The sequence below is a fragment of the Saccharopolyspora gloriosae genome (genome assembly GCF_014203325.1).
In the GTDB taxonomy this organism is placed as follows: domain Bacteria; phylum Actinomycetota; class Actinomycetes; order Mycobacteriales; family Pseudonocardiaceae; genus Saccharopolyspora_C; species Saccharopolyspora_C gloriosae.
The window spans coordinates 5509146-5566816 of the sequence record NZ_JACHIV010000001.1; the positions used below are offsets into that span (position 1 = coordinate 5509146).

46 protein-coding genes and 2 pseudogenes (1 of these 48 only partly in view) are annotated in these 57671 nt (G+C 73.2%); 21 read left to right on the forward strand and 27 right to left on the reverse strand.

The features are described 5' to 3' along the window. The 4 genes from BJ969_RS23985 to BJ969_RS24000 form a co-directional block, all read right to left on the reverse strand. On the reverse strand, window positions 1-335 hold the 5' portion of the coding sequence (locus BJ969_RS23985; RefSeq protein ID WP_184482307.1) for a hypothetical protein. Its footprint begins 739 nt before the window's first position; only the first 335 of its 1074 coding nucleotides appear in the window; it begins with the start codon at window positions 333-335; the stop codon falls past the left edge of the window. A gap of 6 nt (window positions 336-341) precedes the next feature. Next, window positions 342-560 (reverse strand): Trm112 family protein, encoded by a 219-nt coding sequence (locus tag BJ969_RS23990; RefSeq protein ID WP_184482309.1) that lies wholly within the window; start codon window positions 558-560, stop codon window positions 342-344. 52 nt (window positions 561-612) lie between these two features. Continuing rightward, the gene (locus BJ969_RS23995; RefSeq protein ID WP_184482311.1) at window positions 613-1962 is read right to left on the reverse strand and encodes a phosphomannomutase/phosphoglucomutase; all 1350 of its coding nucleotides are present in this window, start codon (window positions 1960-1962) and stop codon (window positions 613-615) included. A gap of 118 nt (window positions 1963-2080) precedes the next feature. After that, window positions 2081-2431, reverse strand: a complete 351-nt coding sequence (locus BJ969_RS24000; RefSeq protein ID WP_184485725.1) for a DUF3499 family protein — start codon at window positions 2429-2431, stop codon at window positions 2081-2083. 253 nt (window positions 2432-2684) lie between these two features. Between BJ969_RS24000 and BJ969_RS24005 the strand changes: the two genes are divergently transcribed. Beyond that, complete coding sequence (locus BJ969_RS24005; protein WP_184482313.1) at window positions 2685-3158, forward strand: metallopeptidase family protein; 474 nt, start codon at window positions 2685-2687, stop codon at window positions 3156-3158. A gap of 325 nt (window positions 3159-3483) precedes the next feature. On the opposite strand, the gene BJ969_RS30350 is transcribed toward BJ969_RS24005, so the two are convergent. Together BJ969_RS30350 and BJ969_RS24015 are read right to left on the reverse strand one after the other, a co-directional pair. Next, window positions 3484-7047 carry a glycosyltransferase gene (locus BJ969_RS30350; protein WP_343071573.1) on the reverse strand — a complete coding sequence of 1188 codons (3564 nt, stop codon included), beginning with the start codon at window positions 7045-7047 and terminating at the stop codon, window positions 3484-3486. A 222-nt stretch (window positions 7048-7269) separates the two neighbouring features. Then, window positions 7270-7566, reverse strand: a complete 297-nt coding sequence (locus BJ969_RS24015) for a WhiB family transcriptional regulator (RefSeq protein ID WP_243795517.1) — start codon at window positions 7564-7566, stop codon at window positions 7270-7272. Window positions 7567-8168: 602 nt separating this feature from the next. Here BJ969_RS24015 and BJ969_RS24020 point away from each other — a divergent pair. From BJ969_RS24020 to BJ969_RS24035, 4 genes are all read left to right on the forward strand, one after another. Continuing rightward, on the forward strand, window positions 8169-8954 hold the full coding sequence (locus BJ969_RS24020) for a zinc metalloprotease (RefSeq protein WP_184482315.1): 786 nt from the start codon (window positions 8169-8171) through the stop codon (window positions 8952-8954). Window positions 8955-9021: 67 nt separating this feature from the next. Continuing rightward, the gene (cofD, locus tag BJ969_RS24025; protein WP_184482317.1) at window positions 9022-10029 is read left to right on the forward strand and encodes a 2-phospho-L-lactate transferase; all 1008 of its coding nucleotides are present in this window, start codon (window positions 9022-9024) and stop codon (window positions 10027-10029) included. Next, window positions 10026-11369 carry a coenzyme F420-0:L-glutamate ligase gene (locus tag BJ969_RS24030; RefSeq protein WP_184482320.1) on the forward strand — a complete coding sequence of 448 codons (1344 nt, stop codon included), beginning with the start codon at window positions 10026-10028 and terminating at the stop codon, window positions 11367-11369. Before cofD ends, BJ969_RS24030 begins: the two co-directional genes overlap by 4 nt. An 85-nt stretch (window positions 11370-11454) precedes the next feature. Further along, window positions 11455-12039 (forward strand): NUDIX hydrolase, encoded by a 585-nt coding sequence (locus BJ969_RS24035; protein ID WP_425503576.1) that lies wholly within the window; start codon window positions 11455-11457, stop codon window positions 12037-12039. Window positions 12040-12049: 10 nt separating this feature from the next. On the opposite strand, the gene BJ969_RS24040 is transcribed toward BJ969_RS24035, so the two are convergent. The 4 genes from BJ969_RS24040 to manB form a co-directional block, all read right to left on the reverse strand. After that, window positions 12050-12319 (reverse strand): PIN domain-containing protein, encoded by a 270-nt coding sequence (locus BJ969_RS24040; RefSeq protein ID WP_184482322.1) that lies wholly within the window; start codon window positions 12317-12319, stop codon window positions 12050-12052. A 148-nt stretch (window positions 12320-12467) separates the two neighbouring features. Then, a complete protein-coding gene (locus BJ969_RS24045) occupies window positions 12468-12701 on the reverse strand; it encodes a FitA-like ribbon-helix-helix domain-containing protein (protein ID WP_184482324.1) in 234 nt (77 codons plus the stop codon). A 40-nt stretch (window positions 12702-12741) separates the two neighbouring features. After that, complete coding sequence (locus BJ969_RS24050; RefSeq protein WP_184482326.1) at window positions 12742-13644, reverse strand: DNA-3-methyladenine glycosylase family protein; 903 nt, start codon at window positions 13642-13644, stop codon at window positions 12742-12744. Between the two features lie 7 nt (window positions 13645-13651). Further along, complete coding sequence (gene manB, locus BJ969_RS24055) at window positions 13652-14758, reverse strand: mannose-1-phosphate guanylyltransferase (RefSeq protein ID WP_184482328.1); 1107 nt, start codon at window positions 14756-14758, stop codon at window positions 13652-13654. Window positions 14759-15488: 730 nt separating this feature from the next. On the opposite strand from manB, the gene BJ969_RS24060 reads away from it, so the two are divergent. Continuing rightward, the gene (locus tag BJ969_RS24060) at window positions 15489-16040 is read left to right on the forward strand and encodes a hypothetical protein (RefSeq protein WP_184482330.1); all 552 of its coding nucleotides are present in this window, start codon (window positions 15489-15491) and stop codon (window positions 16038-16040) included. A gap of 98 nt (window positions 16041-16138) precedes the next feature. Here the strand turns inward: BJ969_RS24060 and BJ969_RS24065 are convergent, their stop codons facing one another. From BJ969_RS24065 to BJ969_RS24075, 3 genes are all read right to left on the reverse strand, one after another. Further along, complete coding sequence (locus BJ969_RS24065; protein ID WP_184482333.1) at window positions 16139-17014, reverse strand: glycosyltransferase; 876 nt, start codon at window positions 17012-17014, stop codon at window positions 16139-16141. Window positions 17015-17067: 53 nt separating this feature from the next. Beyond that, on the reverse strand, window positions 17068-18198 hold the full coding sequence (locus tag BJ969_RS24070) for a glycosyltransferase family 4 protein (protein ID WP_184485731.1): 1131 nt from the start codon (window positions 18196-18198) through the stop codon (window positions 17068-17070). Window positions 18199-18274: 76 nt separating this feature from the next. Beyond that, window positions 18275-19378, reverse strand: coding sequence for a glycosyltransferase (locus BJ969_RS24075; protein WP_184482336.1), 1104 nt, complete (start codon window positions 19376-19378; stop codon window positions 18275-18277). Window positions 19379-20118: 740 nt separating this feature from the next. Here BJ969_RS24075 and BJ969_RS24080 point away from each other — a divergent pair. From BJ969_RS24080 to sigK, 5 genes are all read left to right on the forward strand, one after another. Further along, window positions 20119-21054 carry a glycosyltransferase family 2 protein gene (locus BJ969_RS24080; RefSeq protein ID WP_184482339.1) on the forward strand — a complete coding sequence of 312 codons (936 nt, stop codon included), beginning with the start codon at window positions 20119-20121 and terminating at the stop codon, window positions 21052-21054. A 544-nt stretch (window positions 21055-21598) separates the two neighbouring features. Further along, window positions 21599-24112, forward strand: coding sequence for a glycosyltransferase (locus BJ969_RS24085; RefSeq protein WP_184482342.1), 2514 nt, complete (start codon window positions 21599-21601; stop codon window positions 24110-24112). Continuing rightward, complete coding sequence (locus BJ969_RS24090; RefSeq protein ID WP_184482345.1) at window positions 24109-25164, forward strand: glycosyltransferase; 1056 nt, start codon at window positions 24109-24111, stop codon at window positions 25162-25164. Before BJ969_RS24085 ends, BJ969_RS24090 begins: the two co-directional genes overlap by 4 nt. A 498-nt stretch (window positions 25165-25662) precedes the next feature. After that, the gene (locus tag BJ969_RS24095; protein ID WP_184482348.1) at window positions 25663-26535 is read left to right on the forward strand and encodes a hypothetical protein; all 873 of its coding nucleotides are present in this window, start codon (window positions 25663-25665) and stop codon (window positions 26533-26535) included. Window positions 26536-26729: 194 nt separating this feature from the next. Further along, a complete protein-coding gene (gene sigK, locus BJ969_RS24100; protein WP_184482351.1) occupies window positions 26730-27308 on the forward strand; it encodes an ECF RNA polymerase sigma factor SigK in 579 nt (192 codons plus the stop codon). Between the two features lie 170 nt (window positions 27309-27478). Here the strand turns inward: sigK and BJ969_RS24105 are convergent, their stop codons facing one another. From BJ969_RS24105 to rfbB, 6 genes are all read right to left on the reverse strand, one after another. After that, on the reverse strand, window positions 27479-29182 hold the full coding sequence (locus BJ969_RS24105; protein WP_184482354.1) for an ATP-binding cassette domain-containing protein: 1704 nt from the start codon (window positions 29180-29182) through the stop codon (window positions 27479-27481). Next, window positions 29179-30843 (reverse strand): ATP-binding cassette domain-containing protein, encoded by a 1665-nt coding sequence (locus BJ969_RS24110; protein WP_184482357.1) that lies wholly within the window; start codon window positions 30841-30843, stop codon window positions 29179-29181. Before BJ969_RS24110 ends, BJ969_RS24105 begins: the two co-directional genes overlap by 4 nt. 463 nt (window positions 30844-31306) lie before the next feature. Continuing rightward, window positions 31307-31453 carry a SapB/AmfS family lanthipeptide gene (locus BJ969_RS24115; RefSeq protein WP_184482360.1) on the reverse strand — a complete coding sequence of 49 codons (147 nt, stop codon included), beginning with the start codon at window positions 31451-31453 and terminating at the stop codon, window positions 31307-31309. Between the two features lie 87 nt (window positions 31454-31540). After that, window positions 31541-34102: a class III lanthionine synthetase LanKC gene (gene lanKC, locus BJ969_RS24120; protein ID WP_184482364.1), complete on the reverse strand. Its 2562-nt coding sequence runs from the start codon at window positions 34100-34102 to the stop codon at window positions 31541-31543. Between the two features lie 428 nt (window positions 34103-34530). Next, window positions 34531-35463 (reverse strand): dTDP-4-dehydrorhamnose reductase, encoded by a 933-nt coding sequence (gene rfbD, locus BJ969_RS24125; RefSeq protein WP_184482366.1) that lies wholly within the window; start codon window positions 35461-35463, stop codon window positions 34531-34533. Next, complete coding sequence (rfbB, locus tag BJ969_RS24130; protein ID WP_184482369.1) at window positions 35460-36449, reverse strand: dTDP-glucose 4,6-dehydratase; 990 nt, start codon at window positions 36447-36449, stop codon at window positions 35460-35462. The genes rfbD and rfbB overlap by 4 nt, the downstream gene beginning before the upstream one ends. A 265-nt stretch (window positions 36450-36714) precedes the next feature. On the opposite strand from rfbB, the gene BJ969_RS24135 reads away from it, so the two are divergent. The 3 genes from BJ969_RS24135 to BJ969_RS24145 all read left to right on the forward strand — a co-directional run bounded on the left by BJ969_RS24135 (window position 36715) and on the right by BJ969_RS24145 (window position 40862). After that, the gene (locus tag BJ969_RS24135; protein WP_343071576.1) at window positions 36715-38502 is read left to right on the forward strand and encodes an LCP family protein; all 1788 of its coding nucleotides are present in this window, start codon (window positions 36715-36717) and stop codon (window positions 38500-38502) included. 147 nt (window positions 38503-38649) lie between these two features. Further along, a complete protein-coding gene (locus BJ969_RS24140) occupies window positions 38650-39885 on the forward strand; it encodes an LCP family glycopolymer transferase (protein WP_184482372.1) in 1236 nt (411 codons plus the stop codon). A gap of 263 nt (window positions 39886-40148) precedes the next feature. Beyond that, the gene (locus BJ969_RS24145; RefSeq protein ID WP_184482375.1) at window positions 40149-40862 is read left to right on the forward strand and encodes a TIGR03089 family protein; all 714 of its coding nucleotides are present in this window, start codon (window positions 40149-40151) and stop codon (window positions 40860-40862) included. Window positions 40863-41199: 337 nt separating this feature from the next. On the opposite strand, the gene BJ969_RS24150 is transcribed toward BJ969_RS24145, so the two are convergent. Further along, entirely contained in the window at window positions 41200-41634 is a 435-nt protein-coding gene (locus BJ969_RS24150) for a DoxX family protein (protein ID WP_184482378.1), read from the reverse strand. A 192-nt stretch (window positions 41635-41826) separates the two neighbouring features. Between BJ969_RS24150 and BJ969_RS24155 the strand changes: the two genes are divergently transcribed. The 3 genes from BJ969_RS24155 (at window position 41827) to BJ969_RS24165 (ending at window position 45037) form a co-directional block, all read left to right on the forward strand. Beyond that, window positions 41827-42609 (forward strand): acyl-CoA thioesterase domain-containing protein, encoded by a 783-nt coding sequence (locus BJ969_RS24155; protein WP_184482380.1) that lies wholly within the window; start codon window positions 41827-41829, stop codon window positions 42607-42609. 336 nt (window positions 42610-42945) lie between these two features. Further along, window positions 42946-44790, forward strand: a complete 1845-nt coding sequence (locus BJ969_RS24160) for an asparagine synthase (RefSeq protein WP_184482384.1) — start codon at window positions 42946-42948, stop codon at window positions 44788-44790. After that, entirely contained in the window at window positions 44768-45037 is a 270-nt protein-coding gene (locus tag BJ969_RS24165; RefSeq protein ID WP_221315931.1) for a lasso peptide biosynthesis PqqD family chaperone, read from the forward strand. Before BJ969_RS24160 ends, BJ969_RS24165 begins: the two co-directional genes overlap by 23 nt. A 329-nt stretch (window positions 45038-45366) precedes the next feature. Here the strand turns inward: BJ969_RS24165 and purE are convergent, their stop codons facing one another. From purE to BJ969_RS24180, 3 genes are all read right to left on the reverse strand, one after another. Next, window positions 45367-45888, reverse strand: a complete 522-nt coding sequence (gene purE, locus BJ969_RS24170; RefSeq protein WP_184482387.1) for a 5-(carboxyamino)imidazole ribonucleotide mutase — start codon at window positions 45886-45888, stop codon at window positions 45367-45369. A gap of 483 nt (window positions 45889-46371) precedes the next feature. Then, window positions 46372-47556: a 5-(carboxyamino)imidazole ribonucleotide synthase gene (locus tag BJ969_RS24175; RefSeq protein WP_184482390.1), complete on the reverse strand. Its 1185-nt coding sequence runs from the start codon at window positions 47554-47556 to the stop codon at window positions 46372-46374. 296 nt (window positions 47557-47852) lie between these two features. Then, window positions 47853-48653, reverse strand: coding sequence for a hypothetical protein (locus BJ969_RS24180; protein ID WP_246457089.1), 801 nt, complete (start codon window positions 48651-48653; stop codon window positions 47853-47855). Window positions 48654-49015: 362 nt separating this feature from the next. Here BJ969_RS24180 and BJ969_RS30665 point away from each other — a divergent pair, with 362 nt between their 5' ends. Beyond that, complete coding sequence (locus BJ969_RS30665) at window positions 49016-51358, forward strand: sigma-70 family RNA polymerase sigma factor (RefSeq protein ID WP_343071578.1); 2343 nt, start codon at window positions 49016-49018, stop codon at window positions 51356-51358. Between the two features lie 185 nt (window positions 51359-51543). After that, window positions 51544-52017 (forward strand): annotated as a pseudogene (locus BJ969_RS24190) (GtrA family protein); the annotation flags it as partial. A 125-nt stretch (window positions 52018-52142) separates the two neighbouring features. Here BJ969_RS24190 and BJ969_RS24195 read toward each other — a convergent pair. Then, on the reverse strand, window positions 52143-53417 hold the full coding sequence (locus BJ969_RS24195) for an ATP-binding protein (RefSeq protein ID WP_184482393.1): 1275 nt from the start codon (window positions 53415-53417) through the stop codon (window positions 52143-52145). A gap of 9 nt (window positions 53418-53426) precedes the next feature. Then, complete coding sequence (locus tag BJ969_RS24200) at window positions 53427-54101, reverse strand: response regulator (RefSeq protein ID WP_184482396.1); 675 nt, start codon at window positions 54099-54101, stop codon at window positions 53427-53429. Window positions 54102-54243: 142 nt separating this feature from the next. Between BJ969_RS24200 and hisN the strand changes: the two genes are divergently transcribed. Further along, complete coding sequence (gene hisN, locus BJ969_RS24205; protein ID WP_184482399.1) at window positions 54244-55020, forward strand: histidinol-phosphatase; 777 nt, start codon at window positions 54244-54246, stop codon at window positions 55018-55020. A gap of 143 nt (window positions 55021-55163) precedes the next feature. On the opposite strand, the pseudogene BJ969_RS24210 reads toward hisN, so the two are convergent. Both BJ969_RS24210 and BJ969_RS30915 read right to left on the reverse strand, forming a co-directional pair. Continuing rightward, window positions 55164-55415 (reverse strand): annotated as a pseudogene (locus tag BJ969_RS24210) (hypothetical protein); the annotation flags it as partial. Further along, on the reverse strand, window positions 55412-56917 hold the full coding sequence (locus tag BJ969_RS30915; protein WP_184482402.1) for a glycohydrolase toxin TNT-related protein: 1506 nt from the start codon (window positions 56915-56917) through the stop codon (window positions 55412-55414). The gene BJ969_RS30915 and the pseudogene BJ969_RS24210, both read right to left, overlap by 4 nt. Before the next feature lie 220 nt (window positions 56918-57137). Between BJ969_RS30915 and BJ969_RS24220 the strand changes: the two genes are divergently transcribed. Next, complete coding sequence (locus BJ969_RS24220; RefSeq protein ID WP_184482405.1) at window positions 57138-57581, forward strand: MaoC family dehydratase; 444 nt, start codon at window positions 57138-57140, stop codon at window positions 57579-57581. Window positions 57582-57671 lie beyond the last annotated feature (90 nt).

The window sequence follows — 57671 nt, forward strand, 5'->3', positions numbered from 1 at the left end:
GCGAGCACCGGGTCCCCCGGGTCGGGAGTGTGCGCGAAGACCACGTCCAGCGGTCCGACCCACACCGGGACGGTCTCCGCCACGATCACCGGGACGGGGCACGACGGCCCGGCCAGCGCGGCGAGCACCTCGCACACCCCCGGGCCGAGACCGGGCCGCGAGACCAGCACCAGCGAGCGCGGCCTGCCGTCGGCGAGGTCGTCGAACCCGGCGTCCCGCACGTTCTCCGCGGCCGCGCGCACCTGCGCGCCCGCGAGCGCGGCCGACCGCAACAGCCCGCGCGAATCGGCTTCGGTGAGCCGGTCAGGGTCGTCGAAGAGGCTGTCGTCGAGCACCGGAGGTCACCTCTCCCCGGTCGCGCCAGGATCGTCGGGGCCGCCGACGGCCTCCTCCAGCAGCAGCACCGGAATCCCGTCCCGGACGGGATAGCCGCGGCCGCACGAAGTGCACGTCAAGAACTCGTCCTGCGCGGCACCGGCGTCCGCGGCGCGCAACGCGCCGTGGTCCGGCGCCGGGCAGGCGAGGATCTCCAGCAATGTCGGTTCCAGAGCCACGGCCACGTTCCCTCCTGAGTCCACACCCGGTCCACGCCCAGCGGGCGGCATCACGCGTTCAGCCCCGCACCACTGCGAGCACCTCGTCGCGCAACGCGGCGACCGCGGTGGCGTCCGGCGCCTCCACGTTCAACCGCAGCAGCGGCTCGGTGTTCGAGGGCCGCAGGTTGAACCAGGAACCGTCCGACAGCTCCACGGTAAGCCCGTCGAGCTCGTCGATTCGAGAGCCCGGACGGTCCCGGTAGGTTTCGGCCACGGCGCGCATCCGCCCTGCCTGGTCGTCCACCGTCGAGTTGATCTCACCGGAGGCGGCGTAGCGGGAGTACTCGGCCATCAGTCCGGACAGCGGACCGGCCTGGCCGCCCAGCGCGGCCAGCACGTGCAGCGCGGCCAGCATGCCGGAGTCGGCCTTCCAGAAGTCCCGGAAGTAGTAGTGCGCCGAGTGCTCGCCGCCGAAGATCGCCCCGGTCTCGGCCATCGTCTGCTTGATGAACGAGTGCCCGACGCGGGTGCGCACCGGCTTGCCGCCGCGCTCGGCGACGATCTCGGGCACGGCGTGCGACGTGATCAGGTTGTGGATCACCGTGGCGCCCGGTTCCTTAGCGAGCTCGCGGGCCGCGACCAGCGCGGTGATCGCGCTCGGCGCCACCGGGTCGGCGTTCTCGTCCACCACGAAGCAGCGGTCGGCATCGCCGTCGAAGGCCAGGCCCGCGTCCGCGCCGACCTCGCGCACCTTCGCCTGCAGGTCCACCAGGTTCGCCGGGTCCAGCGGATTCGCCTCGTGGTTGGGGAACGTGCCGTCCAGCTCGAAGTACATCGGCACCAGCTCGACCGGCAGGCCCTCGAACACGGTGGGCACGGTGTGCCCGGCCATGCCGTTGCCCGCGTCGACGACGACCTTCAGCGGCCGGATCTCCCGCAGGTCCACCAGATCGCGCAGGAAGCGCGCGTAGTCGGCGGCCATGTCGCGCTCGGAAACGGTGCCCTTCGCGCCCAGGAACTCCGGCACGCCGTGCGAGACGAGCTCCTGGATCTCGGACAGGCCGCTGTCCTGGCCGACCGGCGCCGCGCCCGACCGGCACAGCTTGATGCCGTTGTACTGCGCGGGATTGTGGCTGGCGGTGAACATGGCGCCCGGCAGCTCCAGCGTGCCGGAGGCGAAGTAGAGCAGGTCCGTGCTGGCCAGCCCGATGGAGATCACGTTCACGCCCTGGCCGGTGATGCCCTCGGCGAACGCGGCGGCGAGGCCAGGCGAGGAGTCGCGCATGTCGTGGCCGACGACGACGGCGGGACCGCCGACGAGCCTGGTGAACGCGGCGCCGATCTCCCGAACCACGTCGGCGTCGAGCTGCTCATCCACCACCCCGCGGATGTCGTACGCCTTGACGATCTCCGACAGGTCCCGCACGCTGCACATCCCTACGTAGTCCGGCCAACCTCGGTGCGGTCCGAGCCTACCGGCGATCGGTGATCTTGCGGAGAGCTCCCGACGGCCACGAGCGGCACGTCACGTTCCGCGCGCCGGCTCACTCGTCGCGGGGGTCGGGCAGCGCGCGCAGATGGCCGCGCCTGCCGCCGCCCACGGAGAAATCCGATGACTCCACCGGCAGGTCGGAACGCCCCGCCTCGCGGACCGCCTCGGCGAGCGCCGTCAAGTCGTCCACGGACCGGTCGGGCAACGCGAACTCGCCCTCGTAGCGGACGACCTCCCAGCCCTTCGGCACCGTGAGCCGCAGCGCGTGCTCTTCGCACAGGTCGTAGCTGTGGGGTTCCGCGTACGTGGCCAGCGGTCCGACCACCGCGGTGGAGTCCGCATAGGCATACGTAAGCGTCGCAACGGCCGGGTTGGTACACCCGGTCCGCGAGCACCGCCTCACGCTCCGCACGACTGGCACGATAGCGCCCTCCGTCCAGCCCGTGCCGGAGGCACGCGGAAACGTCCTCGCCCACCCTCCCCGGGCACGGCCGCCGCAAGCCGCTCACCGGGACGTTCGCACTGGTCGACGGGTTTGTTCGCGCTGCGCTGAAGTCGCGCCCGGCGATCCGGTGACACCGAGTGCTCGCATCCGGTGCCGCAAGGGGACCCGAACGGGCATCCCCGTGGGGAGCCCGAGGGCGTACCCTCAGCCCGTGGTGACCGCACGTGGATATCGCCGCCGCACGCTGGCCCGGCGGGATCGTCGAGGACGCGGCCTTCGCGGCCCCCTGTACCCGTCGTCGGTCCCGGTGGCGCGCAGCCGTTCGCAGCGGTTCGACGCGATCGTCCTGGAAGCCCTGGAACCGATCGAGCAGCGCTGGCACGCCGAGCTGACCGAGCTCGACGTGGCGGTCGACGAGGTCCCGGAGGTCCAGGTCACCGCTCCCGAAAAAGTCGTCTGGGACGACGACGTCGTCGTCGACGCGAACGTGCCGCTGGCACGCCTGGTGCCCGCCGGGGTCGACCGCCGCGGCCTGCCGACCCGCGCCCGCATCGTGCTGTACCGCCGCCCGCTGGAAGCCCGCGCCCGCGACGGCCAGGACATGGCCGACCTGCTCCACGACGTGCTCATCGAACAGGTGGCGACCTACCTAGGCCTAGATCCAGACGTAATCGAAGGCCAGTGACCCCGGCGGCTCGTTTTGCTCGTGTGGTCGGGTGGCGGAACCTCAGTGCCTTCCTCGCTGCGGGATCTTTTTCCCAAGTGGCTCCGCCACGAGGGAAAAAGCCGTCCTCGCGAGGAAGCCACTGAGAACCCGCGGGTTGTCACCTTTGTGACGTGGGCTATGCGCTGACGCGCATACAGGCACGGCCTTCGGCCGCGAGGCACGGCTTCGCCGTAGAAGGCCGTTGAGTTCTGGCATTCGCCCCTGCGCCAGGCCGAGCTCGAAGGCAGGTGCTGAGGGTCCGTCGTCCGGCCTGCTTCGTGGCGTGGATTGGGGGTGGCTTTGGTCAGTTCTTCGGGTCTGTTCGGCGGCGGGAGGGGAGGGCTCCGATGGCTGTGAACAGGATTGCGGCTGCTTGGAGGACCAGGAGGGCTGTGCGGGAGGAGTCTCCGTAGCCGATGCGGACCTCGCTGGCGGAGTCCGGCATCGGGACCGCGACCTGGTGGCCCCAGGCTTCGGCCAGCGGTGCCTCCTCGCCGTTGATCTCCGCGTGCCAGCCCGGCTCGTGCTCGGCGGCCAGCAGCAGCACCCGGCCGATGCCGCCGTCCGAGACCCGCACCGCCACCTCCGGCAGCGTCGCGGGCACGCGCAGCGGGCGGGCCTGCGGGGAAGGAACGCCCTCCAGCCTCGCCTGCCGGGCGAGGTCGGGGCCGAGCAGCTGGACCGGGCCGGCGGGCAGCAGCACCCGCAGCACCGGTGAGCCGTCGCCGAGCGTGCCGTGATCGGCGACCAGGTCACCGGCCGCCGTCCGCACCCGGTTCGCCGTCGCCTCGTCCGGCACCGCGACGTGGCCGACGCCGCGCGCCGCCGCGGCAGCGAGCGCGGTGCGCACCCGCTGCGGATCGCCGGAGAGCAGCTCCGCCTCCGCCTCCCGCAACCACCGCACCGCTCCCGGCACCGGAACGAGGTCGTCGTCGCCGAAGTGCGGAGCACGCCCCTCGACCACCCGTGCGGGCGCCGAACCCGGCTCGATCACCAGCAGGCCACCCGGGCCGTCGAGTTCCGCGACCAGCGCCGCGGTCCCGCCCGCCGGTTCACCGCGCAGCGGACCCCGCCCGGCGAGCACCGCGCTCACCCCGGTGACCAGCAGCGCTCCGGTCAGCGCTGCGGCGAGCGCCCGGCGCGGCACCTGCTCGGGCAACGGCCCCGACGCCAGCACCATCCACATCAGGCCCGCCGCGGCGACGATCAACGGCGCACCGGTTCCACCGGTGCTCGCCGGACCGCCGGCGAGGGGTTCCGCCGCGACGACGTCCACCACCACGGCCGCCGACCACCCGGCGACCGCCGTGACCGCCCCCGGCACCATCGCCCGGCTCGGCGCGAGGGCCACCGCCAGCAGCACCGCGAGCACCAGCAGCGCGCCCGCCCAGGTCGCGGGCGATCCGTCGGCGCTCAGCGCCGCCAGCCAACCGCCCGCGGGCACCTCGGAGAAGCGCGCGCCGAGGCCGTGCAGCAGCAGCTCCGGGTGCCGCAGCAGCACCACCGGCCACGGCAGCAGGCAGGCGATGGGCAGCAGCACCAGCGCCGCCAGGCCCGCCATCCGGCGCTGCGCCCGGCGCGCCTCCCCCGGCACCGCCACGAAACCGACCAGCGCCAGCAGGACCAGCAACGCCTGCACCAGCGGCGCGAACGCCCCGAGCACGGCCAGGCCGAGCGCCGTCGCGCACGCCGTGCCCAGCCAGTGCCGCGACTGGGCCAGCATCGCCAGCCGGGACAACCCGATCACCGAGGCGATGCCCGCCAGCAACGGCGGCACCAGGACGTGCGCCACGACGACGTCGAGACGCCCCTGCCCCGCCGAAGCCGTCGCCACCGGCAGCAACGCGTACGCACCCGCGGCCAGCGCCCGGTGCGCGGCGCGCATCGGCAACGACCGGGTCGCGGCGTAGGCGGTGAGCCCGGCCAGCGGAACGCCGAACAGCAGCAGCACCGCCACCACCGCGGGCGGTCCGCCCAGCGGCGCGAGGACCGTGCCCAGCATCGCGAGCACCAGCAGCGAAGCCGACGCGGGCGCGCCGGTACCGCCGTTCACGGGATGCCAGGAAGCGAGGTAGTCCCGCCAGGTCGTGCCCAGGTCCACGGCGGGCAGCAGCCTGCCGCCCTGCAGCTCCACGCCGAAGCGGGCGTGCTCGGCGACGAGCCCGTGCGCGATCAGCGCGAACGCGATCAGCGCGGCGGTCAGCACCACGGGCGGCGTGAGCAGCAGTTCCCGCAGCACGCGCCGCCGGTCCACCTGCACCAGCAGCAGCTGCCGGTCCGGTTCCGGCGCGTTCCGGGCGTCGCGGGGAACGGGTGAGGGGCGCGGCTTCGACTCCTCCACGGGCACCGCTTCGACGGGCACCACCACCGGGCCCGCGGGGCGGCGCAACCCGCCGACGCTGCGCCGGCGGCCACCGGGCTTGGCGAGCGCGCCCGCGGGGAGCGCGGCGGGTCCGACGGAACGGGGCACGGCCGAGTCGTCGATGGCGGTGACGCGGCCCGGCCCGAGCGCGCCCGGAGTGCGGCCGAGCACGACCTCGCGCCGCACCCGCTCCCGGACGAGTCCCGCGAACGCGGCTCTGATCCCGTTGCGCAAACGGGTCAACCGGCTGGTCAGCAGCCCGCGAACCTCGGACGGGGTCGGTGTGGTGGCGCGCCGCAGCGCGCGCGCCGAACGCAGGTCCATGCGACCGCCGACCAGCGCGGCCACCACCGCCGCCTCGGCCGACACGTCCCGGCGGCGCCACAGCAGGGCGTAGCCCGCGGCCCGCAGCAGCGACAGCGCCAGCAACCGCGGCACGCCCAGCAGGAACGACCAGAACGAGGCGTTGACCAGGAAGGTGCGCACACCACCGACCCGCTCGGCGGCCCGTAAGGAGCGCTGCTGCGCCGCGTCCGGAACCCGGTCCCCGCGGCGCAGATCACCGGCGTGGCGCATCCGGGCGCTGGGCACGCACAGCACCAGGTGCCCGTCGGAGTTGGCCCGCCAGCCGAAGTCGATGTCGTCGAAGCCCAGCGGCAGCGCCGCGTCGAAACCGTCGAGGCGTTCGAAGACGTCCCGCCGGATCAGCGCGCCGGCGGTGGACACCGCCAGCACCTCGGACACGGCCAGCAGGTCGGTGGTCCCGGGCCCGCTCGCGTCCTGGGAAGCGGCGATCTCGCCGGTGCCGTCGAGCTCGGCGTCGTCCTGCGCACCGGAGTCGTGCTCCGCTCCCCCGGTCTCGTCCGCTTCAGCTGCTTCGTCCGCTCCAGTCGCTTCGGCCGGATCGGCGGCGTCGCCGGGATCGGTGGAGTCCGCACCGGCTTCGGCGTCCTCAGGGGATGCGCTCGTGGTCGGCGAGCTCTGCCCGGAGAGCCCCCAGTCGAGTTCCGGATCGGCCTCGGCCGACCCGATCCCGGTCTGGCGATTGCCCGAGGCGTCCGTGGACAACCCGGCGTCGACCACCAGCCGCGGATCGTCCCAGTCGAGGCCCAACGGCCCCAGCACCGCGGCCGTCGAGTCCAGCTCGGCGACGCCGAGCAGTTGCCGCAGGCAGTCCGGGGCGGGCGCGGAGTCGTCGTGCAGCAGCCACAGCCACCGGCCCGGATCGCCCCACCGCGACACCGCGTGCTCCGCCGCGGCCGACACCGCGGCGCCGAAACCGGTGTCCGGCGGCAGTTCCAGCACCCCGTCGACCAGGTCCTCCGCCTCGGCCAGCAGCCGAGCGGTGTCGTCGGCGGAACCGGTGTCGACGGCGAGCAGGTGCCGCGGCCGGACGGTGAGCTCGCGCAGCGCGGCCAGCACCTCCGGCAACCTGCGGTCGCCGTCGTGGCACACCAGCACCGCCACTACCGGCGCGGTGTTCAAGCGCGGCGCGGTCCCGACCACTGTGTCCTCCCCTGCCGTGGTGCGATCACCGCACGACGGTAGTGGACCGAGGCCCGGCAGCTCAGAGCCTGTCTCACGAAGGCGCCTCGTGGAAGGGGCGATGCCGGTGATCCCGGTTGCGGCCGGGCCGATCAGGTCGGGCGCGGACGGGGAACGACCGGTGGGAGGCCGGGCCCGGCGAGGCGCCGGTCCGCGCTCGGACCGGCGGGGCCGGGCCCGGCCTCACACCGCCTGTCGCTTGAGGCGGCGGCGCTCCCGTTCGGACAGCCCGCCCCAGATCCCGAAGCGCTCGTCGTGTTCCAGCGCGTACTCCAGGCATTCCGGCCGCACCTCGCAGCCCGCGCAGATGCGTTTGGCCTCGCGAGTGGAGCCGCCCTTCTCCGGGAAGAACGCTTCCGGATCGGTTTGCGCGCACAATGCGCGTTCCTGCCACTCCTGTTCCGGCTCACCCAGTTCGAAGAGCTGGGCGAGCACATCGGCATCCGTGGTCTCGGATTCCTGCGGATCCCCCCATTGCATCAGGTTCCCCTGCTGCAGCGGATGACTCTGTTCCATCAAGCGGCCCTGTTCCATCAGGTGGGCTTGACCTGTCTCCCACATTGGTCCTCCCCCGATCGCTCCCGTTCCCCGCGGTCCTCCCCAGGACCGTTCGGGATGCACTCCGGACGCGAGGCGCGCAGCGTCCCGCGTCGCCGCCCGGGCAGGGCACCGGCCCTCTCACCGCGACCGCCCGTTCGACCATGGTCACCACCAGGGCTCCCTTTCCCCGGCCACCGCTTCGAATCCGCCGCGGAGAATCCACGAGGTGGAAAACCGATCCGGACGATTCGTCGCGATTCGCCGCTGACGACCGGTCTGCCTAGCGGAGCACCGCCGGACGAACCCGCCGCCGAGCAATCATTTCAGCGGAGAATGACACCGCTGTGATTACACCGGTGTAGCTCCACTCGGTCAAGCGGAGCCAACCCGTTGAGGGACCCCGCGGTGCCCGCCGCATGACGCAACTTCGGCGCACTTTTGTTCGCAGCCCAATACTCCAGGTGGCGGCGTCGCGCAGCGCCGATCGACGCTTTTCACCCGCCGGTCCCGTGCGCCCGTCGCGGGGCGGGGACACTGAGGGGGTGAACAAGCGCGTGAGTCCCCTGTTCCTCGGCCTGCTCGGCGTGACCGTCCTGGGCGGTGTGCTGGCCACGTTCGACAACTCGTTCGCCGGCGTCACCGGCGTGGTGCTGATCGTCCTGGGCGGTTGGGCGACGTCGTTGTGCCTGCACGAGTTCGGGCACGCGATCACCGCCTTCCGCGGTGGCGACCGCGCGGTGCAGGCGAAGGGCTACCTGACGCTGGATCCGCGCCGCTACACCGATCCGGTGCTGAGCATCGTGCTGCCGCTGCTGTTCGTGATCGCCGGTGGCATTCCGCTGCCCGGTGGCGCGGTGTGGATCAACCACCACGCGCTGCGCTCCCGGCGCACCGAGTCGATGGTGTCGCTGGCCGGGCCGCTGACGAACCTGGTGCTGGGGATGCTGATCACCGCGGTGGTGCAGCTGTTCCCGATGCCGGGGCACTTGGGCGCGGGCCTGTCGTACCTGGCGTTCCTCCAGGTGATCGCGTTCGTGCTGAACATCCTGCCGATCCCGGGCCTGGACGGGTACGGGGCGATCGAGCCGTGGCTGTCGTACCGGGCGCGCGAGCTGGGCGAGAAGGCGCGGATGTGGGCGCCGCTGGTGCTGTTCCTGCTGCTGTTCGCGGTGCGGCCGGTGGCGCAGGCGTTCTTCGGGATCGCCTACCTGATCTTCGGCGCGGTCAGCGGCGACACCTGCCTGGTCCAGGTCGGCCAGCTCACGTTCCGCTTCTGGGAGCTCTCCAGCTCCAACGTGACCCCGGAGATGTGCGCCGTGATCCGGTGACGCAGCGGACATCGACCGCCCCCAGGTTCCCGACCGGAGGGCCCCGTCCACGTGCGAGGATCGCGGGGTGAAGGTCGTAGCACTGGTCGGCGGAGTGGGCGGGGCGCGGTTCCTGCTGGGAGTCAAAGCAGCGCTGGGCATGCCCGCGCTCGGCGAAGGTGACCGCGAGTCCCCGCACGAGGTGACCGCCGTGGTCAACATCGGCGACGACGCGTGGATGCACGGATTGCGGGTCTGCCCGGACCTCGACACCTGCATGTACACGCTCGGCGACGGCATCGACTCGGCGAAGGGCTGGGGACGCGTCGACGAGACGTGGTCGGTGAAGGAGGAGCTGGCCGCCTACGGTGCCGAACCGAGCTGGTTCGGGCTGGGCGACCGGGACATCGCCACGCACCTGGTGCGCTCCCGCATGCTGCGGGCGGGGTATCCGCTCTCGGCCGTGACGGAGGCGCTGTGCGATCGCTGGCGGCCCGGCGTGCGGTTGCTGCCGATCAGCGACGACCGGGTGGAGACGCACGTCGCCATCGAGGACCCGGCCACCGGCGAGCCCGCCGCGGTGCACTTCCAGGAGTGGTGGGTGCGCCACCGCGCGGAGCCGGTCGCGAACGCGATCGTGCCGGTCGGCGCGGACGAGGCGACGCTCGCGCCGGGCGTGGCCGAGGCGGTCGCCGAGGCGGACGTGGTGCTGGTCGCCCCGTCGAACCCGGTGGTGAGCGTGGGCACGCTGCTGGCCGTTCCGGGATTCCGCGCGGCGCTGCGCTCGACGAAGGCGCCGGTGGTGGGCCTGTCCCCGATCATCGACGGCCGTCCGCTGCGCGGCATGGCCGACGCCTGCCTGACCGCGATCGGCGTGGAGACCTCCGCCGAGGCCGTCGGCAGGCTCTACGGTTCCCGCTCGGAGTCCGGTGACGGCGTGCTCGACGCCTGGCTGGTGCACACCGGCGACAAGGCCGACGTGCCGGGCGTTGCCGTGCGCGACGTGCCGCTGCTGATGTCCGATGTGGACGCGACGGCGAAGATGGCGCGGGCCGCGTTCGCGGCGGCCGGGCTCTCGGTTCCGGAGGGGTCATGAGGGATCACGCGGCGACCGCGGGGCTGCAGCTGTTCGCGGTGACCGGACTGCCGGAGTTCGGCCCCGGCGACGACGTGGCGGCCTCCGTCGCCGCGAACGCGCCGTGGCTGTCCGACGGGGACGTCGTGGTGGTCACCAGCAAGGTCATCTCGAAGGCCGAGGACCGGATGGTCCGCACCCCGGCCGATCCGGAGGCCAGGGAGCAGCTGCGCCGCGAACTGGTGCGCTCCGAGGCGACGGCGGTGCTGGCCCGGTTCCGGAACACGCTGATCACCCGCAACCGGCTGGGCATCGTGCAGGCCGCGTCCGGGGTGGACGCCTCGAACGTGGCGCTGGACCGGATCGCGCTGCTGCCGGAGGACCCGGACGCCTCCGCTCGCCGGTTGCGGGCGGGGCTGGCCGACCGGCTGGGCGTGCAGGTCGCCGTGGTGATCACCGACACGATGGGCCGGACCTGGCGCAACGGGCAGACCGACGCCGCGATCGGCGCGGCGGGCCTGCGGGTGCTGCATCACTACGAGGGCAGCGTCGACGCGCAGGGCAACGAGCTGGCCGTCACCGAGGTCGCCATCGCCGACGAGATCGCGGCGGCGGCGGACCTGGTGAAGGGCAAGCTCGGCGGCGTGCCCGTCGCGGTGGTGCGCGGGCTGCGCACCGAGGACGACGGCTCCACCGCCCGCGACCTGACCCGCCCGGTGGAGCACGACCTGTTCCGGATGGGGACGAACGAAGCCCTCGCGCAGGGGCGCCGGGAAGCGGTGCTGGTGCGCCGGTCGGTGCGCTCGTTCAGCGCGGAACCGGTGGACGAGCAGGCCGTGCGGCGCGCGGTCGGTGCCGCGCTGACCGCTCCCGCGCCGCACCACACGAAACCGGTCCGGTTCGTGTGGCTTCGGGACCGGGCGCTGCGCGCGAAGCTGCTCGACGCGATGCGCACCGCGTGGCTGTCCGACCTGCGCGGCGACGGCCGCGAGGAGAGCTCCGCGCAGCGCCGGGTGGGCCGGGGCGACCTGCTGTACTCGGCGCCGGAGCTGGTGCTGCCGTTCCTGGTGCGGGACGGTTCGCACGCCTACCCGGACGCGCGGCGGTCCGAGGCGGAGCGGGCGATGTTCACCGTCGCCGGCGGCGCCGCGGTGCAAGGGCTGCTCGTGTCGCTGGCGGCGGAGGAGCTCGGGTCGTGCTGGGTGTCCTCGACGTTGTTCTGCCCCGACGTGGTGCGGGCCGCCCTGGAGCTGCCGGAGTCGTGGGAGCCGCTGGGCGCGGTCGCCGTCGGCCACCCGGCCGAACCGGTCGACGGCCCCCGCCCGCCGCGCGACCTCGACGACGGGCTCGTGGAGCTGTGAGCTCCTGAACTGCCGGAACCGCGCCGTCGCGACGCCTCGCCGGACGGCGCCCTCGCCGCCGGAGGTGGTCGGGGACACTGGTGCGGTGACGACGGAGCAGAGCGACCACGTGACCGGTGAGACCGCGCACGACGAGGAGCTGCACGCGGACGCGGTGCGGACGCTGCGCTACTGGGCGCCGGCCGAAGCCGCGCAGGAGGCGCTGCGCCACGCGTTCCTCGCGCTGCTCGACGCGCGCCCGGACGCGTGCCGCCGCGCGTGCGCGCCGGGGCACGTGACGGCCTCCGCCGTGCTGGTGGACGCGGCCGGGGAGCACGTGATGCTGACCTTGCACCCGCGCGTCGGGAAGTGGCTGCAGCTCGGCGGGCACTGCGAACCGGAGGACGCTTCGCTGGCCGGTGCCGCGCTGCGCGAGGCCACCGAGGAGTCCGGGGTCGACGGGCTGGTGGTGGCGCCGGAGCCGGTGCACGTGGACGTGCACCCGATCACCTGCTCGCTCGGGGTGCCGACGCGGCACTTCGACGTGCGCTACGTCGTGCGGGCGCCCGCGGGCGCGCAGCCGGTGCGCAGCGACGAGTCCCTGGACCTGCGCTGGTGGCCGATCGACGCCCTGCCCGCGGACTCCGACCTCGGCCCGCTGCTCGACGCCGCCCGCCCGCACCTGCGGTGATCGGGAAGGCTCACCCGACGAGCCGGAGCTCGCACCGGATCCGCTCCGTCCGAGCCGGCCGCCGATCCCCCGTCACCAACGCCATCCCGTGCGCCTCGGCGACCGCCACGTACGCCGCGTCGTAGGCGGTGATGCTGCCGCGGAGATCCCGGATCCGATCCGACACCGGCGGCGTGAGCGGTGGATTCGTGATGTAGGTGGCCTTCAAACGGCGGAGCACGACTTCGGCGTTCTCCTGGGTGATCTTGCGCCCCGGTACCAGCCCGCGAAGGACGTTCATCGGCTCAACGGACGGATGTGGCGGGGCAGCCCAGCCGGGTCTGCCCCCGGCGTCGTCCTGATCTGCGGGCCGCTGTGATCTCCTCCCAGGAAGAACGCCACCAGGGTCGAAGTGTCGACAACGATCACGCGGCGCCCGTCTCCTCCGGCTAGCCGGGCGCCGCACCACGCGCCGTTCGCACGGCATCCACGATCTCGTCCATGCTGAGCGGCCCGCCGCCGACCGGTTCCATCTCGGCGATTTCCGCGTTGCGCGCGAACTTCGCCTCCCGTTCGAGGACGAGGAGCAGGTAGTTCTGCATCGACTGCCCGCTGCGCTCAGCAGCGCGACCGAGCAGCTCTTTGACCTCGTCCGGCACGTTCCGAACCGTTATGGCCGTCATGCGGTCATTGTGCTGGCATCGCGGGCGTCAGCGTGGCGGGTCAGCTGTCGCGGTAGTCGCGGGCGGGCAGGCGGGGGCCGAAGCGGGGGCGGGTGGCTCCGGCGGCGCTCAAGTAGCGCACGGCGCGGTGGCGGTGGCCCGCGTAGGGGGCGAGCGCGTCGAGCATCTCCGCGTCGTCCATCGGCCGGCCCGCCAGCGCGAGGCCCACGATCGTCGGCAGGTGGTAATCGCCGACGCTGACCGCGTCCGGATCGCCCCAGGCCCGCTGCGCCACCTCCGCCGACGTCCACGGGCCGATGCCCGGCACGTGCTCCAGCAGCGCGCGGCCCTCCGCGCCACCGAGGTCCACGGCCCGCTCCAACCGGTGCGCGACGCCCGCCGCGGCGATCAAGGTGCGCCGACGGGCACCGTCGACGCCCGCCTTGTGCCACTCCCAGTCGCGGATCTCCCGCACCTGGCGCGGAGTCGGCGGCGCGCACAGCCCGCGCGGCGCGGGCCCCGGCGCGGGAGTGCCGAACCGGCGGCACAGCTCCCGCCAGGAGCGCCACGCCTCCCGGTTGGTGACCTTCTGCTCCAGCACCGCCGCCACCAGCACGTCCCACACCCGGCCGGACGAGCACAGCCGCATCCCCGGCGCGGCCCGCCTGCCGCGCCGGACCATTTCGTGCGCGGCGACGAAACCACCGTCGTCGTCGGCGGCACCGAGCAGCTCCGGCACGCGCGCGAGCACGACCTCCGCACCGTCGCCCCAGGCCTCGGCGGTGACCTCGCCCGCCGGGTCGACCGCGATCCGCAGCGTCGCGGCACCGCGCGCGGTGGTCGTCGCCAGCCACCACGCGCCGGAGTCCGCCACCGAACTCGTCGGATCGCCGCTGCCCCTGCGCAGCGGCGAGAGCACCCGCGCCAGGTCGAACGGGCCCGAGGGCGACCAGGTCGTGCGCATCAGCTCGTCATCTCCGGTCCGCCGAGAACCGCACGCCACCGGCGGGGATCTCCACCGACGGCCACACGCGGGCGCCGTCGAGCAGTTCGCAGCCGTCGCCGACCACCGCGCCGTCGCCGATCACCGCGCCGCGCAGCGTCACGCCGGAGCCGACGCGGGCGCCCGCGCCGATCACGCAGCCCCGCACCTCGGAACCGGCGCCGACGTGCGCGCCGTCGAACAGCATCGAGCCGGTGACCTGCGCTCCCGCGGCGACGACGGCGTCGGCTCCGACGGTGCTGCCGCCGTCGACCACGGCGTCCTCGGCCACCCGAGCTCCCGGCAGGACCAGCGCCTCCCCCGGCCGTCCCGGCAGCGCCGCCGACGGCAGCTCACCGCGCACCAGGTCCGCCGAGCCCCGCACGTACGCGGCCGGGGTCCCCATGTCCAGCCAGTACGAGGAGTCCACGTGGCCCTGCAGCCGCTTGCCGTCGGCCAGCAGGCCGGGGAAGGTCTCCCGCTCCACCGACACCCGGCGCCCCGCCGGGATGTCCTCGATCACGGGCCGGCGGAACACGTAGCAACCGGCGTTGATCTGGTCGACCGGCGGATCCTCGGTCTTCTCCAGGAACGCGGTCACCCGGCCGTCGGCGTCGGTCGGAACGCAACCGAACTGGCGCGGATCGTCCACCTTGACCAGGTGCAACGTCACCTCCGCCGCGCTGCTGCGGTGCGTGTCGACCAAGGACCGCAGGTCGAGGCCGGAGAGGATGTCCCCGTTGAACACCAGCACGTCGCGCTCCCGCAGCAGGTGCGAGACGTTGCGGATGGCGCCCGCCGTGTCCAGCGGCTCGTCCTCGACGACGTACTCCAGCTCCAACCCGAACGCGGAGCCGTCGCCGAAGTGCTCCGCGAACACCTCCGCCTTGTAGGAGGTGCCGAGCACCACGTGCTCGATGCCCGCCGCCCTGATCCGCGCCAGCAGGTGGCTCAGGAACGGCACTCCGGCGGTGGGCAGCATCGGTTTCGGCGCCGAGAGCGTCAGCGGGCGAAGCCGCACGCCCTGGCCACCGACCAGCACCACCGCCTCCGCGTCGCGCAGCGGGCCGGGCGGACCATCGGGACCGGCGGTCATGCCGGACCTCCTTCCTCGCGCCGGGGTTCGCCCCGGCCTCCGGTACGGGTCGCCGTGATGCCCGCCGAGGGGGTTCTCCCCCGAACGCGCACCGGGCGTGCCCAGTAGATCCTGACGAAAACCCGTTGGGGGGAATACTGTGACAATGGTGGCGGCATAATGGAGGCCGGGCTCCGGCTCAGTGGAATCGGTCACCTCCATGCCTGATCACCGCACCCCGCCACGGCACCGCAGGACCCTCCCGGAGCACGACACGACGTCGTGCGCCGGACGGCACGGCGGCACCGCGGCAGCGAGTTCGAGGCGCCGGACCCGTCCGGCCGTCCCGGATCGCTCCGAGCACGAACGCCACGAGCGGCGTCACGACACCACTGCCTCGGCGTCGCGACGACCCGCACCGTGGTGGCACCATGATCGTCGCGTCGCGGCGGGGCACCACCCCGCGGCACGTGACGAGAACACCGGGCAGATCACCCACACCAATTCCGGCCGCGGGCCGGGGGCGGCGGATACAGTGCGACGACGCGGACCGGTACCGGAAACCGCGCCGCGGCGCGGATCGAAGTCGAACCCCGTGCCGCGACGCGGACGGGGCACGCATACCTTGCCGCGAGACGGCGAGAACACGAAGGGACCGCGGCGCAGCGAGCACCTCAGCGTCGCACCGCGGTAGCGCAACGGTCGCGACGCGGCCGAGAACCCGACGGCGAAAGCATGGAGAGGCACCGCTATGGACCCGCGGGACCGAGCCGACGAAACACTTGCTCGTGCGCGGGCACGGGGCACGTTCGTCGTCACACCGGACAACGCCAGCTCGCCGATGGACGCTTCGACGACCGTGCGGATCCCGCGCACCGTGGTCGCCGCCGCCGATCAAGCCCCGGCCGACACCGACTCGACCATGGCCATCCCGCAGTCCGCCCGGCAGCAGCAGCGCCCTGAGCAGCGGCAGCAATCGCAGACCGGGCAGCAGCAGGCGCAGGCGGGACAGCCGCAGTCGCAATCGCAGACCGGGCAGCAGCAGGCGCAGTCCGGACAGGCGCAACAGCAGACCGGGCAGCAGTACTCGGGACAGCAGCAGCCCGCGCCGCAGCAGGCGGGGCAGTACGGCGGCCGGCAGCAGGGCCAGCAGCCGTCTTCGCAGCAGCAGCACAACGACGGGTACAGCTGGCCGGCGGAGGACTACGGGCAGCTGCCGCCGAACCCGTACCAGGCGCAGCGCGGCGAGGGCCAGTTCGGCCCGCTCGGTTCGCGAGCGGCTCGGCAGAACCAGCAGTACTAGCCCGCGGCGCGCACCGGCACCGCCGGGATTCGTCGCCGCGCCCGCCTGCTCGCGGGAAGCCGGTTCGGGCGCCGCGGACCGCGCGGCGCCCCGACCCGTTACTTCGCCTTCGCGCGCACTTCCAGCCGCGCCCGGACCGCCAGCGCGGCCCGCAGCGCGAGGCGCAGCGGCGCCCACACCGCGCCCCGGTGCCGGTCGGCGAGGTAGCGGTAGGCGCTGCGGTGGTGCTCCACCAGCATCCTGCCGGGCGTCTTCGACGTGGCGTGCCCGCCGACGTGCGTGATCCGGGCGCTCGGCACGTACACGTTGAGCCAGCCCTTGCGGGCCAGCCGGTCGCCCAGGTCGACGTCCTCGAAGTACATGAAGTAGCGCGGGTCGAACCCGTCGATGCCGTCGAAGGCCTCGCGCCGCACCAGCAGGCACGAACCGGACAGCCAGCCCGCGGTGCGCTCGGCGACCTCCGCTTCGGACTGCCGGTAGGCGCGCGTCCACGGGTTGCTCGGCCACACCCGGCCGAACGCGGCGTGCCCGGCGCCGCGGCCCAGCGAGGGCAGCAGCCGGGCCGACGGGTAGACGTCGCCGTTCGGTTCCGTGATCAGCGGGCCGAAAGCGCCGCCGCGCGGCCAGCGGGCGGCCGCGGCCAGCAGCTCGTCCAACGCGCCCGGTGCCCATTCGATGTCCGCGTTGCTGATCACCACCCAGCCGACCTCGGGTCCGAGCGCGGCCACGCCGCGGTTCGCTCCCCCGCCGAAGCCGAGGTTCGCCCCGGTCGGGAGGAATTCGACGTCGGCGCGGGTCTCGGCGGCCTGTTCCGGCGTCCCGTCGGTCGACCCGTTGTCCGCGAGGATCACCCGCACCGGGCGGTCGGTCGCCGCCTTGATCGAGTCGAGGTTGCGGTCCAGGGTCTCGCCGGGCGAGTAGGTCACGATGACGATGGCGAGCTCGTCGCCTTGGCTGCGGGAGGAGGCGGTCACGCCCGGACATTCTGCCGAACGGCGTTCGGCGGCCTCGGGGCGGTGAGCCCGTGTCAGCGGGTGCGGCGGTGCACGTGGTGCGCACGGGAGTAGGCCTCGCGGTGCTCGGCCGCGCACGCGGCCCAGGTGAACTCCTTCGCGCGGCGTTGCGCGGCGGTCGACAGGGCCGAGCGCCGGGCGGGGTCGTCGAGCAGTTCGGTGAGCCCGCCCGCGATCTCGGCGGGCCCCACGCCGCAGTAGGCGACGGCGTCGCCGCCGACCTCCGGCAGGCTCAACCGCCCGGTCGTGAGCACCGCCGCGCCGCAGGCCATCGCCTCCAGCACCGGCAGCCCGAAGCCCTCGCCGATGCTCGGGTAGGCGACCACCTGCGCCCCGCCGAGGAATCCGGGCAACTCCGGGAACGGCACGTACCCGGCGCGGATGACGCGGATGCGGTGCGGCACCGCCTCCAGCGCCCGCTCCACCCGGGTGTCCCAGCCCGGTTGCCCGGCCAGCACCAGCGCCGGGTCGTCCGCGCGACCGCGAGCCGCCGTGGTGAAGCCCTTGATCAGCGCGGGCACGTTCTTGCGCGGTTCGAGGGCGCCGAGGAACGCCACGTACGGCTGGTCGCGCAGGCCCAACCGGTCCCGCACGGCGCGGACCTCCGCGGGCGACGGCGGGTGGAAGTGGTCCGGGTCGACGCCGTGGTGCATGACGTGCACGGCGTCGCGGTCGGCTCCGGCGCTGCGCGCCAGCTCGTCGGCGGTCGCCTCGCTGGGCACCACGCACAGCGTGGCGCGGCGCAGCGCGGCCTTCGTCCAGGCTCGGAAGAAGCGGGCCTTCACCGGCGAGTGCAGCGCGGCGTCGGTGAAGAAGGTCGCGTCGTGCAGCGTGACCACGGACGCGGCCGGGTTCGCCAGCGGCGTCGTGTAGTGCGGCGAGTGCAGCACCTGCGCTCCGAGCCTGCGCACCAGCCTCGGCAGCGTGGTCTGCTCCCAGGTGAGCCGGGCCGTGCGCGTCGCCACCGCCTCCGCGGCCGGGATGATCCGGCTGTTCGGAGCGAGCCGCCCGTACAGCGCCGCGTCCCGCGGCTGGCAGGCCACGCTCAGGTGCGCGCCGTCCTGGTCGAGGGCGGCCAGCAGCGAATCGACGTAGCGACCGACGCCACCGCGGTCCGCGGGAACGGCGGTGGCGTCGACGAGCAGCTGCGGCTCACCCCTGTGCACGCGTGCAGCGTACGGGGGTGCCGGAGCCGATCGTGGTGGGTTCCGCAAATCCGGTTCACGTTCGGCCGAGGTGCGCTCGCCACACGTCGCGGGCGGCGCGGTCCCAGCTGAAGTGCTCCGCGCGGCGAGGTCCGGCCTCGGCGAGCTTCGCCCGCTGATCCGGGTCGTCGACGACGAGGCGCAGGGCGCGGGCGAGCGCACGCGGGTCGGCCCGCCGCACCGCGAGGCCCGCCGTTCCCGCGACCTCCACCAGCGCGGGGACGTCGGAGTGCACCACGGGGGTGCCGACGGCCATCGCCTCGATCAGCGGCAATCCGAAACCCTCGGCGAGGCTGGGCGCGACCAGGGCGGTGGCGAGGCGCAGCAGCACCGCGAGTTCGGCGTCGCCGACCTGGCGCAGCACGCGCACCCGCTCGGCGGGCAGTCCGCACCGCTCGGCGAGGCGCAGCGGGTCCACGTCGCCCCAGCCCGGTTCGCCGACGATCACCAGCGGGATCGCGGGCGCTTCGGGCCGGGCCAGCGCCTCGATGAGGTGCTCGTGGCCCTTGCGCGGTTCGAGGGTGCCGATGATCAGCAGGAAGCGCGGCGGCAGCGTCGCGGCGACGATCCGCGCATGGTCCGGTTCGGGCTCCGCCAGCAGCGCCGGGGACACCCCTTCCCCGACGACCTGGACCGCGGCGCGCACCGAGGTCCGGTTCGCGAGGTCGGCGGCCACGGCCTCGGTCGGCACGACGATCGTGTCCGCGTCGCGCGTCGCGCGGCCGATGGCGCGGCGGTGCCAGGCGACTCCGCGCGGGGTGAGCGTCTCCGGGTGCGTCCACGGGACGGTGTCGTGCACCGTGACCACGAGTCCGCGACCTCGTTTGCGCGGCGGGGCGAGCGGGGTCATGGCGTGCACCGAGTCGCCGCCGGGCCACAGCGGCAGGCCGTGCTCCCACGCCGTGATCAGGGCTTTGCGCGGCAGCGGCAGGACTTTCGGGGCGCCGACGCCGTCGACGGCGGCTCGGTCGGGGTCACCGGTGCGGCTGATCGCGGCGGTGACCTCCCAGCCGTCGGGGGCGGTCGCGGCCAGCGCCGCCAGCAGTTCGCGGGTGTAGCGGCCCGCTCCGCCGGGCACTGCGGCGACGAGCTGCTCCGCGATCACCACCAGTTCAGGCACGTGCTCACCTTAACCACCGGCTCGTGCCCTTCTCACCAGGTCAGCCCCCCTGCGCTCCCTTCAAGATCCACTCGACTCCCGCCTGAGCGCGATTTCGCGAGAAATTGCAAGGCACGCCCTCGGACGGAGCGGGGCGTTTTACCAGCTCAGGCGCTATTTCCGGGGACGTTCCGCTGGTATGCGCTTCGCGATTTCTCGCGAAATTGCGCGAGTTGTCCACAGCGGCGCGATCCATCCACAACTGCGGGGTCGCCGGGTGGGATGTGGACCGTTCCGCCGCTGCGGAGGGAGCGGGGAGGGAGTGAACGGACCGTTCGTCCAGCCGGATCGGACGAACGGTCCGTTCACTCCCGTCGCCAGGTGGCGCCGGGAGTCGCCGGGTGTGGACAGCGGGACGGTCTCGGCGTGGCGCGGGCTAGGGTTCCGGCGAAGTCGCCGCGCCGGTCTCGGACGGTGTCGGTCTCGGTCGCTGTCGGTCTCGGGCGCTGTCGGTCTCGGGCGATGCCGGGCTCGGGCGATGCCGGTCTCGGGCGCTGTCGGTCTCGGGCGATGCCGGGCTCGGGCGATGCCGATCTCGGGCGCTGTCGGGTTCGGGCGCTGTCGGGTTCGGGAGATGCCGGTCTCGGGCGGTGCCCGGGCCGGGCGGTGCCCGGTCTCTGGTGATGCCGGGGCCGGGCGGTGCCCGGGCTCTGGTGATGCCGGGGGCGGGCGCGACGGTGCTCTTCGAGGGGGTGGTTCGGATGCGGGGCGGTGTGCGCAGCACGGTCGTGGTGGTGACGTGGCGCGGACGAGCGCACCTCACCGCCTGCCTGGACGCGGTCGCCGCTCTCGATCATCCACATCGGACACTGGTGGTGGACAACGCCTCCGACGACGGCAGCGCCGAGCTGCTCGCCCGGCACCCGTCGGAACCGGACGTGCTGCGGCTGCCCCGCAACGTCGGCTACGCCGGCGGCATCGCGGCGGCGCTGCGCCGGGTCGAGACGCCGTTCGTGGCCTGGCTCAACGACGACGCCGCGCCGGATCCGGGCTGGCTCGCCGCGCTGGAGGACGCGCTCGACGCGGATCGCGGCGCGTGGGCGGCGGCCTCCGCGATGCGCACGCCGGACGGCGCACTCCAGTCCGCCGGGGTGCGCCTCACCGCGGACGGGCACGGTGCGGACATCACCGATCCTCCGGGAGCGGCCGAGGAGGTGTTCGGGTTCTGCGGCGGCGCGGCGCTGCTGCGGACCGCGGAACTCCGCGCCGCGGGCGGCGTCCCGGAAGAGTTCTTCTGCTACTACGAGGACACCGACACCGCGTGGCGGCTGCGGCTCGGCGGCGGCCGGGTGGTGTTCGTGCCCGCAGCGGAAGTCGTGCACCTGCACGGCGCCAGCACTCGGCCCGGCTCGCCGCGCTTCCACCGGTGGAACGAGCGCAACCGGCTGCTGGCGCTGCTGCGCTGCGCCCCGGCTCGGGTCGCGGCGGCCGAGCTGGCCCGCTTCGCCGCGCTGACCGCGGTGCTGCCGCTGCGCCGCCTGCGCGGAGCCCCGGTCCCGCCGGTCAACTTCCGGCTCCCGCTGCGGCTGCGGGTGCTCGCGGAGGTCGCGGCGATGACCCCGGCAGCGTTGCGCGCCCGCCGCGCACCGACGGTGCTCGACCGAACCGCGCTGTGGACCCGCTGGTCCGGCCGCTGACCACCGGAGCCGAACCCGAGCCAACGGGCCGTTCGCCCGACGAGACCGGACGAACGAGCCGTTCACCCACCCCGCACGCCTTCCGGAACGGAGTGAACGGACCGTCCGACCAACCGGATTGGACGAACAGGCCGTTCACCCACTCCACCCCTGCCCCACCGATCGACGAGCCGATCGAGGTGAACGGACCCTTTGCCCAACGGGATTGGACGAACGGTCCGTTCACTCACCCGCAGGAGCCGACGCACGGCCGTCCGAGACGGGTGAACGGACCGTTCGACCAACGGGATCGGACAAACGGGCCGTTCACTCGACATGGCCGGTGAGGTGAACGGCCCGTTCGCCCAGCGGGACTGGACAGACGGTCCGTTCACTCACCCCTGTTCCGCTCTGATCGGCGAGCCGGTCGGAGTGAACGGATCGTTCGTCCAACGGGATTGGACGAACGGGCCGTTCACTCCGGCGGGGTTCGCCCGGGTGCCGGGATTGGGCGGATTCGCGGACTGTGTGCGTTCGGCGCGCGGGGATAGGGCACGCTTAGGGGGTGGCTGTTACCTCCGAGTCCGCTGCACTGCCCGCCGTTTCCGTGATCGTGGTCAACTACCGCGGCGCGGACGACACGATCACCTGCCTGCGCGCGGTGCGCGACGAGCTGGACTACCCGGCGGACCGGCTGGAACTGATCTGCGTCGACAACTCCCCCGGCGACGACGAGGCTGCTCGCATCCGCCAGGAGCTCCCGCAGGTCACCGTCCTGGATCCGGGCTCCAACCTGGGTTTCGCCGAGGGGTGCAACCTGGGTTCGCGGTCCGCGTCCGGCCAGGTGCTGGCGTTCTTGAACAACGACGCCCGGCCCGCCCGCGACTGGGTGCGGGCGGCGGTGGCGGTGCTGCGCGCGGAACCGACGGTGGGCGCGGTGGCCAGCAAGGTCCTGGACTGGGAGGGCGAGCTCGTCGACTTCGTCGACGGCGGGCTCACCTGGTTCGGCATGGGCTACAAGCGGCACGCGGGCGAACCGGACGACGGCGGGCACGACGCGCCGCGGGACGTGCTGTTCGGCACCGGCTCGGCGTTGTTCGTGCGCGCGGAGCTGTTCGCGGCGCTGGGCGGGTTCGACGAGCGCTTCTTCATGTTCTACGAGGACGTGGACCTGGGCTGGCGGCTGAACCTGCGCGGCTGGCGGGTGCGCTACGAGCCGCGGTCGCTGACCTTCCACCGCCACCACGCCTCGATGGCGGAGGTGTCCTCGGCGCGGGAGAACTTCCTGCTGGAGCGCAACGCGCTGGCCGCGCTCTACAAGAACGTCTCGGACGAGACGCTGGCGAAGGTGCTGCCCGCGGCGATGGCGCTGGCGATCCGCCGGGCCACGGCGCGCGGCGACGTCGACGCGCGGCAGCTGGAGATGGCGCGGCGACCGGAGGGCCCGGACTTCGACGACGACGTGCCGATCTCGCGGGACGCGCTGGCGGGGATGCTGGCGATCGACCAGTTCGTGGAGCTGCTGCCGCAGCTGAAGGAGGCCCGCGAGGTCGAGCAGGCGGCCCGGGTGCGCACCGACGCCGACCTGGTTCCGCTGATGCGCAAGGCGATGGAGCCCGCCTACCCGTTGCCGCGCTACCTGGCGGCGCACGAGGTGCTGGTCGAGGCGTTCGGCTTGGACGAGGTGTTCGGGCGGCCCCGCAGGATCGCGGTGCTCACCGGGGACTCGGTGGCGGAGCGGATGGCGGGCCCGGCGATCCGCGCCTGGCACATGGCGGAGGTGCTCAGCGCCGAGCACGACGTGCGGCTGGTGAGCGTGAACGCGCACGTGAACCCGCCGGAGTCGGCGTTCCCGGTGGTGGCGGCGAAACCGCGGGAGCTCGGCGCGCACGTGGACTGGGCGGACGTCGTGATCGTGCAGGGGCACGTGCTGGAGATGGTGCCCGCGCTCAAGCACGCGGACTCGACGAAGATCGTGGTCTGCGACGTGTACGACCCGATGCACCTGGAGCTGCTGGAGCAGGGCCGCGACACCGACGACGAGCGCCGCGCCGCCGATCTGCGGGGCGTGACGAAGGTGCTGAACACCCAGTTGCGCCGCGGTGACTTCTTCCTGTGCGCCTCGGAGCGGCAGCGGCACTTCTGGCTGGGGCACCTGGCTTCGCTGGGCCGGTTGACGCCGGGGCTCTACGACACGGATCCGACGGTGCGGTCGTTGCTGGAGGTGGTGCCGTTCGGCTTGTCGTCGGTGGCGCCGCGCCGCACCGGTCCGGCGATCAAGGGCGCGCAGCCGGGGATCGATGCCGACGACAAGGTCGTGCTGTGGGCCGGTGGCGTCTACAGCTGGTTCGATCCGCTGACGCTGCTGCACGCGGTGTCGCAGGTGGCGCAGCGCCACCACGACATCCGGTTGTTCTTCCTGGGCATGAAGCATCCGAATCCGGACGTGCCGGAGATGGGCATGGCCGACCGGACCCGGCACCTGTCGAGCCGGTTGGGCTTGACCGGCAAGCACGTCTTCTTCAACGAGACGTGGGTTCCCTACGCGCAGCGGCAGAACTACCTGCTCGACGCCGATTGCGGCGTCACCTCGCACTTCGAGCACGTGGAGACGACGTTCGCGTTCCGCACCCGGGTGCTGGACTACCTGTGGTCGGGGCTGCCGGTGGTGACCACCGACGGCGATTCCTTCGCCGACCTGGTGCTCCAGGAGGGCTTGGGCGTGGTCGTGCCCGCGGAGGATCCGGAGGCGCTGGCGGCGGCGTTGGAGAAGGTGCTCTACGACGCGGAGTTCGCCGCGTCCTGCCGGGAGCGCATCGAGGTGGTGCGGGAGCGGTTCACCTGGGAGTCGGTGCTGGCGCCGCTCACGGAGTTCTGCCGCGATCCGCGTCCCGCGGCGGACCGGCTCAGCGCCGCGAGCCCGCTGACCCGGACGCAGACGCCGGACCGGGTGGAGGCGGTGCGCCGCGACGTGGCGCTGCTGCGGGAGTACTTGGACGCGGGCGGCCCGATCGAGGTCGCGAAGCGGGCGGGCGGCCGGTTGCGCAGGCTGGCGGGCGATCGGCTGCGCAAGCGGTGAGCACCCCGCTGCGGGTCCTGCTCGACGGCACTCCGCTGTTGGGCAGGCGAACCGGGATCGGCCGCTACACGGCCTCGTTGAGCGCCGAGCTCGGGCGGATGTCCGATGTGGACGTGCGCGCGATCGGGTTCACCGCGCGGGGCTGGCGGGCATTGCGCGGCGCGGTGCCGCCGGGTGTGCGGGCCGCGGGGCTTCCGGTGCCGGCGCGGGCGGTGCGGGCGGCGTGGTCGCGGCTGCCGTTCCCGCCGGTGGAGTTGCTGGCCGGCGGGTGCGACGTGGTGCACGGCACGAACTTCGCGCTGCCGCCCGCGGTGCGCGCGGGCGGCGTCGTCACGGTGCACGACCTGGCGTTCCTGGACGCGCCGGAGGAGGTCGCCGAACCGGGTTTCGCCGAGCTGGCGCGGTCTTCGGCGCGGCGGGCGGCGGTGGTGTGCACTCCTAGCGCGGCGGTGGCCGACAGGGTCGCGGACCGGTTCGGCGTGGCCCGCGAGGACATCGTCGTCACCCCGCTCGGGGTGGATCCGGAGTGGTTCGAGGCGACCCCGCCGGGCGCCGACCTGCACCGGCTGGGCCTGCCGGACGACTACTTCGTCTTCGTCGGCGCCCAAGGCCCCCGCAAGGGCGTCGACGTGCTGCTGCGCGGCCACGATCGACGGCTGCCGCCGCTGGTGATCGCCGGCCCCGGGGAGGCGCGGCAGGTGCGCAACGTGCTGCGCACCGGGTACCTGCCGGAGCGGGAGCTGCGCAGCGTGGTGGCCGGGGCGCGGGCGCTGGTGCTGCCGTCGCGCGACGAGGGCTTCGGCCTGCCCGCGTTGGAGGCGCTGGCCTGCGGCGTTCCGGTGGTGTGCTCGGACCTGCCGGTGCTGCGGGAGGTCACGGGCGGATTGGCCGAGTTCGTGCCCTACGGCGATGCGGACGCGCTGCGCGCCGCGCTGGAGCGCGCCGAGACCGGGGGCCCGGACGCGGTCGCCGCCCGCCGGGCGCACGCGGCGGGCTTCACCTGGCGCGGCTGCGCGGAGGCGACGCTGCGGGCCTACGAACGCGCCCGGTGATGCGCGGCCGGTGCCGCGGATTTTCCGGACCGTGACCACCGGAGTCACTAGCAGTGCCATGGTTACCCCTCGGTAAGCAGCCCCTCACCGCCCGACGCAGCAGGCATTCGTAGCCGCAGGGCATTCCGATTGGTCCGCGTCGAATCATTTTTCCGATCGATATGGAAGCCTCTCGGAAATCGGTGCCACATCCCACAGCGGAACGACCAATCGTTTCCGCCCCACGTTCCTGAAGTGTCGTTTTCCGACGCTTTCGACGGGAATCCCCTAATAGCGAAAAAGCCGTTGGGGGAACACCCCCATGTCCAGCCGGCGACCACGCCCCTAGCGTGATGACCACGGACGGAACAGAACGGCGACGCGAAGGTCCCGGCGCGATCGGACTCCGGAAATCGAGGCTCGACGGTCTCGGTGGTGGCTGTGCGGCGGAGTTCCGATGACCTTGCCGGAACTGTTCCGGCCCGCTCGTGCGAAATCCCTGAACGGATGGTGCGAACCGTGGTGACGGTGTACGAATTCCTGCGCCTGGTGGTGACCAGCGCGCAGTCTCGCGCGGAGTTCACCGCGGAACCGCGGGCCTTCCTGGATCAGGCGGGACTGCACGAGCTCAGCAATGCGGACGTGGTGCACGCCGCCTCCTTGGCGCTCGACCACGCGCCGGTCGAGATCGTCGACGAGTTCACCAAGGCCCTGCCCCCGGGCCTGGTCGAGCTCGCCGCCGAAGGCCACGGCGTGCCCCTCTCCGACCTGATGCCGTTCCTCCCGAACGGCCCCGACGACATGGAGTCGAACATGGCAACCCCGGAGATCTTCACCTCGCTCGGCGACGTCGAGGACATGCTGACCCCGACCGCGCGCACCACCGACGCGGAGTCCGCGGACAACAGCGGCAACAGCACCGAGATGTCGCGCAGCGAGGACACCACCGCCTCGGACAACCAGGTCGGCGCCCCCGTCGGCAACGGCAACGAGGTCGGCCTGGTGGGCGACATCAACACCGGCGACATCAGCGGCCTGACCGGTGACCTGAACGCGGGCAACGTCGCGGGCAACGGCGTCACCGACGTCGTCGGCGGCCTGGAGGACACCGTCGGCGGCGTCCAGGGCGGCGACCTGACCGGGCAGCTCTCGGACCTCACCGGCGCCGGCGACCTGACCGGTGGCCTGCAGGACCTCGGCGGCGTGAACGGCGGCGACGTCACCGGGCAGCTCGAGGACGTCACCGGCTCGCTGCCGGTGGACGACCTCGTCGGCGGAGTCGGCGGCGTGGCCCCGATGGCGGACCTGACGGCCCCGCTGACCGGCGCCGACGGCCCGGTCGGCGGCGTCGAGGGCACCGTCAGCGACCTGACCGGCGGCCTCGGCATCTGATCCCGGCGACACGGGGAGGCCACCGGGCGGCGCGCGCCGTCGCCCGGTGGCCTTTTTCGCGAGTGCCCGATTTGCACTGTTCCTGAGCGAATCGGCGTTTTCGCCCATCGCGCGGCCGGTCGGCACCGAACACCAGGAGGGGAATGAGCGGGTTCGTGGCAGCCGGTGCGATGACCGGCCGGACGGGAGGGTGCATGCGGCAGCCCCGGCACACCGGGGGACGGCAGGTGGACGACCTCGACGACCTGCTGCTGAGGGTGGGCGCGGGCGAGCTGCGCGCCTTCGAGCTGCTCTACGACCGGACGGCGGCGCTGGTGCACTCGGTGGCCCGCGACGTGCTCGACGACGAGCAGCAGGCGGAGGAGGTCACCCAGGAGGCGCTGGTCGAGGTGTGGCGCACCGCCGCCCGCTACCGGCCGGAGCGCGGTGGCGCCGTGCCCTGGCTGCTCACCGTGGCGCACCGGCGCGCGGTGGACCGGCTGCGCTCGGTGCGCTCCGCGCGGGAGCGGGAGGCGCGGTTCGTTGCGCGGTCGCACGAGACGGCGCACGACTCCGTCGTGGAGGCGGTGCTCACCCGCGGCGAGTACCGCCAGGTGCGGCGCTGCCTGTCCACGCTGACGGCGCTGCAGCTGGAGGCGGTCGCGCTGACCTACTACTGCGGGCTGACCTACCGGGAAGCGGCGCAGCGCCTGACGGCCCCGGCGTCCACGGTGAAGACCCGCCTGCGCGACGGCCTGATCCGGCTCCGGGACTGCCTGAACGCCCAGCGCTGATCTTCGATCGGCGACGGCGCGGCCGAGCCGATCACCGGCGGGTTCTCGCGGGGGGGGCGGCTGCGCTCCCGTTCGATCTCGGGGACCGTCCGGTCGGTGGACACCGGCATGCTCGCGATTTCCTCGATCTCGCAACGAGAAGACCGCACGGCACGAGCCGCAGCGGACGGTCACGTCCCGCCCTCCCACGCCAGCATGAGTTCGGCGTAGGACGGCGAATCGGCCAGCAGCTCGGCGTGGGTGCCGAGCCGGGTGCCGTCGCCGTCGAGCAGCAGCACCCGGTCCGCGCGCCGCGCCGAGGCGAGCCGGTGCGCGATCACCACCAGCACCCCGCCGCGCGCGGCGAAGGCGCGTTCGGCGCGGGCCTCCGACGGGCCGTCGAGGTGCGCGGTGGCCTCGTCGAGCACCACGATCCGCGCCTCGCTCGCGTGGACCCGGGCCAGGGCCAGCAGCTGCCGCCCGCCCGCGGACAGCCCCTCCCCGCCGTGCCGGACCGCCCCGTCCAGGCCGCCGAGGTCGCGCACGAGCTCTCCGGCGCCGACGGCGGTGGCCGCCGCCAGCAGGTGCTCGTCGGGGGCGGCCGGGGCGAGCAGCGCCAGGTTCTCCCGCACCGTCCCCGCGAACAGGTACGTCTCCTGCGGGGTGAAGGCGATGAGCCGGTGCCGCCGCGCCGGGTCGAGCTCGGCGACGGGGACGCCGCCGATGCGCACCTCGCCCCCGGTCGGCTCGGTGGTGCCGGTGAGCAGCCCGGCGAGCGTGGACTTGCCGATGCCGCTCGGGCCGATCACGGCGAGGTGATCGCCCGGCCGCAGGTCGAGGTCGAGGTCCCGCAGCACCGGTTCGGCGTGGTCGCCCCAGCGGTGCGTCAGCCCGCGCGCTTCGACGTCCCCGCCGCGCGGTTCGCCGCGGGGCCGGTCCGGTTCGGCGCCGGAGCTGATCTCGCCGAGCCGGTTGAGCGCCACCATCAGCCGCAACAGCACCGATCCGGTGGTCGCGGCGAGTCCGTGCAGCGCGGGCTGCAAGGTCGCGGTCACGTACACCAGCGCCCCCAGCACGGTGCCCGCGGTGAGGCGCCCGTCCGCGACCGCCGCCGGGGTGATCGCCAGCACCAGCACCACGGGCAGCAGCCCGCCGCCCCCGATGATCAGGGTGCGCAGCGCGGTCGCCGTGGACATCCGGACGGCGGCCCGCGCCTGCTCGTCGATCGCGGCGCGCACGGCACCGGTCGCGGCGTCCTGCGCGCCGCAGGCGACGACGTCGCGCAGCCCGGTGAGCACCGCGCCCGCCTCGGTCGCGGTGCGCTCGTCGGCGAGGGCGAGCTCCCGCTGGCTGCGGGCGAGCGCGGGCAGCAGCCCGCAGAACAGCAGCACCGCCAGCAGCACCGGCGGGGCCACCGGCCACAGCAGCAGCGGGTCCAGCGCGGCGACACCGGCGAGCGCGGCGGCGACGGTGACGAGCAGTCCGCGGGCCTGGACCAGCAGGCCCGCCGTCGCGTCCCGCACGATCTCGACGTGCTGGGTGATCCGGGCGACGCCCGCCGCGTCCGGTCCGCCGCGCGGCGGCGCGGTCTCGTGCAGCACGTCGCGCACCACCCGCCGCACCAGCGAATCCCGCAGCGGTTCCACGATGACGCCGATGCGGCGCCACACGAACCGGACTCCGGCGGCGCCGAGCACGGCGGCGGCGGCGAACGCGAGCAGCCAGGCCGCGCCGACGTCGAGCCTGCCCGCGCCGAACCCGTCGTCGACGGCGTTGCGCACGAACGTGCCGGACAGCAGCGCGGGCAGCGCCTCCAGCGCGGAGCAGGCCAGCAGCACCGCCCAGCCGCGCCAGTGCCCGGCGAGGGCGCGCCGGTAGTCGGCGGCGACGCTCACCACGTGGCTCCTTCCGCGAACACCGCGCGGTAGTCCGGGTCCGCCCACAGCTCGTCGTGCGGGGCGGTGCCGCGGATCCGGCCGTCGTCGAGCCACACCACGAGGTCCGCGCGACGGGCGGTGCCCGCCCGGTTGGTGACGACGATCCGGGTCCGGCCGGGCAGCGCGGCGGCCATCGCGCGTTCCGCGCGGGCTTCGGTGACGGTGTCGAGGCCGGCCGTCGCGTCGTCGAGCACCAGCAGCCGCGGCTGCCGGGCCAGCGCGCGGGCCAGTCCGAGGCGTTGCGCCTCACCGCCCGACAGCGGCGCGTCGGCGAGCCGGGTGAGGTAGCCGTCCGGCAACCGGGTCACCAGGTCGTGCACCTGCGCGGCGCGGCAGGCCGCGGCCACGTCGACCTCGTCGGCGCCGTAGGACACCGCGGTCGCCACGGTGCGGCCGAGCAGCACCGGCCGGGCGAAGGCGATGCCGACGGCTCCGCGCAGCGCGGCCGGAGCGAGTTCCGGCAGCGGCACCCCGTCGAGCAGCACCCGGCCCCGGTCGGGCGGGCGCAGCCCGCCGAGCACCGCGGCGAACGTGGACTTGCCGGACCCGGAACGCCCGGCCACGGCCACGACGGTGCCCGCGGGCACGAGCAGGTCGATCCCGGTGAGCGCGCCGCGCACCGCGACGCCGCTCACCCGCACTTCGCCCGGACCGGGCGGCAACGGCCGCACGCCGACCGGCTCCGGCGTCGTCCGGTGCACTTCGGCGATCCGCACCGCGCAGGAGCGGGCCCGCGACAGGGCGGTGAACAGCGCGGACTGCCGGAGGATCCCCATGCCTGCGCCGGCGTAGCCGAGCGCGGCGAGCACGTCGCCGACGCTGAGCCGGCCGCCGAGGACGCCGACGCCCGCGGCGCCGAGCACCGCGATCTGCACCAGCGGCAGCAGCAGTCCGGCGCGCCACATCATCCGGGCCTGCGTGCGCCACGTCCCGGTACCGGCCGCGCCCAAGCGGTCCAGCGGGCGCAGCACCCGGTGCACCTCCTGCTCGGCGACTCCGGTGGCGGCGATGGTGCGCAGCCCCGTGACGGCGTCGAGCAGCCGCGCGCCGAGCTCTCCGGAAGCCTCCTGGTAGGCGAGCAGGTCGGCGGCGGTGCTGCGCACGTGCGACCGGGCCAGCAGCAGCGCGGGCGGCAGCGTCAGCAGGTAGACCAGCGCGATCCGCCAGTCCAGCAGCGCGAGCGCGACGAGGGCGCCCGCCGACAGCAGCGCGGCGGTGCTGATCTCCACGAGGGTCGCGGTGATCTGGCCCGCGCCCGTGCAATCGCCGGTGATGCGGCTGACCGAGTCGCCCGCCGCGAACGGGCCGCGGTGGCCGACGCGCACCAGGTGGTCGGCGAGGCCCGCCCGCAGCCGGGCCGTGGTGGCGGCGGTGATCCGCGCCGACAGCAGCGTCGCGGCCACCCTGGCGAGCACTCCGCCGCCGCCCAGCGCCAGCAGCACCAGCACCGGGCCGACGGCGCCGCCGCCCCCCGAGACGACGGCGTCGACGGCCCGCGCCAGCGCCTCCGGCACCAGCAGCGCGCACCCGGTGGCCGCCAGCGCGGTCAGCGCGAGCAGCACCACCGACCAGCGCCGCGCCCGCACGGCCACGAGCAGCACGCGGTCCTCGTTCACCATCGGGAGTTCCTCCCGACCCGCGCGTCCGACGCGTGCACCGCACCGCCGGAACGCGCCGGAGGCGAACGCGTCACGGCCGCCGTCACCGGATTCCCGCTCACGGTCTGGTTCCCCTCACCGGGCTCGTCCACGACCACTCTCCGCACCCACCTCCTGCTTCGGAACTTCACCCGACCCCGGAGCAATTCCGCGGGAAATGGCCGCACACCAGCGGAAACGGGTTCACGATCGTGGCGGTGCGCACGGGCAGCACCGGGCGCATCGGGGATCACCCGTCACCCGGGGTGTGCGATTTCGCGAGAAATCTCGTGAGTTGTCCACAACGCACGGATTCGTCCGCAGGTGTCCCGGATCGTGGGCGGGCTCGGGATTTGCGCCACCGCCCCCTGGGCGGGAGCACGATGCCGTGCCAAGCTCCACGTGGGAGCGGCGCACTTGGACTGCGCCGCTCCCACGCTCGGGCTCAGTTGCAGGTGAGCACGCTGACCGTGCTGTTCGCACAGGCCGCCAGCAGGCTCAGGTTGCTGCCGTTGTCGCCGCCGCCGTCGCCGCCGCCGAACGAGGCGTCCTGGTGCGCGTCGAGCTCCTGCAGCTGAAGAACCATCTCCATGGTCGTTCCCTTCCTCGTTTACCTCGCTGTCCGGACGGTGTTCCGCCCGGCGTTCGTGGGTGCCGCGCCAGCCGCGCGGCACGGTTCTCAGTGCGCCGTTCCCGGCTCGGCGCCGAAGAACGGCAGCACCCGGCCGTGCCCGTCGAGCACGGCCGCGACGGTGCCGAGCACCCCGGCCCCGCCGGTGGCGACGTCCGTCGAGAGCCGCAGCAGCTGGTTGCCGGGCATCGCGATGCCGCCGTCGCCGATCGGCAGCGCGTGGACGCCCAGCGCCGCCAGGTGGACGCCGATCGCGTCGGCCCAGCCGGGGTCGGGGCTGCGCCGGTGCGCGGCCGCCAGCGCCGCGAGCAGGCCGCAGCGGCCGAACAGCAGGCCGGGGTGGATGACGAACTCGCCGAGGCAGGCGGAGAGCAGATCTCCCTGCCACCGCAGGCATTCCGCCGCGGGGTGGCGCCGCGCGAGTTCCTCCGCCACCAGGGCGATGCCCGCGCTGCCCACGCCCGCGTAGGGCAGCGTGCGGACTCCGCCGTCGCGGACCTGCAGGCCGCCGTCGTCGGCCCGCACGCATTCGTCGAGGTCCCGCAGCAGGGCCTGGTCGGCGAGCTCCAGCCAGCTCCGCTCACCGGTGGCGTCGTGGAGGTGGGTGAACAGCAGCGCCGGTCCCGCCCAGCCGTCGAGCAGCCCGGCCCGCCCGACCTCGCCCGGCGGCGGTGCCGCGGGCAGCGCCGTCGCGAGCCGGTCGCCGATGTTCACCGCGCGGCGCAGGAATTCGCCGTCTTCGCGCCGGTGCGCGAAGTGCAGCAGGTTCAGCGCGATCCCGGCGAGACCTCCGGCGTAGCCGTGGTCCTCGGTGCGTTCGGCGAGCCCCGCGGCGGCGTCGAGCAGGTCCAGCGCGGCGTCCCCGTGCCCCAGGTTCTCCAGCACGTGGGCGGTGCCGTGCGCGCCGTCGAGCAGGCCGGGGCGTTGCGGTGGCGTGCGCCGCACCGCGTCGAGCAGCCACTGCTCGTGCTCCGGGTAGCGCCCGGCACCGGCCACGTCCAGCGCGTGCAGCACGCCGGCCGCGCCGTAGGCGAATCCGGTGCCGCCGACCCGGAATTGTTCGATGTCGCCGGGGAAGAGCCGGTCGGCGCGCTCGGGAGTGGCGGTGCCGAGCACTCCCTCGGCGAGTCCTTTGCGGACGATGCCCCAGTCCGGTTCGCGCTGGTCCAGTTCGGTGGTCGCGGGCGCGACGCCGTCGGGCAGCAGCCGTTCGCGCAGCGCGTCGCCGTACTCGGCGGGCAGCTCGAAGCACCGGCGCACGACGGTGATGAGCGCGTCGAGCTTGCCGGGAGCCAGTTCCAGCAGCGGGTTCAGCGGCAGGAACACCCACAGCGCGAGCGCGGCCAGCGCGTGCCGGTCGACGTCGGCTCCGGTGACGCCGGGCGGCGCGCGGAAACCGGGGGCGCCGAGCGCGGGTCGCGGCGAGTCCAGGCCGAGCGCGGCCATCTCGAAGTCCACCAGCGCGACCGAGTCGTCCTCGTCGACCAGCACGTTCAGCGGGTGCAGGTCGCCGAAGACCACGCCGCGCCGGTGCACTTGGTCGATCAGGTTCCGGACCCGGTCCAGCAGCGCCAGCGCGCGGTTCGCGTAGCGGGTGCGGTCGTCGGCGGTGACGTGCCGCCGGGTCAGCGGGTAGTTCCGGGCCAGCCACGAGCCGAGCGACCGGCCGGGCATCGGCTCCATCGCCAGGAAGGTGTGCTCCCACACCGGGAACAGCTCGTGCGCCTCGGGAACGCCGTCGATGCCGCTGAGGTGCCGCAGCACCTCGTGCTCGCGGCGCAGCCGGGCCGGCGCGTCGGTGCCGTCGCGGTCCAGCCCGGCGTGCGGGCGGGCCTCCTTGAGCACCACGTCGGCACCGTCGGATTCCCTGGTCGCGCGGTAGACGCCGCCGCCGTTGGAGAAGTGCAGCGAGGAGGTCACCCGGTACGGCAATTGCGCCGGGTCGCCGTTCTTGCGCGCCGCCGAGTGGGGTTCGAGGAACTCCGGCAACCGCACCCAGTCCGGCACGGAGAATCCCGGCCCGCGCACGTCGGGAACGAGCACGCCGTCCGGGCGTTGCACGGCGGGAACCCTGCTTCCGCCGAGTTCCGCCCACCGCTGCTCGAATCCGCCGAATCGAACGTAGAGGGGACCGCCGCCGTAGCGCAGATCGCTCAGCACGTAAGGGCCTGCTTCACCGTCCAGCGCCGCGGAGAGTTCGACCAGAATGGTCCGCAAGTGCTCCTCGTCCACCGGGTAGGCGGTGATGAACTTGCCGCTCCCGGAACGCGGCGCGTATTTCGAGTTCCGCACCAGCAGCACGGCCTGATCGCGCAGGTGCTTGAACGCGACCCGATTGCGCAGGCAGTAATCACCGACGACGCGCAGCACTCGTTCCGCGTTGTCCAGCGTCGCCGAAACGTGCACCTTCCAACCCTGTTTCGGCAGCTCGACGCCGTCCGGTCGCAGCATTCGCCAGATCCCGAGCGAGCCGTCCCGCCAGTCCGAACCGTCGGGAATCGCCAGCAGCCGCACGTATTCGTCCCGGCCGTCGGATTCACCGGAAGAGCCGTTCTGCTCATCGTAGAAGAGCGGATCGGCGAAGCAGAACGCTTCGTACCGGAGATCCATGGCAGACCTTTCACCGAGCAACGATCATGACTTTTCCGCGACAACCCAGTCGGCACGACACTTCGCCGGTCGCCGTGAAATTTCCTCATGGCCACTGGAAAATGCCAACCCGCCGAACCAGTGATCACACTAGACTCAACGAGTGACTACTTAGGTCTCGTTACCGCAAAGTAGAACGCGAAGCGCCGAATCGGACGGCATCGCCAATCACTCGTTCGCCTGTAACGGCCGTCTTCCCAGGCGAAACGGTGCGACCGGAACTCCCCCGGCCGAATCGAATGCACGAATACCGGGAAACACCGAACCCGCGAAAATGCGTGCACGAGAAAGCGGATCGCACACCCCAGAAGTGCACGAGTCACCACGAAGCTGCACATCCGTGCATCAGTGCAACGCGCGTGCCGCCCGTCCGGCGTCGATCGACGCCGTCAGGCCTCTCCGCGCAACGCCGGACCGTCCTGCACGAAGGCATCGGCCAGCGAACTGCGCCAGTCCCGCAACGGGCTCAGCCCCGCCTCGGCCCACGCCCGCGGCGACAGCACCGAATAGCCCGGCCGCGGCGCGGGACGGGGGAAATCGGCCGTGGTGCACGGCAGCACCCGCTCCGGATCGGCCCCGATCTCCGCGAACACCGCGCGCGCGAACTCGAACCAGCTCGCCCGCCCGCCGTTGGTGCAGTGCAGCACCCGCTGCGCCGGATCGCGGCGCGCGGCCAGCAGGCCGGCCAGCTCCAGCAGCCCGTCGGCGAGATCACCCGTCCAGGTCGGCGCCCCGATCTGGTCGTCGACCACGGTCACGGTGTCCCGCTCCCCCGCCAGCCGGACCATCGTCTTGACGAAGTTCGCTCCCCCGGCGCCGTACACCCACGCCGTGCGCACCACCCAGGCGCGCTCGGCGGCCGCGAGCACCTCCTGCTCGCCCGCGAGCTTCGTGCGCCCGTACACCGCGCGCGGCCCCGTCGGATCGGTCGGCTCGTACGGGACGGTCGCGGTGCCGTCGAAGACGTAGTCCGTGGACAGGTGCACCAGCGGAACCCGCCGCCGCGCGCAGGCCCGCGCCAGCGCCGCCGCCCCGTCTACGTTGATCGCCGCGGCCAGCTCCGGTTCGCCCTCCGCGGCGTCCACCGCCGTGTGCGCGGCCGCGTTGAGCACCACCGGGCGCAGGTTGTTGTCCCGCGCGGCCTCGGCGAAGGAGTCCACCTCGTCCGAGACGTCCTGCGCGTCGCGGATGTCCAGCTCGGCCGAGCCGGGCGCGTGCACCAGCCCGGCGACGCCCTTCGCCCGGCGCTGCAGCTCGCGGCCCAACTGGCCCCGGCCACCCGGCACCAGCAGCGCGAGCTCGCCGCGGTCCGCCGTGCTCATCCGGTGACCAGCGCGCCCGGCTTCAGCGGCTCCCACCAGGCCCGGTTCTCCCGGTACCAGCGGATCGTGCCGGCCAGGCCCTCGTCGAAGTCGACCGTCGGCCGGTAGCCCAGTTCCGCGCTGATCTTCGCGTGGTCGACCGAGTAGCGGCGGTCGTGGCCCTTGCGGTCCGCCACGGGCCGCACCATCGAGGCGTCCGCGCCGAGCTCGGTCAGCAACCGCTCGGTCAGCTCCCGGTTCGTCAGCTCGGTGCCGCCGCCGATGTTGTACATCTCACCCGGCCGCCCCGATTCGGCGACGAGCTGGATGCCGCGGCAGTGGTCGGTCACGTGCAGCCAGTCCCGCACGTTGCCGCCGTCGCCGTAGAGCGGCACCTGCTTGCCGTCGAGCAGGTTCGTGATGAACAGCGGCAGCATCTTCTCGGGGAACTGGTACGGGCCGTAGTTGTTGGAGCAGCGGGTCACGCAGACCGGCAGCCCGTGGGTGCGGAAGTACGCGCGGGCCAGCAGGTCGGAGCCCGCCTTCGCCGCCGAGTACGGCGAGTTCGGCTCCAGCGGGTGCTCCTCCGGCCAGGAGCCCTCGTCGATGGAGCCGTAGACCTCGTCGGTGGAGACGTGCACGAACTTGCCCACTTCCGCGGCCAGCGCGGCCTGCAGCAGGGTGTCGGTGCCGACGACGTTGGTGAGCACGAAGTCCGACGCGCCGAGGATCGACCTGTCCACGTGGGACTCGGCGGCGAAGTGCACGACCACGTCCACGCCGCGCATCAGCTCCCCGACCAGCGCGGCGTCGCAGATGTCGCCCTGCACGAAGCGCAGCCGGGGATCGTCGGCGACGGTGCTCAGGTTCGCCCTGTTGCCCGCGTAGGTGAGCTTGTCCAGCACCACGACCTCGGCGTCGGCGAACTCCGGGTAGGCGCCGCCGAGCAGCTGCCGCGCGTAGTGCGACCCGATGAAACCGGCACCACCGGTGATCAGAACTCGCATGACACCTTCCGCAAGTGGTGGGCCGGACCAGCGGATCCGGCCCCGGGGCGGGGTCTTCGCCGAGCAGTCTGCCACGTGGGAAACCGGGGAAAGTACGGTACCGAACCACCCTCGGTGATCAGACGTGTCCAGCGATCGAGTGACGCCGATGGTCCCTCCCGCGCGCAACCCCATCGGTAGATCACCGTTAGCCTGCACGGTGACCCCGCCGAAAATCACCCCGGCGAGGTGTAACGCTCGCAGGCAGGCCCAAGGAGGATTCGGCGTGGACGACCGGTCGCGACGGCCAGGTGGCCCACCAGGGCAGCCGGGCAGGCCCGTCCCCCCGCGCGGGCCGCAGGGCGGCCAACCCGCCCCTCCGGGCAGGCCCCGGCCGGGCGGACCCGCATCCGCGGGACGGCCGAGCGGCGGCGAACCGCGCCGCCCCGCACCCCCCGATCGGCCCGCACAGCCCGAAGGCCCCGCCCCGGCGGGCCGCTCGGCATCGCGGCGCTCCGCGGGCGACGGGCCGCGCAACCCCGCGGCGCCCCCGGCACCGCCGCCGCCGGACGACTCCGACGGCCCCGGGTCATCCCGCCGCGCCAGCACCATCGGCCGCACCGTGGTGGCGCTGCTGTCGGTCCTGGTGCTCGGCACCACCGGCTACGCGTGGGGCGCGCTGCGCAACCTGAACAACGGCCTCTCCGGCAGCGACGTCATCGGCAGCGGGTTCAACTCACCCGACGGCGCCACCGACGTGCTGCTCATCGGCAACGACAGCCGCACCGACGCCGACGGCAACCCGCTGCCGAAGGACGTGCTGGAGTCGCTGCGCACCACCGATGACGAGGGCGGCGACCTCACCGACACGATGATCCTGATGCGCATCCCCAACGGGGGTCAGCGCGCCAGCGCCGTGTCCTTCCCGCGCGACACGATGGTGCAGCTCGGCAACGGCTACGGGGAGCAGAAGCTCAACTCGGCGATGGGCCGCGCGAAGAGCGACGCCCGCGCCCGCCTCGAATCCGAAGGCGTCACCGACCCCAAGCAGCTGGAGCTGCAGTCCAAGGCCGAAGGCCAGAAGTTCCTGATCAAGACCATCGAGGAGCTGTCCGGGGCGAGCATCGACCACTACGCCGAGGTCAACCTGCTCGGCTTCCACGACATCACCACGGCCGTCGGCGGCGTCGACGTGTGCCTGCTCGACGACGTGGACGACAGCGACTACTCCGGCGCGGTGTTCAACGCGGGCCCGCAGACCGTCGCGGGCGCCGACGCGCTGGCGTTCGTGCGCCAGCGCCACGGCCTGCCCCGCGGCGACCTGGACCGCGTGGTGCGCCAGCAGGTGTTCATGTCCGGTCTGGCGGGCAAGATGCTCTCCAGCGGGACCTTGAGCAACCCCACCAAGCTCAGCGGGCTGATGGAGGCGCTGAAGAAGTCCGTGGTGCTCGACCAGGGCTGGGACGTGGTCGACTTCGCCCAGCAGATGTCCGGCATCGCCGGTGGCGACATCGACTTCCAGACGATCCCCATCGAGCTCGTCGGCGAATCGGGCGCCGAGGACGTCGAGGCGAACCCCCGCGAGGTCAAGCAGTTCGTGGACAACCTGCTGCTGCCCCCGGAGGAGCGCCAGGCCAAGGAGCAGGCCGCGAAGGCCGCCGAGGAGCAGCGCAGCGGCACCAGCGTCAGCGTGTTCAACGCCTCCGGCAAGACCGGTTTGGCGAGCGAGGTGCTCAGCACCCTCAGCCAGGAGGGCTTCTCGCAGGGCGGCAGCTCCAACGCCGACTCCATGCCGAGTTCGCTGGTCTACCACGCGGCGGGCGACGAGGCCGTCGCCCAGCAGGTCGCCGACTCGCTCGGCGGGCTGCCGCTGAAGGAGAGCAGCAACCTCTCCGCCGGTTCCGTCGAGGTGTACCTGGGCAGCGATTACGCCGGTCCCGGGACGCAGAACTTCGCGGGCGGCAAGCAGATCCGGCTCGACGGCGGCAGGCAGGCCGCTCCGCGCCCCGCTCAGCAGCAGCCGGGCGGACCGGACCAGCCGATCAACGCCGGTGGAGTTCCCTGCGTGAACTGACCGCAACCGCACGACCGATCACCCCGCCGAACCGGGCGCAACGCCGCCCGAGCGGCGGGGTGATCCGGTTAAGCTGGATCAACCTCGTGATCGGCCCGCTGTCGGGGTGGGCCGTCGCGGACGGGCCGCTGCATCGGGGGAGGAAGCGTGGCCGACGAACAGGTTCCGCGGGACGCGGACCGGCCGGCCGAACCGGCCTCGGACACCTCCGGGCCACCCGGAAGACCCACCCGCCGGCGCCGGGGACGGCGACTCGCGCGGATCACCGGTCGGACGCTGTTCGCGCTGCTGTCGGCGGGCGTGCTGGTGATCACGGCCGCGGGGTGGACCGCGCTGGACCGGCTCAGCGGCGAGGTCGGCAGCGCCGAAGTGCTCACCGAGACGCCGGACGCGCCGCCCGCCGACGACGGCGCCACCGATCTGCTGCTGGTCGGCAACGACAGCCGCACCGACGCGCAAGGCGAACCGCTGCCGCTGGACGTCCTGAAGGAGCTGCGGACCGAGAGCACCAGCGGGCTCAACACCGACACGCTGATCCTGCTGCGCGTCCCGCACGACGGAGCGCAGCCGACGGCGGTGTCGCTGCCGCGCGACACCTCGGTGGCGATGCCCGGCGGTGGCACCCAGAAGATCAACGCCGTGTACGGCCTGGCGAAGGCCGCCGCGGCGCGGCGCGACTCCGATTCGGGGGCCGACGCCGAGCGGCGCGCGCAGCTCGCGGGCCAGCGCGCGCTGGTGCAGAGCGTGCAGGGCCTCGCCGGTATCCGGGTGGACCGGTACGCCGAGGTGAACCTGCTCGGGTTCTACGAGGTCACCGACGCGCTCGGCGGTGTCGAGGTGTGCCTGAAGCAGGCGACCTCCGACAAGGACTCCGGCGCGGACTTCACCGCCGGGCGCCAGACCATCTCCGGCGGCGACGCGCTCGCGTTCGTGCGCCAGCGCCACGGCCTGCCCCGCGGCGACCTGGATCGGATCGTGCGCCAGCAGGTTTTCATGGCGGCGGTGACGAACAAGCTGCTGTCCACCGGGACGCTCACCGACCCGGCGAAGCTCGCCGGGCTGCAGGACGCGGCGCGGCGCTCGGTGGTGCTCGACCAGAGCTGGGACATCACCGCGTTCGCCGCGCAGATGCAGGGACTGGCCTCGGGCAGCGTGCGGTTCATGACGCTGCCGGTGCGCTCGGTCGGCGACCGCGACGAGCACGGGCAGAGCGTGGTCAAGGTGGATCCGGCGCAGGTGCGCGACTTCATCGCGGGCCTCGTCCCCACCGCCGGTGTCGGCGGGCGGCAGGCGCTGGACCTAGACGGCACCGCCCAGCGCCAGAACGCGGCTCCCGCACCGTCCGCGGCCATCACCTCCACCGGCATCCCCTGCGTGAACTGACCGCACGTTCTTTCGGAATGGCCTGCGTAGGGGTCGGGTGGCGGAACCTCAGCTGCTTCCTCGCTGCGGGATCTTTTTCCCAAGTGGCTCCGCCACGAGGGAAAAAGCCGTCCTCACGAGGAAGCAGCTGAGAACCCGCGGGTGGTCTTCTTGCTCTGGCTGGTCACTGCTCAGCGGCTTCGCCGCTGACAGGACGCGGAGCAAAAGATCATTCTGAAAGGACTCCTGAGCCGCCCGTCCGGACCCGCGCATAGGGTGCGGGCATGAGCGTTACGCAGGCATTGCTCGCACCGATGGTCGCCGCGGGATCGCCCCGACCGTTGATCACGCACTACGACGACGCCACCGGCGCCCGCGTCGAACTCTCCAGGGCCACCGTCGCGAACTGGGCGGCGAAGACGGCGAACTGGCTGGTCGACGAGTTCGACCTGGAGCCGGGAGCGCCAGTGTCGGTGGCGCTGCCCGCGCACTGGCAGACGCTGGGCGTGCTGCTGGGTTCGTGGTGGTGCGGAGCGCACGTGGTCGACGCGCCGAAGGGCGCCGAGGTGGCGTTCGTGCCTGGATCGGCGATCGAGTCGGGCGCGGGCGCGCACGTGGTGGCCGCGGTGGGGCTGGACGCGATGGGCGGGCCGGTGCGCGGGCTGCCCACCGAGGTCGTGGACTACGTCTCGGACGTCCGGGTGCACGGCGACGACTTCGCGCCGCGCAGCGCGATCCCGGGCAGCGCACCGGCGTTGCTGGGCGCCACGGTCGACGAAGTGCTCGGGACGGCCGCCGCGCGCGCGACCGAACTGGGCATCGGCCCCGGGGCGCGCGTTCTGTCCACGATGGACTGGACGTTGCCGGGCGGCGTGCTCGACGGGCTGCTGTCGGTGCTGTCGGTGCAGGGCTCGCTGGTGCAGGTCAGCAACCCGGACCCGGCGAAGGCAGAACAACGCAACTCAAACGAAAAGACGACCTTCGTCTTGGACGCCTGAATTCCCTCCGAGCTCGGCCTGCTTGGGGGCCGGGTGGCGGAACCTCAGCGTTCTTCTCGCTGCGGGATCTTTTTCCCAAGTGGCTCCGCCACGAGGGAAAAAGCCGTCCTCGCGAGAAGAACGCTGAGAACCCGCGGGTGGTCCGGTTGCGTGCGTGGTCGCTGCTCAGCGACTTCGTCGCTGACAAGACAATGCTAAGAAGGCTCGCCGACACGGCCGGTCCTCGATCGGTCCGGTCTCCGGCTGCCACCTGGCCGGAGAGCGGACCGGTCGAGCCGGGTCGCCGCCTGCGCGGAGTGGGCCCGGCCGCGGGGCTCGGCCGCCGCGGGGGCTCACCTCACGCGTCGACGGTCTCCCGGTGCGGTGCGGCGTCGCGGTTCTGGAACAGGCCCTGCAGCGTGTACTTCGTTCCGCTGAAGCCGAGGGCGAGGCTCGTCGCGGCGAGCACCAGCACGTATTCGAATCCGCCGTCGGTGGCGAAGAATCCGCTGCCGAGATGCGCGGTGACCAGCGCTCCGAGCATGACGGCGGCGAGCAGCACGCCCGCGACGGGCATCAGCACTCCGAGGATCAGCGCGAGGCCGCCGAGCAGCTCGACCAGCGCGGTGAACCAGGCCGCTGCGGCGGGCAGCGGGATGCCCATCTGCTCGAAGCCCGCGCCGACACCGGAGATGCCGTTGAGCACGAACTTCTGGTACGCGTGCAAGACGAAGGTCACGCCGACGACCAACCTGGCCAGCAGGATCGTGACGTCGCGGAGACGGTGCTGCATCAGCTCACCTTTCACAAACGCTCGGGGTATCGGCGCTCCAGCATATACGTGAACCTTCAAATAAAAGCCCGCGAGACGTCGCTCACCCCGCCTGCGCCCCAAGTTCGCCCGGACGCCGGTCGACGAGATCACCCGAACGCCGCAGCTCACCGCACCTACCCAAAGTAAGATACTGATGAGTAGCATCGGGGCGTGCGTGCAGACGAGACCTTGTTCCACCGTGACGGCGACCTCTTCGTGCCCACCGAGGCCGCGGGCAACCCGTGGGGCGAGCTCACCGGCGGCGGCCCGGTCGCCGGACTGGTGGCGCGCGCGGTCGAGCAGACCCTCGACGAACCCGACCTCTTCGTCGCCCGGCTCACCGTCGACCTGCACCGACCGGTGCCGCGCAACGGCATCGCCGTGGCCACCCGCACCATCCGCAGCGGCAAGCGGCTGCGGATCGTCGAGATCACCCTCAGCCAAGGCGGCACCGACGTCACCCACGCCACGGCGCACGTGCTGCGGCGCAGCGAAGCCGACGGCGAACCCGAGGTCGAGCGCACGCCGTTCGCCGGGCCCGGCGACCTCGCCGAGACCTCGCTGCTGCCGAGCGGCCTCGGCCTGCGGTGGGGCGTGCACGACGTGGTGCAGGTCCGCTGGGTGCGCGACCAGTTCTCCGGCTCCCCCGCCCAGGCCTGGATGCGGATGCCGCTGCCGCTGATCACCGGCGAGCGGACGAGCCCGCTGTCGCAGGTCGCGATCCTGGTGGACTGCATCAGCGCGGGCAGCCCCATCGGCACGCTGTTCGGGCCGTGGATCAACAGCGACATCACCCTGTACCTGCACCGCGAACCCGACGGCGAGTGGCTCGGCATGGAGATGGACCGCACCGTCGAAACCACCGGCATCGGCGTGACCCGCGCCCGGCTGTTCGACGAGCGCGGGCCGATCGGCACCGCGCACGAAGCCGTCCTCGCACACCGGCTGGGCTGAGCTCGCACGGCCCGCGCGATCCGGGAACGAGACGGTCCTCCCGTTGCAGATCGCATTTCACCCCGCGCATTCGTTACGTGACTAGTACTTATTTCACCGAATGGGGTCATCCTGGAGCCGGAGGCATTGTGCCCCCTCCGGCCACCTAGCAGTGTGATCGTCGGCATGAATCCATGCCGACGAACCCGCTGCGGAGGCATTGATGGACGAGCAGCTCACCTCGGAGAACTACGAAACTCCCACCCTGGTGGAAATCGTGGAATTACCCGAGAGCTCCTCGGTTAATTCATTCCCGACGTGCTCGGTGAACCGAACCGACCCAAGAATGGAATGAGCATGCGCCACCATCAATCAGGGTGGATCACCCTGCCCGACGTGCCGGGCCTGCACAAGGTGGTCGACCGATTCTCCCCGCAAGGCCGCATCGTGCTCCCGCACGACTCGGGAAATCCGTGGCTGGTAGGCCATTTCCCCCTCGACGACCTGGTGCCCGCGTCGCTCGGCCCGGTCCGGGTGGCGCTGCTGGGGCACTGCCCGATCGACGCCACCAGGCTCGCGGCCCTCGTGCGCGGGCTGCGTTCGATCACCGACCTGGACTCGGTGCTGCACCGGCTGCCGGGCGGCGTGCACCTCGCCGCCTCGGTCGGCGGTGCCGTGCGCGTGCAGGGCGGGATCTCCGGGCTGCGGCAGGTGTTCCACACCCGGGTCGACGGCGTGCCGATCGCCGGTGACCGCGCCGACCTGCTCGCGGAGCTGGCCGGCACGGGCATCGACGAGCACGCGCTGGCGCTGCGAGTGGCAGCCGGCCCCGTCGGGCCACCGCTGGACGAGCGCACCGCGTGGTCCGGGGTGCGGGCCGTGCCGCCCGGTTCGTACCTGCGGATCGAGGCCGACCGCGCGCACCAGGTGCGCTGGTGGCGCCCGCCGGAACCGGACGTCCCGCTGCGGCGCGGCGCGCGGATCACCAGGGAGGCGCTCGACGCGGCGGTGGGCCACCGCGCCGAAGGCCGTTCCGGCGCGGATCTCTCCGGCGGAATGGATTCGACCTCGCTGTGCTTCCTCGCCGCCGAGCGGAATCCGGAACTGGTCACGTTGAACCGCCGGGAATCCGACGCCGAAAACGAGCACGGCAGGCTCGCCGCCGAATCCGCCGAACAATTGACCGCCGCCGAACACCTCGTGCTGGAGCCCCGGGAGATGCCGTCCGCATTCGACGAACCCGGCATCGCGATGGACCAGGAGCAGCCGTCGCCGCTTTTCCGCGGCCTCGCCCGAATTCACCGGTCCGGGGAGTTCTTGGCCGAGCACGGCGTGCACCGCCAGCTCGCCGGTTTCGGCGGCGACGAACTTTTCCACGGGCCGCCCGGATATCTGCATTCGCTGCTGCGGAACCGGCCGGTGAAAACGATTCGGCAGCTGCGCGGTTATCGCGCGCGGCACCGCTGGCCGCTGCTGCCGACGGTGTCGGCGCTGTTCGCCGCGCACGACGTGTCGCACTGGTGGCGGGAGCAGGCCGACCACCTCACCGCAGCGCCGCGCGCGGCGCTGCCGCCCGCGCTCGACTGGGGAGCTGCACCGCTGCGCGCGGCCCCCTGGGCGAGCGCGGAGACCGTCGCCGCGGCCCGTTCGGCGTTGCGCGGCGCGGCCCTGGCCGCCGAACCGCTGTCCGCGCATCGCGGGCAGCACCAGCTGCTGGCGGCGCTGCGCACGGCGGCACCCGCGCACCGCCAGCTCGCCCGGTGCTACGCGGAATCCGGGGTGCGGCTGGAACTGCCGTACTACGACGACCGGGTGGTGGAGGCGGCGATCGCCGTACGCCCCGACGAGCGGGCGTCACCCTGGCGGTACAAGCCACTGCTGGCCGAGGCCGTGCGCGGCACCGCACCGGACGCGGTGCTGCACCGCTCGGCGAAGGCGGGCGCACCGGGATCGGGGGTCGGCGCGGACGTGCACATCGGTTTCCGCCGCAACCGCAACGCGATCCTGGCGCTGTTCGCCGACTCCGAACTCGCGGTGCACGGCCTCATCGACACCGGTGTGCTGCGCAGGCACCTGCTGGCGCCGCACGTCGAACCGAGCACCCTGGTCGCCCTGGAGCACCTGCTGGGCTGCGAGACCTGGTTGCGCGGTGTCACCCGAGGCTCCGCTGGGAGGACCGATGCACCTGCGACTGCGTCCTGACGTCGACCCCACCGACGTCACCGACGGGACCGTGCTGCTCGACGAACGCACCGGCCGCCGCTGGCGGCTCAACCGGACCGGCACTCAGGTGCTGCGCGGCGTGCTGATCGGCCAGGACGCCGACCGCATCGCCAGCGAACTCGCCGATCGGCACCGCATCCCGGCCCACGTCGCCAGGCACGACGTGACCGCGATCGTCGAACGGCTGCGCACCGCCACCCTGCTGGAATCCACCGGCCAGGGCTGACGGGGCCGGGTGAGCGCCCGCGAACACGGGCGCTCACCTGGTCGTCGGGCTCCCGTCCAGCGCGTGCTGCACGGGCCGAGACCGAAGACGGGACCGCACTGCCTGTCTTGAGCGACGTCGTTGGTCGTTGTCCTGTCAGCGGCGAAGCCGCTGAGCAGTGACCAGCTTGAGCAAGCCGACCACCGGCGGGTTCTCAGCGGCTTCCTCGCGAGGACAGCTTTTTTCCTCGTGGCGGAGCCACTTGGAAAAAAGATCCCGCAGCGAGGAAGCCGCTGAGGTTCCGCCATCCGACCCACTACTGAGGTCAGGAACCGAAGGCAGGCAGGCGATCAGGATTCGCCGACGCGGTCTTGGAGGGCCGCGTGCTTGTCGTGGACCATCGTTTCGAGGTCGGCTTGGAAGGTCGCCATCGCGGCGCGCAGCCGGACGCCCAGCTCACCCGAGTCCGCGGCGAGCGTGCGGATCGCGAGCAGCCCCGCGTTGCGCGCCCCGCCGACCGAGACGGTCGCGACGGGCACGCCGGCGGGCATCTGCACGATCGACAGCAGCGAGTCCATCCCGTCGAGGTGCTTGAGCGGCACCGGCACTCCGATCACCGGCAGCACGGTCGCGGAGGCGACCATCCCCGGCAGGTGCGCGGCTCCGCCCGCCCCGGCGATGATCACGCGCAGGCCGCGGTCGGCGGCGTCGCGGGCGTAGTCCAGCATCCGCTGCGGCGTGCGGTGCGCCGAGTACACACCGGCTTCGAAGGGCACGTCGAACTCCGCGAGGGCCTGCCCCGCCGCCTGCATCACCGGCCAGTCCGAGTCGCTGCCCATGATCACGCCGACCAGTGGCCGCTGCTGCGTCATCTCCGGTTCCTTTCCCACCCCGGCAAGCGGAGCCCGAGCCGCACCCGGCCGCCCCGCTCCCCCGTTGATCTCGTCACGTCACCGCACCCGCGCGGCCGCCCCACCCATCTCACCAGCAGCCCCGACTCACCCCGCCCCCCGGCCCACCGACCCGAACCCCCGCCACAGCAGGACGCCAAAGCCCGCCTAGCGACAAAGCCGTGCCTAGGGCTGCGAAGCCGTGCAGCAGGGCGAGCGAAGCCACGCCTGCCTCGCGGCGAAGCCGTGCTTTGGGCGGCGAAGCAAGCCTGCCTTGCGGCGTAGCCGTGCCTGTATGTGCGAAGCACATAGCCCACGTCCAAAAGCCGACCACCGGCGGGTTCTCAGTGAGCCTCTCGCGAGGACGGCGTTTTCCCTCGTGGCGGAGCCACTAGGGAAAAAGAATCCGCAGCGAGAGGCTCACTGAGGTTCCGCTAAATGACCACCCAAGCAGAACGAGCCCGATCAATGCACGAGATGACCGTCTGCCCATTCTCCGTGGGATAGGAAGTGGGCTGCGAGGTCCGCTTCGCGGCGGGTCGAGGCCATCTCGTCGCCGAGGACGGTCACGTGCCCGACCTTGCGGCCGGGGCGTTCGGCCTTGCCGTACAGGTGGACCTTCGCGTGCGGGAACCGCGCGAACAGGTGGTGCATCCGCTCGTCCACACCCATCTTCGGTTCCGTCGGGGCGCCCAGCACGTTCGCCATGACCACGGCCGGAGCGGTCAGCTCCGTGCTGCCCAGCGGGTAGTCCAGCACCGCGCGCAGGTGCTGCTCGAACTGCGAGGTCCGGGCGCCTTCGATGCTGAAGTGCCCCGAGTTGTGCGGGCGCATCGCCAGCTCGTTGATCACGAGCCCGTCGTCGGTCTCGAACAGCTCCACGGCGAGCACTCCGACGACGCCGAGCGCGTCGGCGATGTGCAGCGCCATGTCCTGGGCTTCGTTGCGCAGCGCCTCGGACGCGTCGGGGGCGGGCGCGAGGACCTGCACGCAGATCCCGTCCGACTGCACGGTCTCCACCAGCGGCCACGCCGCGCCTTGCCCGAACGGAGAGCGCGCCACCAGCGCAGCAAGTTCCCTGCGCAGCGGCACCCGCTGCTCGACCAGCAGCGGAGCGCCGCTTTCCAGGAGTTCGCCGACGACGCGCTCCGCGCTCTGCGGGGTGTTCAACGTCCACACGCCGCGTCCGTCGTAGCCGCCGCGGGCGGTTTTGAGCACGCACGGCCAGCCGTGCTCGGCGCCGAACTCCAGCACCTGCGCGACCTCGGTGATCTCGGCGAACGGCGGCACCGGCAGGCCCAGTTCGGTGAGCTTGCGGCGCATCACCAGCTTGTCCTGCGCGTGCAGCAGCGCGTCCGGACCGGGGTGCACGGCGACTCCGGCGGCGACGAGCTCGCGCAGGTGCTCCCCGGGCACGTGCTCGTGGTCGAAGGTGACGGCGTCGCAGCCCTGCGCGAACGTGCGCAGCGCGTCCAGGTCGGTGTGCGCACCGAGCTGCACGTCCGGCGCGACCAGCGCCGCCGGGTCCTCGGGGTTGACGGCCAGCACCTTCAAGGACTGGCCCAGGGGGATGGCGGCCTGGTGGGTCATCCGCGCGAGCTGCCCACCACCGATCATGCCGACGACAGGAGTACGAGTGCGATGGTCCACGAGTCGGGGAGCCTACCTGAGCTGGTCGTTTTGCTTTGGGGGTCGGGTGGCGGAACCTCAGCTTCCTTCTCGCTGCGCCCCTGGCCGGTGTGGCAGTTTTTTCCCAAGTGGCTCCGCCACGAGGGAAAAAGCCGTCCTCGCGAGAAGGAAGCTGAGAACCCGCGGGTGAGCGGCTTCTCGACGTGGGCTATTCGCTTCGCGAATACAGGCACGGCCTTCGGCCGCAAGGCAGGCTTGCTTCGCAGCAACGGCACGGCCTTCGGCCGCAAAGGCACGGCCTTCGGGCGTGGGGTTGGTCAGTCCAGGGTTCCGAGCATGGCGCAGGCCGTGGCGTGGTCCGTGGGGAGCGGTTCTTGGCGGACTCGGACGGGGCCGACCGGGTGTAGGGCCGGGTCGGCGGCTATGCGGCGGTGCACCAGCTGCCGGATCCGGTCGCAGCGGGTGTGCAGGCACGGCTCGCGGGGGGCCAGGACCGCGGCCGTGTCGGAGCGCAGCAGCGACACGGTCTCGCCCGAGTCGAACACCTCCCGGAGCACGTCCGCGGCCAGCACCATCGCCATCATCAGCGGATAGCCGCCCGTGTCCGCGGAGATGTCCAGCGACACCGTGATCAGCACGTGGTCGGTGTCGACGGGCCTGCCCGCCGCGAACGCTCCCCGGTACACCTCGTGCAACCGGGTGCGCAGGTAGGACGCCGTGGTCAGGCCCGTCAGCGGGTCCTGCACCTCGCGCCCCACGGTGTACTCGGCCTGCACGTCGGCCCAGCCGAGCGCCAGCGGGCGCAGCAGCCAGGCGGGCACCGCGTCATGATCGGGCGAGACCAGGCCGTCCGTGCCCTCGTCGATGCTCACCGCGTGCAGCGCGGCCACGTCCAGCAGCGCCTCGGACAGCCCGACACCGGCCTCCGCGCGCGCCGCTCCGAGCCTGCCCAGCGGCTCGGTCAAGTCCTCGCCCAGCGCCACGGCCCGGCACACCGCGTCCACCGCCCGCACGCCCCAGTCGCTCGGGAACGGCCAGCCCGCGGCGAGGCTCGCCGTGCGCCAACGCATCCGCAACGCCCGATCGACCCCGTTGCAGCCCTGAATCCAATTGCTCATCCTGACCCCCTTTCACCGGGGAGACGACCTGCGCCTTCGGTCATGACGGAACACTGGGTGCACGGCGCTCGGAGGCGTCGATCACAATGGTCGGGGCGCTGATTCGCATCACGTTGGCGGATCGACGGCCGGTGGCGCGAATGGTTCGATAAAGCCGATCTGCTCCGATCGGCGGTGTCCGGACAGGGCCGGTCGCCGGACCGCGCGGTCGCGCCACGGCCCGCCGAGACCCCGCCCCGGCCGGAGTGCGCGTCCCGACCAGGGACTGCGCACCGGGTTCTCCTGGCCCGCGGAACCGAACAGCGACCGACGACCCCGAACGATGGCAACCCGGACAGGGACCACACAAAGGAAGGTGCGGCGTGGCCACAGCCCCGGCCGAAGCGCAGGGTCCCAGCGACGGCGAGCTGATCGAAGCCGTCCGGCACGGTTCGACGGAGGCCTACGGGACGCTCTACGAACGCCACGTCGCCTCCGCGCACAACATGGCCAGGCAGGTCGCGAGATCGCAGGCCGAAGCCGACGACCTGGTGTCGGAGGCGTTCGCGAAGGTGCTGTCCACGTTGCGCGGCGGACGCGGCCCGACCACCGCGTTCCGCGCCTACCTGCTGACGGCGCTGCGCCACGTCGCCTACGACCGCACCCGGCGGGAACGCAAGGTGCAGCTGGCCGAGGACGTCACCGAGGTCTCCGGTGCCGAGGTGAGCGTGCCGTTCACCGACACAGCGCTCGACGGCCTGGAGCGGTCGATGGCCGCGCGCGCCTTCGCGCGGTTACCGGAGCGCTGGAAGACGGTCCTGTGGCACATCGAGGTCGAAGGCGAGACGCCCTCCCAGGTGGGCCCGCTGCTCGGGCTCACGCCGAACGGGGTGTCCGCGCTCGCCTACCGGGCCCGTGAAGGCCTGCGGCAGGCGTACCTGCAGGTGCACTTGAGCTCGCTGGACGACGACGAGCCCGGCGTGGCCTCCTGCCGCGCCGCGGCGGACCGGCTGGGGGCGTGGACGCGCGGCGGCCTGTCGAAGCGGGAGACCGCGCAGGTCGACAACCACCTCGACGGGTGCGACCGGTGCCGCGGGCTGGCCGCGGAGCTCGCCGACGTCAACGGCGGCCTGCGCGCGGTGATCGCTCCACTGGTCATCGGCGCGGGGGCGAGCGCTTACTTGCTGTCCGGCGGCGGCACGACGGCCGCCGCGGCCACCGCGGGTGCGGGGGCCGGTGCCGGTTCGGCGGCGAACGCGGCGAGTTCGGTGCCACGGCAGGCGGTGTCCGGCGTCGCGGCCTCGACCGCGCTGGGCCTCGCGGTCGCGCTGGCGCTGACCTCCGGCACCGCTCCGATGCAGCCGGTGGCCTCCGCTCCCCCGCCGCCACCGCCGCCCGCGGTCGCACCGCCGGCCCCGCCGTCGCCGCCCGCTCCGCAGCAGCCCGCGCCGGAGCCCGTTCCGGCACCCGCGCCGCGCCCCGCGCCACCGGCTCCGGTGCCGACGCCGAAGCTCGACGCGCACGGCCCGACCGAGCCGCTGACGCTGGTCCCCGGCGGCGACCCGGCGGCCCTGCCCATCACCGTGCGCAACTCCGGCACCGGCCCATCCGAGCCGGTCACGGCGATGCTGACGCTGCCCCCCGGCGTCAGCTCGGAGATCCCCGGCGTGACCAGCACGCAGGCCGGTCCCGCCGGGACCGCGCCCGCCTCCGCCCGGACCGCGGCCGCCGCCGGTGGGCCGCCGGTGCGCTGCGAGAGCTGGACGGGCGGGGTGCAGTGCAGCTCCGAACGCGGCCTGAACCCCGGCGAAGCCCTCACCTTCGACCTGCGCACCACGGCCGCCGCGGACGCCACGGGCGGTCAGATCCGCGCCCGCGTCCTGGCCGGCACCGACCTGGACCTGCCGCTGTCGGCGATCCAGGTCCAGATGCGCTCCGGCGACGGGGTGGACGTGGCGCTGTCGACGACGCCGCACCCGGTGCACGACCTGCTGCTGGGCGAGGACGTCCCGGAGGGCCCGCCGCTGCGCCTGCTGCTGGACGTGCGCAACACCGGCGTCACCCGGGGCCGCGCGGAGGCCGTCGCGCAACTGCCGGACGGCGCGCACGCGCTGGGGATTCCGCCGGAGTGCGCGCTGCTGCCGGACGGCGACGAGCTGCGCTGCTCGGCGGAGCTCGACCCGGGCGAGTCGTTCCGGGGCAGGCTGTGGCTGACGGCGCTGCCGGTCGAGCCGAACGGCTCGGCGAACGGGGAGGAACGCGAGGTCACCATCCCGGCGCGGGCGCGGCTCGGCACCGCCGCCGACAGCGCGGAGCTCACCGCGCTCCTCTGGTACCCGTGGAAGCCGAAGCCACCGGAGTGCCCGCTGCCGCCGGACTGGCCGTTGCGGCCGCCGGAGCCGGAGTCGTGGCACTGCTGGATCCCGCCGTGGCCCGATCACCCGCACTTGCCGGAACCGCCCGAGTCCCCGGAGCCCACCGGCACCTCGGAACCACCGGAACCGGCGCCCCCGGAGGAATCGGTGCCCGCCGAGGACCCCGAACCGCCCACCTCCGAACCGGCCCCACCGCTGCTTGCCCCCCCTGCTGCACCCGACCCCGCCCGCTCCGCCGCCCTGGCACGAAACCTGGTGGCCCCTACCCAGCGCCCCCGGACGCTGACCACCGCAGTCACCCCCGGCGAGCAGCGTTCTTCGTCGTTGTCCTGTCAGCGGCAAAGCCGCTGAGCAGCAACCACCCTGCCCACCGGCACCGCAGCGGGTTCTCAGCGTTCTTCTCGCGAGGACGGCTTTTTCCCTCGTGGCTGAGCCACTAGGGAAAAAGATCCCGCAGCGAGAAGGACGCTGAGGTTCCGCCACCCGCCCCCCACGCAGACCGAACACGAGAACAGACGCCGGTTAAAATCGCGGAGATGTCTGTCGTGGAAGCCGTACTGGCCCGTGTTCCGCGCCCGCTGCGGGATCGTGCGGTGCGGCACCGCGAACTGGTCAAGTTCGCGATCGTCGGGGCGAGCACGTTCTTCATCGACTCGGCGATCTTCTACGCGCTGAAGCTGACGATCCTGGTGCCGAAACCGGTCACCGCGAAGGTCATCGCCGTGCTGGTGGCCACGATCGTGTCGTACGTGCTGAACCGGGAGTGGTCGTTCCGCACCCGCGGCGGGCGCGAACGCCACCACGAGGCCGCGCTGTACTTCCTGTTCAGCGGTATCGGGGTGGCGCTCTACGCCGCGCCGCTGTGGTTCTCCCGGTACGCGCTGCACCTGCAGACGCCCTACACGAGCAGGTTCGTCGAGGAGATCGCCGACTTCACGGCCGCGCAGGTCGTGGGCCTGATCCTGGGCATGGTGTTCCGCTGGTGGGCGTTCCGGAGGTGGGTGTTCCCCGCCGACGAGGACCCGGACGACGTGAACCCGACCGGCGGGGACCGCACCGGTTCCGGCGGCGCGGAGGGGTCGGCGAACACCGATGCCGGGGACGCGGCACCGGCCGCCGAGTCCGACCGGAAGGCTCAGCGGGGCCTGGACTCGATCTTCCACGGCACGCCGAGCACGTCATCGGCCCTGGCCACCGGCAAGAAGATCTCGAACAGCGCGGGGCGGGCCTTGCTCAACTCCAACCGGCCGCCGTCGGCCTCCACCAGCGCCCGCGCCAACGCCAGGCCGACCCCGGTGGAACCGCCCGCGGAGAAACCGCGCTCGAACACGTAGGGCACCAGCTGGTCCGGCACGCCCGGCCCGGCGTCACCGACCTCCACCACGACGGTCCCGCCGCCGTTGCGCGCGGTGAGCGTCACCGTTCCCTTGCCGTGGCGCACGGCGTTGTCCAGCAGCACGCCGATGGCCTCGCGCAACCGCCCCGGCGTCGCCCTGGCCAGCAGCCCTTCCGGCACCCGCTGGCGCAGCGCGCGGCCCTGCGAGCGCAGCGGCTCGCGCCACTCGGCAGCGGCCTCCGTCAACGCCTCCGACACGTCGAGCGGTTCCGCGTCCCTGGCCCGCGCGGCCGTCGCCGCCGCCAGCAGGTCGTCGAGCACGTTGGACAGCCGCTCCGCCTGCTCCAGCGCCGCCGCGGCCTCCTCGGACACCTCCGGATCGGGCGCGGTCGCCAACGCCTCCAGCCGCAGCTGCAACGCGGTGAGCCTGCTGCGCAGCTGGTGCGACACGTCGCCGACGAGTTCCCGCTCCCGCTGCACCAGCTGCGACAGCGCCGCCCCGGACGCGTCCAGCGCGTCGGCCACCCGGTCCAGCTCCGGCACCTCGTGGCGCTTCGGGTCCGCCCGGAAGTCGCCCGCGCCGAGCCGCGCCGCGCGCGCCGCCACGTGCCGCAGCGGGTCCGCCAGCCGCCGCGCCGTCAGGCCCGCGACGACCATGCCGGTGCCCGCGGAGAGCACCACGAGCAGCAGCACGAGCCCGGCCACCTGGAACTGCTGGGTCCGCACCGGTGCGCTCGGCGCGGACAGCGTGACGGTGCCGCTCTGCACCATCGGCACGCTCTCCGTCAGCGGCGACGTGCCCGGATCGGAGCCGTAGACGTACTCGTGGTCCTTGGTGCGCACCATCAGCCGCGCGTCCCGCGGCACGGCCAGCAGCACCGATTCCACGTCGATCGGATGCCGGGAGGCGACCTGCTCGTCGAGGGAGGTCGCGATCTGCTGGGAACGGGTGGACAGGTCGGCGCGGGTGAAGTCCTCCACCAGCTTCAGCGCGGTCACGCCCAGCGGCAGGCCCAGCACGACCGCCGTCACCGCCACCGCCAGCAGCGTCGCGATCAGGATCCGCCGGTACACGGGGGTCCGTCAGTCCGCGTTGAAGCGGAACCCGACACCGCGCACGGTGGCGATCCGCTGCTCGTCGGCCCTCCCGTTGCCGTCGCCGAGCTTCCGGCGCAGCCACGAGATGTGCATGTCCAGCGTTTTGCTGCCCTTGCGGCTGGCTTCCGGCCACACCTCGTCGAGGATCTCCTCGCGGGTCACGACCTGGCCCGCGTGCTGCATCAGCACCCGCAGCAGCTCGAACTCCTTGTTCGCGAGGCCGACCTCCTGCTCGTCGACGAGCACCCGGCGCGCCGTGAGCTCCAGCCGCACCCCGGAGGCCTCCAGCGTCTCCGGAGACCCGCGGCGCAGCAGGGCCCGGATGCGGGCCATCAGCTCGGCCAGCCGGAACGGTTTCGCCACGTAGTCGTCGGCGCCCGCGTCGAGCCCCACGACGAAGTCGACCTCGTCGGTGCGCGCGGTCAGCATCAGCACCGGCAGCCCCCGGCCCTGCGCGCGCAGCCTGCGGCAGACCTCCAGCCCGTCCATCTCCGGCAGGCCGAGGTCGAGCACCATCAGGTCGATCCCGCCGGAGGACGCCTCCTGCAGCGCCGAAGGGCCGTCCTCGATGACCTGCACCGAATAGCCCTCCCGCTGCAATGCCCTCGACAACGGCACAGCAATGGCTGGGTCGTCCTCGGCCAGCAGCACTACGCTCACGCACCCCACCCTAGAGGTCGGTCATGATCAGGTTGGGCTCCTAGGCGGTTAGTGGTGCCCGCGCGGTCTGGTAACCGCACCGCAGCGGGCGTGGCGACCCGCCGAGCGGAGCGCGGCGCGGCGGCTCAGTAGGGTTCGGCGGGTGACCAACGTCGATGATCTGGAACTGGCGCTGCGGCTCGCGGACACCGCTGACGCGATCACCTCGGACCGGTTCCGCGCCCGCGATCTCACCGTGGACCGCAAACCCGACCGGACGCCCGTCACCGACGCCGACCTCGCCGTCGAGGACGCCGTGCGCGCGGTGCTCGCCGAGCAGCGCCCCGACGACCGGGTCGCCGGGGAGGAGCGCGGCGGGGACATCTCCGCGGCGCGGACCTGGGTGCTCGACCCGATCGACGGCACGAAGAACTTCCTGCGCGGCGTGCCCGCCTGGGCCACCCTGATCGCGCTCGTGCAGGACGGGACGCCGACCGCCGGGGTGATCAGCGCTCCCGCGCTGGGCAAGCGCTGGTGGGCGGCCGCCGGGCGAGGCGCGTGGACCGGGACGAGGGAGGCCGCCGAGCGGATCTCGGTGTCCGGCGTGCGGGAGATCTCCGACGCCTACGCCTCCACCACGCACCTGGGCAGCTGGGTGGAGCACCACTCCCGCGAGTCCTACCTGCGGCTGGTCGACGCGTGCTGGGAGAACCGGGCCTTCGGCGACTTCTGGCAGCACTGCCTGGTGGCCGAAGGCGCCATCGACATCGCGGCCGAGGCGATCGTGAACCCGTGGGACGTGGCCCCGGTGCAGATCATCGTGCAGGAAGCGGGCGGCACGTTCACCGACCTGAGCGGCCAGGTCGGCTTCCAGGGCGGCTCGGCCCTGAGCAGCAACACCCACCTGCACGGCACCGCGCTGGAACTGCTGCGGCGCTGACCGGTTCGCGCTGCGGGCGGTGGCGCGCCACCGCCGGGCTCGCTCCGGAGTCAGGGGGCCGGGGTGCCGTGCGGAGGTGTCGCCGGTTCCCGGGGCGCGGTGCCCGCGGGCGGCCGGGTCGCGGAGTGGTCGGGATCGGTCGGGCCGATGACGCCGCGCAGCGCCTGGGTCCAGGTGAGGCGACCGAACAGGTAGAAGCAGGCGACCTGCTCGCTGCCGAACCGCGCCCAGTCGTAGCGGTTGCCCTGCTCGCGCCAGAACACCTCCCAGCCGGGCACGCCGTCGATCTCCTCGCGCAGCAGGCACCAGGTGTGATCGGCCTCGGTGCCGAGCGACACGAGCTCCGCCGGGACGCCCATGGCCGTCAGCCAGCCGAGCATCGATTCGGTGTTCACTGCGCGATCTCCTCCGTGGCCTCGTGCCTGTCCCCGCGCGGCGCGGCGCGGTCCGACATCGGTCGGGTCGGGCGCTCCGGCGGTGCGCCGCGCTCCGCCGCCGCGGGTTCGCCGCGATCCGGCGCCGCGGGCTCCTCGCCGCGGTCCGCCGCGTCGATGACGTCGCGGTCGAGCCGCAACGTGCCCGCTTCCGCCGCGAGCCGCGCCGCCGTCAGCTCCGCGAGGTGGCCCAGCGCCACCAGCTCCGCCAGCGAATGCGTCAACCGGTACCGCACGCCGCCACCGGCCCCGCCGAACCACGCCGCCGACACCGCCCGCCACACCGGCAGCGGCCGCAGCACCCGGTACCGGCGGTACGGCAGCTCCAGGTACTCCGGCGGCAGGCTGCGCCGGGTGAACGCGGTGCCGTCCGGCGCCGCGACCCGGCCGGTGCCCGAACCCAGCGCGTCGAGCACCGTGTCCGGAGCCAGCACGATCGGCTCCGCCTGCTCCGCGCAGCCCTCCGGCACCGACTCCGACGCGGGCCAGCGATGCCCGGCGGGGCCGGTGTACCGGCGTTCCCATTCGAGCTCGCCGAGCTCGGCCAGCGGATCGTGGCCCGCGGTGAAGTCGCCGGGGCGCTCCGCTCCGACCGGTTCGTCCTCGGGGACCGGGACCTCGCCGGAGCGCACCCTGGCGAGGGCGTCGCGATCATCGACGAGGTCCGCACGGGGATGGTCCCGGGGCGGGAACCTGCGTCCGGCCAGCGGATCCACGGCCGCGTCCGGAATCGGCAGCTCGCGGCTGGCGCTGGCCGCGGCGACCGGGAGATAGCCGATCGGGAACTGGTGCAGCATGAACGCCACGGTCTCCTTGCGGTCCCCCTGGCGAGGGCGAACGTCGGCGTGCTGCTCCGCGGGCCCGCCCGGCCGCTGCCCGAAGTGCTGGTGACCGGGCCGCGGCCCACCCGGACCGGGCGCGGGCCCGCGCTGGTCGGGCCGCGCCACCTGGCCCTGCGGCCCCGGGCGACCGGGCTGGTCCGGCCGGTTCGGGTGCGCCGCGCGACCCTGCCGACCGGCCTGGTTCGGCGTCGCCGGGCCCGCGTGCCCCGGACCGCGCTGCGGAACCTGCTGCGGAGCGCCGCCCTGCTGACCGGGCGGCCGTCCGGACTGCGCCGGTGCCGACCGCGGTACTGGCCCGCCCGCTCCGCGCGGCGACCGTCCCGGCGCACCGGCGAACCCGCCCGCCTGCGCCGGTCCGCTCTGCGCCGCCGACGACCACGCCTGGCGCACCGGATGCGGTGCGGTCACCGAAGCCGGGTCGACGTCCCCCGGCCCCCACCCGGCGTGCGGCGCGCCGGAACCGCGCACCTGCACCGACACCGGACCCGTGTGCTCGCCGTCGCCGCGCCACGACCCGTCCGCGCCGCCGATCCCCCGCGACGGCGCCGAATCCACGTCCGCACCGGTCGTGCCCGACGCCACGTCCTCGTCGGCACGACCTGCCGGCTCGTCGTTGACCACGGCCACTCCCCTCTCCGCACACGCCTTCGGCGCCGCTGGGCACCGCTTCGGTCGAGCACCGCCGGAGCGCGCCCGCACGTGCCGCGCCGAGCACGTGGGACCGGGCAACCCGTGGGACGCACGCCGCGCGTAGATGGTTCCACGTCGATCCACTCCGCCCCGAGCCGGACCACGGCACCGTCCGCCACCCGGCGCAGCCGGGGCTGCGATGATCCGGGGCATGGTGGCGATCGCGTACGACGACCTCACGCCCGGCCGGGTCTTCGACCTGGGCACGGTGCGGATCGACCGGGACGAGATGGTGGAGTTCGCCCGGCGCTTCGACCCGCAGCCGTTCCACTTGGACGAAGAAGCGGGCAAGCGCTCCGTGCTCGGCGGCCTGTGCGCCTCCGGCTGGTACACGTCCTCGCTGTGGATGCGGGCCTACGTCGACCACGTGCTGGCCGACTCCACCTCGCAAGGATCACCCGGCGGCAACGAGCTGACCTGGTCCGCTCCCGTGTTCCCCGACGACGAACTGCGGTTCGGCATGACCGTCAACAGCGCACGGCTGTCGAAGAGCAAACCCGGCCTGGGCCTGGTGGAGATCACCGGAACAGCCGACCGCGACGAAGAACGCGTCATGCGCTTCACGTTCCTCGGAATGTTCGGCACCCGCGCGTAAGCCCGCGCCTTGGGCGGCGAAGCCGTGCAGTGGACGAGCGAAGCGAAGTCTGCCTGGCGGCCGAAGGCCGTGCCGTGGGCGGCGAAGCCA

Coding starts and splice junctions, on each gene's coding strand:
- BJ969_RS24160 (WP_184482384.1), top strand. CDS start 42,946: ATGCGCCACCATCAATCAGGGTGGATCACCCTGCCCGACGTGCCGGGC.
- BJ969_RS24080 (WP_184482339.1), top strand. CDS start 20,119: ATGCGGGGCGGTGTGCGCAGCACGGTCGTGGTGGTGACGTGGCGCGGA.
- BJ969_RS24150 (WP_184482378.1), bottom strand. CDS start 41,634: ATGCAGCACCGTCTCCGCGACGTCACGATCCTGCTGGCCAGGTTGGTC.
- BJ969_RS24030 (WP_184482320.1), top strand. CDS start 10,026: ATGAGGGATCACGCGGCGACCGCGGGGCTGCAGCTGTTCGCGGTGACC.
- BJ969_RS24220 (WP_184482405.1), top strand. CDS start 57,138: ATGGTGGCGATCGCGTACGACGACCTCACGCCCGGCCGGGTCTTCGAC.
- purE (WP_184482387.1), bottom strand. CDS start 45,888: ATGACGCAGCAGCGGCCACTGGTCGGCGTGATCATGGGCAGCGACTCG.
- sigK (WP_184482351.1), top strand. CDS start 26,730: ATGCGGCAGCCCCGGCACACCGGGGGACGGCAGGTGGACGACCTCGAC.
- BJ969_RS24060 (WP_184482330.1), top strand. CDS start 15,489: ATGGACCCGCGGGACCGAGCCGACGAAACACTTGCTCGTGCGCGGGCA.
- rfbB (WP_184482369.1), bottom strand. CDS start 36,449: ATGCGAGTTCTGATCACCGGTGGTGCCGGTTTCATCGGGTCGCACTAC.
- rfbD (WP_184482366.1), bottom strand. CDS start 35,463: ATGAGCACGGCGGACCGCGGCGAGCTCGCGCTGCTGGTGCCGGGTGGC.
- BJ969_RS24145 (WP_184482375.1), top strand. CDS start 40,149: ATGAGCGTTACGCAGGCATTGCTCGCACCGATGGTCGCCGCGGGATCG.
- lanKC (WP_184482364.1), bottom strand. CDS start 34,102: ATGGATCTCCGGTACGAAGCGTTCTGCTTCGCCGATCCGCTCTTCTAC.
- BJ969_RS24015 (WP_243795517.1), bottom strand. CDS start 7,566: ATGCAATGGGGGGATCCGCAGGAATCCGAGACCACGGATGCCGATGTG.
- BJ969_RS24115 (WP_184482360.1), bottom strand. CDS start 31,453: ATGGAGATGGTTCTTCAGCTGCAGGAGCTCGACGCGCACCAGGACGCC.
- BJ969_RS24110 (WP_184482357.1), bottom strand. CDS start 30,843: ATGGTGAACGAGGACCGCGTGCTGCTCGTGGCCGTGCGGGCGCGGCGC.
- BJ969_RS24040 (WP_184482322.1), bottom strand. CDS start 12,319: ATGAACGTCCTTCGCGGGCTGGTACCGGGGCGCAAGATCACCCAGGAG.
- BJ969_RS24045 (WP_184482324.1), bottom strand. CDS start 12,701: ATGACGGCCATAACGGTTCGGAACGTGCCGGACGAGGTCAAAGAGCTG.
- BJ969_RS24050 (WP_184482326.1), bottom strand. CDS start 13,644: ATGCGCACGACCTGGTCGCCCTCGGGCCCGTTCGACCTGGCGCGGGTG.
- BJ969_RS24180 (WP_246457089.1), bottom strand. CDS start 48,653: ATGAGCAATTGGATTCAGGGCTGCAACGGGGTCGATCGGGCGTTGCGG.
- manB (WP_184482328.1), bottom strand. CDS start 14,758: ATGACCGCCGGTCCCGATGGTCCGCCCGGCCCGCTGCGCGACGCGGAG.
- BJ969_RS24165 (WP_221315931.1), top strand. CDS start 44,768: ATGCACCTGCGACTGCGTCCTGACGTCGACCCCACCGACGTCACCGAC.